The following is a 57,671-nucleotide window of genomic DNA, read 5'->3' on the forward strand; positions in this document are numbered from 1 at the left end:
CATTTGCTGAATTTACAAAGAGTTCGCCACCTTGTGGTTGCTCAACGGTATCAAGGATGTGTTGCTCTGCCGCAGACTGAATCATTTCAATTTGTTCTGGAGTCGCAGCTTGTATAAAAAAACTAAACAATATTGATAAAATGCCGATAAACTTAACGACAGTTTTAAAAGTAGCTCTACACATTGCTATGGAAAAAGCAGGCAGATTTGTTTTACGATTCGTCATTCTGTTTCTCTAGTAGTTCGTAGCTTGCAGTAGACTAACACTTTTTTATCCAAAAAAGTTTGATATGGAGATGAGCTCATGACGGGTATTCTTGATTCAGTGAATCAGCGTACGCAACTCGTCGGTCAAAACCGATTAGAATTACTAACCTTTCGCCTAATGGGGCGTCAGCGTTACGGCATTAATGTCTTTAAAGTAAAAGAAGTGCTTCAATGCCCTAAGCTGACAAAGATGCCAAACTTAAACCCACTAGTTAAAGGTGTAGCGCACATTCGTGGCCAGACGATCTCTGTTATCGATTTGAGCTTAGCGACTGGTGGCCGTCCTACAACGGATGTTGAAAAGTGTTTTGTGGTTATCTCTGAGTTTAACCGAACCATTCAGGGATTCTTGGTCAGCTCAGTAGAGCGCATTATTAATATGCATTGGGAATCAATTCTTCCGCCGCCGGATGGGGCGGGTAGAGCAAACTACTTGACCGCGGTAACCAATATTGATAATGAATTGGTAGAGATTCTTGATGTTGAAAAGATCCTTGCGGAAATTTCGCCTGTTGATGAAACAATGGACAGTAAAATTGCTGAAGATATTGCGAAAGTAGAGCAAGAGAAACCATTAGTTCGCCGTATCTTGATTGCTGATGATTCAACGGTGGCTCGTAAGCAAGTTCAACGTGCGATTGAGTCGATTGGCTTTGAAGTTGTCTCAGTGAAAGATGGTAAAGAAGCCTATGAGAAGCTGGTACAGATGTCATCAGAAGGCAGTATTTACGATCAAATCTCATTGGTTATTTCTGATATTGAAATGCCAGAGATGGATGGCTATACGCTAACCGCCGAGATTCGACGTCACGCTGAACTTAAAGATCTATACGTAATTTTACACTCTTCATTGAGTGGTGTATTTAACCAAGCTATGGTTGAGCGCGTGGGGGCTAACTCTTTCATCGCTAAATTCAATCCTGATGAGCTTGGTGCAGCAGTTAAAGCTGCGTTAACTAACTAAAAGAGACATTAATGACTGCTATAACAATAAGTGATCAAGAGTATCGCGATTTCAGCCGTTTCTTAGAATCTCAATGTGGCATTGTATTAGGTGACAGCAAACAGTACTTGGTACGCAGTCGTCTAAGCCCATTAGTAGCGAAGTTTAATTTGGCTTCGTTATCTGATTTATTGAAGGACGTAGTAACAGGTCGAAACCGTGAACTGCGTGTGGCTGCAGTTGATGCCATGACGACAAACGAGACACTTTGGTTCCGTGATACTTACCCGTTTGCTGTGCTTGCGGATAAACTTCTACCGGAAATAGCGGCAAATAAACGTCCTATTAAGATTTGGTCAGCGGCCAGTTCTTCAGGCCAAGAAGCATACTCAATGGCTATGACGATTCTTGAAACTCAAGCTCGTAGGCCAGGTATGTTACCAAACGTATCGATCACGGGAACGGATATATCAGCAAGTATGTTGGATATGTGTCGCACAGGCGCATATGACAATTTGGCGTTAGGTCGGGGCCTTTCTCCTGAACGTCGCCGTACCTTCTTTGAAGATGCGGGCGATGGCCGTATGAAAGTGAAAGATAACGTAAAGCGTATGGTGAACTTCCGTCCTCAAAATTTGATGGAAAGCTATGCATTGTTAGGCAAGTTCGACATTATTTTTTGTCGTAACGTGTTGATTTACTTCTCGCCTGAAATGAAGTCAAAGGTACTTAACCAAATGGCAAACAGCCTGAACCCTGGTGGTTACCTGTTATTGGGGGCGTCTGAATCGTTAACAGGCTTAACGGATCGTTTTGAAATGGTTCGCTGTAATCCAGGCATCATCTACAAATTAAAGTAATGGTTGGCACCAGAATAAGGTGCGGCGTTACTGTTTAATTTCAAAACCCAGCCAAGTGCTGGGTTTTCTTTTTCCTGTTTAATCTATATCTTTAAGTCAGAGTGACATTCCAATTTACTCTATTTTTTTGGCTTGTATATTGCAGGTTCACCCACGAGTAATCGGTAAAAGTATTGATAGACCACTTTGTTTTAAAAGTTGGTATATATATTGCTTTGGTTACTTCATAACAGTCAGTTCTTGAGTTGAGGTTTACATGGCTATTTCTTTTGACAATGCTTTAGGCATTCACCAGCATACAGTTGGTGTACGTGAGCGTAACGCTGAGGTGCTTTCCACCAATATCGCGCAAGCCAACACGCCTGGGTATAAGGCAAAGGGATTAGACTTTGAGAAATCACTGCAAGCGGCAAGTTCTGGGGCAAGCATTGGTCTTAGCCGCACAGATGGTCGGCACATTTCTGCCTCAACAACGGTGAACGGGGAAACGAAGTATCGAATTCCTACCCAACCTGATACAGGAGATGGCAATACGGTTGATTTGGATTTGGAAAGAAACCTTTTCATGCAAAACCAAATTAGGCATCAAGCCTCTCTCGACTTCCTAGGAAGTAAGTTCAAGAATTTAACGAAAGCGATTAAAGGGGAATAATTAGATGAGCTTATTTAATGTATTCAATGTGACTGGTTCTGCGATGAGTGCTGAATCTGTTCGTCTAAATACGACCTCGAGCAATCTGGCGAACGCAGATAGTGTAAGTAGTTCTGCTAAAGAAACTTACAAAGCTCGTCACGCCGTGTTCGGCGCTGAGTTAAATAAAGCACGTAACAGTGGTCATACTGTGCCTGTGAAAGTATTAGGTATTGTGGAAAGCGATAAGCCGCTGAGCGCGGAGTACAACCCGGATCACCCATTAGCGAATAACGAGGGCTATATTTACAAGCCTAACGTGAACGTTATGGAAGAAATGGCGAACATGATTTCGGCATCACGTGCGTACCAAACAAACGTACAGGTTGCTGACTCGAGTAAACAAATGCTGCTGCGTACGCTGCAGATGGGTCAATAAGGATAAGGAGGTAGCACATGGCTGGAATCAACAACAATGTTGGTCAAAGCGGCTTGTCCTATGTTGACCAGCTGAAGAGTCTTCAAGATGGCGCTAAGAAGCCCGATGAAACAACAGGTAAGCAGGATCTTAAACAAGAAGATTTCTTATCTTTGTTGACTAAGCAACTAGCACAACAAGACCCTTTCAAGCCGGTTAGCAATGACCAGATGATTGCGCAAATGGCTTCATTTGCGACCGTAGATGGCATTGGCAAAATGAATACACAGTTTGAAAGCTTGAATTCATCAATGACCTCTAATCAAGCATTGCAGGCATCCTCTTTGGTTGGCCGTGATGTATTGGTTCCTGGTGCGGCAGGTGTGAAACCCGGTGATGGCGGTATGGCGGCAATGGTTAAACTTCCTCAGGCAATGGACAATGTAATGGTCCGTGTTGAGAACGAAGTTGGCCAATTGGTTCGCACTTTTGATATCGGCTCTAAACCATCAGGTGATACACGTGTTGAATGGGACGGAAAAGACGAAGACGGTAACCCATTGCCGGCCGGTAAGTACAACGTGAAAGCGTCGGGTTTATTGGATGGCGAGAGTACAGAGTTCCAAGTGTCGAGTTATGCGAACGTGAACAGTGTGCTTCTTGGTAAGGGTGATGGCAACGTACTACTCAATCTGGCTGGTTTCACATCGCCAGTACGACTTGCTGAAGTACTAGAAGTTGGTAAAGCGTAGCTTTTTGCAAAGTGACTATGCTAGCTAGATAGATTAGGAGAATATTGGAATGTCATATGTAGCTTTAAGCGGTCTGTCCGCTGCACAATTAGACCTGAATACAACCAGTAACAACATTGCGAACTCAAACACATTTGGCTTTAAAGAGTCTCGTGCCGAGTTTGGTGATGTATATTCAAACTCGTTGTTCACTAACGCAAAAACGGCGGCAGGCGGTGGTGCGCAAGCTAACCAAGTGGCGCAACAGTTCCATGAAGGTTCAAGTATTTATACGAATAATCCAATGGATTTGCGTATCAGTGGTACAGGTTTCTTTGCCGTATCGAAAGACCGCATGGTACCAGAGATCAATGAACTAACGCGTAATGGTGCATTTCACCTAAACAAAGACAACTACATGGTTACGGCTAATGATGAGTTTCTTTTGGGTTATGATGTCGATCCTAATTCGGGTGAAGTTCTTTCTTACGCGCCAAAGCCTCTCGACATTCCTGCTGAGTTTGGTAAGCCAAAACAGACAGAAAACATTGAAGTAGGGGTTAACCTGCCTGCAAATGGTGATCTTAAAGATCCGGCTGCATTTAACTTCGAAGATGCGGACACCTATAACCGTGCGACGTCTTCGACGGTATACGATTCTATGGGTCAGTCTTACAAGTTAACGACTTACTACCTCAAAGATCAGACTCAACCAAACACTTGGCAGACGTACTACACCATGTCAGATGAGAACGGCGAAAAGCCGGTGAACATTACAGGTGGTGATGCGACGAATGCACAAGGTCATGTTGGCCATACAATGAAGTTCAACAATGACGGTACGTTAGCAAGCCTGAACAATGGTCAGCCAATTAATTCTGAGCCATTAGGTGCTGGTGCGAACCCTGTTGATTTAAATGGTGCCGATCCAACGCAAGTACTTAAGTTCGGTCTCGATTCTTCAACTCAGTTTGCTGCACCGTTTGAATTGACTAAGTTTGATGAAGATGGCGCGACAACAGGTTTCTTAACCAAAATCGATTTCGATGAGTACGGCAGTGTTCTAGGTACTTACTCAAATGGTGAAAACGTGATGCTTGGCCGTGTAGGTCTGGTTCGTGTACCTAATGAGCAAGGTCTAGATAAGAAAGGCGGTACTCAGTGGGATTCTACTAACAACTCTGGTGATAAAATCTGGGGTGAATCGAATAAAGGTTCATTTGGTGGGATTAACAACGGCTCGCTAGAGCAATCGAATATCGACATGACGCAAGAGTTAGTTGACCTGATTTCTGCTCAACGTAACTTCCAAGCGAACTCTCGTTCTCTAGAAGTACATAACCAACTACAGCAAAATATTCTGCAAATTCGTTAATCGTTTTTTATAGAGTCTAAGTTATCTGAGAATACCCAATTTAATGTTATTAAATTGGGTATTGTTGCTTGCCTTACTATTTGCCACTCCTATTGCCGCCCGGTAGTACCACTGGCAACAATTCTTCCTGAGTGACCCTTTAATGTTCACCTTTTTTGTTTGTTTTATTTCTAAATTACTGATAAATAACAAGTAAAAATACTGGCACAGAGTTTGCTTTATTAGTTCCAGAAGATGATTTTTGGAGCAAAATTATGGATCGTGCCCTGTTTCTTGCCATGAGTGGCGCCAAGCAAAATATGCAAGCTTTGCAGTTGCGTTCAAACAACCTTGCCAACGTAAGTACTACGGGTTTCCGTGCTGATTTAGCACAAGCTCGTTCAATGCAAGCGTATGGCGAAGGTATGCCTACTCGTGTTTTCAGCATGACAGAGCGCCCGGGTCATAATTTCGCGCAAGGTAGCGTGGTCACCACTGGCCGAGATCTAGACGTCACCATTCAAGGTGATGGTTGGATTTCAGTGATGGACAACACTGGCCGTGAAGGTTTAACACGTAACGGTAACCTACGGGTTGACCAAAACGGTTTGCTAACCAACGCAAGTGGCCATTTAGTGCTTGGTGAAAACGACGCACCAATCACGCTGCCAATCCCAATCAGTAAAGTAGAAATTGGTACAGATGGTACGATCTCAGTCATTCCTCAAGGCGCTCCAGCTGAAGAATTGGCCGTAGTTGATCGTATTAAGCTTGTACGTCCAGATAACCAAAGTTTGTTTAAAGATACGAATGGTCTATTCCGTTCGAAAAACCCAGATCAGGCATACGAAGCGGATGCAGCGGTAACGTTGCTAAAAGGTGCTATCGAAGGCAGTAACGTAAATGCTGTCGGTGAAATGACCAGTTTGATTGACTTACAACGTCAGTTTGAAATGCAGGTCAAGATGATGAGTACGGCAGAGGAAATGGACAAGTCGTCTGATTCACTGCTTCGTATGAGCTAATAGAATTTAAAGGAATTTGCTATGCATCCAGCATTATGGGTAAGTAAAACAGGTTTAGACGCCCAACAAACCAATATCTCAACGATTTCGAACAACCTTGCCAACGCCTCGACCATTGGTTTTAAAAAGAGCCGCGCGGTATTTGAAGATCTGTTTTATCAGAACATCAACCAACCGGGTGGCCAATCGTCTCAGAACACTGAGTTGCCAAGTGGTTTGATGTTGGGTGCTGGTTCTAAGGTAGTAGCAACTCAAAAAGTTCACACTCACGGTAACGCGCAAACGACATCGAACAGCCTAGATATGATGATCGAAGGCGACGGCTTCTTCCAAGTTGAAATGCCAGACGGTGAGACAGGTTACAGCCGTAATGGTCAGTTCACACTGAACGGTGACGGCGCAATCGTGACATCGGGTCAAGGCTACCCGCTACAACCTGAAATCGTGATTCCTGAAGACGCGATCTCGGTGACAGTAGGCAACGATGGTGAAGTGTCGGTTCGTTTACGTGGTGAGCAAAACAACGTCGTAGTTGGCCAAATCACCATTACTGACTTCGTAAACCCCGGTGGTTTAGAGCCAGTCGGTCAAAACCTTTACTTACCAACGGGCGCAAGTGGCGACCCACAAGAAGGTGTTCCGGGTTTTGATGGCTTGGGTAACATCCGCCAGTCAATGCTAGAAACATCGAACGTAAACGTAACCGAAGAGCTAGTGAATATGATCGAAGCTCAACGTGTTTACGAAATGAACTCGAAAGTTATCTCGTCGGTAGACAAGATGATGAGCTTTGTTAACCAACAGCTGTAATTGGTTATTTGTCGCTGACTTGTTTTACACTCATTGACGTGTGTCACGACCTACTATTTACAACGGCCAACTATTTACAGCGGCCAACTAAGAGTATATCGCCATGAAACGTATTTTTTGTTTAGCTCTGTTTGTATCCATGACGGGCTGTACCATGCTGGCTCCAATTGAAACACCGGCAGAAGAAAACGCGACCACTGTAGTTGATGCGGTGGAAGGCGATAAGTCGACTCAAGAGAGTTCAGGCATTATCGATACGCTTCGTGGTCGAACCGATCCTGTTGCTGGTGACCCTGCATGGGCACCGATTAATCCAAAGCAAAAACCAGAACATTACGCAGCGGCAACGGGATCTTTGTTCAATATTAACCATATTGGCAGCATGTATGATGATTCAAAGCCTCGTGGTATTGGCGATATTATTACTGTGGCGTTAGATGAAAATACGCGAGCGACCAAAAAAGCCAATGCTGACATGTCTAAGTCGAACGATGCATCGATGGAACCTCTGGCTGTTGGCGGCCAAGAGTTAGCTATCGATAAGTACAATTTCTCTTACGATTTGAGTAACACCAACACCTTTGCCGGTGATGCATCAGCCAACCAAAGTAACAGCATCAGCGGTTACATTACCGTTGAAGTTATCGAAGTATTAGCCAATGGCAACCTAGTGGTTCGTGGCGAAAAGTGGATGACACTGAACACGGGTGATGAGTACATTCGCTTAAGCGGCACCATCCGTCCTGATGATATTGACTTCGAAAATACCATCGCTTCAAACCGGGTTTCTAACGCACGAATTCAGTACTCAGGGACCGGCGTACAAAAAGATATGCAAGAGCCTGGATTCTTGGCACGATTCTTTAATGTATCACTGTAGAGCTTGAGAGAATGTCGGCTTACTGACAGCCTCTATCACTGAGCCATATTTAGCTAAGCTATTCTAAATTAAAGCAATACAGACAGGTTACTCAATGAAAAAACTAATGCTCGTACTATTCGGCGTGCTATTTCTTGCCACCAGTGCCCATGCTGCGCGTATTAAAGACGTGGCAAAAGTGGCGGGTGTTCGTAGTAACCAACTTGTCGGTTATGGTCTGGTCACGGGTTTGCCGGGTACAGGTGAGACAACTCCCTTTACCGATCAAACGTTTAACGCGATGCTGCAAAATTTTGGCATCCAATTGCCGCCCGGCACTAAGCCAAAAACCAAAAACGTAGCGGCTGTTATTGTTACCGCTGAATTGCCAGCCTTCTCTAAGCAAGGCCAGGAAGTTGACGTAACGGTTTCTTCTATCGGTTCGGCAAAAAGCTTGCGTGGCGGTACCTTGCTACAAACCTTCCTAAAAGGTCTTGATGGCCAAGTGTATGCAGTAGCGCAAGGTAACTTGGTGGTCAGTGGCTTCAGTGCACAAGGTAACGACGGTTCAAAGCTTGTCGGTAACAATCCTAACGTTGGTATTATCTCTAGCGGCGCGACAGTTGAGCAAGAGATCCCAACGCCATTTGGCCGTGGCGACTACATCACTTTTAATCTAATCCAATCCGATTTCACAACGGCTCAGCGTTTAGCTGATGCGGTTAATAATTTCCTAGGTCCACAAATGGCTTCAGCGGTAGACGCGACTTCAGTAAAAGTTCGCGCACCACGTGAAATCAGCCAACGTGTGGCGTTCTTATCGGCTATCGAAAACGTCGAATTCGACCCTGCAGAAGGCTCTGCAAAAATCATCGTTAACTCTCGCACCGGTACCATTGTGGTTGGTAAGCACGTTCGTCTAAGAGCGGCGGCGGTAACCCATGGTGGTATGACGGTTGCAATCAAAGAAAATTTGAATGTGAGTCAGCCGAATGCATTTTCTGGCGGTCAAACAGTGGTCGTCCCTGATTCTGATATCGAAGTCACCGAAGCCGATGGCAAGATGTTCAAGTTTGAACCGGGTCTAACGCTGGATGATTTGGTTCGAGCCGTCAACGAAGTGGGCGCAGCGCCTTCTGATTTAATGGCAATCCTTCAAGCACTGAAACAAGCCGGTGCAATTGAAGGCCAATTGATCATTATCTAAGGAATAAAGCATGATTAAGAATAACAATGACATCGGCTTTATTCACGACATCGGTAGCTTAGACCGCCTTCGTCAACAAGCGGTAAATGGTGAAGAAGGCAGCGAAAAAGAAGCACTGACGGCTGCGGCAAAACAGTTTGAATCGATTTTTACCTCGATGTTGTTTAAGTCGATGCGCGACGCGAACTCAAGCTTTAAGTCGGATATGTTGAACAGCCAGAACGAACAGTTCTATCGTCAGATGCAAGACGACCAAATGGCGAGTGAATTGAGCGCTTCGGGTTCGCTAGGCCTAGCGGATATGATTGTGGCTCAATTAAGTGCTGGTCAAGCAAGCGATGCGGCAGAAGATAAGGTTCGTAGTGAAGGCTTTGATACTTCACTGCAAAGACCTCAGTACTCAGGCCGTTCAGAAGATAGAGTATCTGAAGTTCAATCTGCATCAGCGGCTAAACAACCCGTCTCTTTCGATTCTCCAGAATCGTTTGTTACCTCTATGAAGCCTTATGCTGAAAAAGCAGCAAGCGCGCTTGGTGTCGATTCATCGTTGCTATTAGCACAAGCCGCTCTTGAAACAGGTTGGGGGTCTAAAATGGTTAAAAACTCTTTGGGTAATAGTAATAACCTATTCAACATCAAAGCCGATAGAAGTTGGAAGGGCGATAAGGTTGCTACGCAGACTCTTGAGTTCCATGGTAAAACAGCAGTCAAAGAGTCAGCGTCTTTCCGTTCTTACTCAAACTTCGAAGACAGCTTTAATGACTATGTGAAGTTCTTGAACGAAAATCCAAGATACGAAACGGCATTGAAGCATCAGGGTAACTCAGAGAATTTCATTAAAGGTATCCACCAAGCGGGTTACGCAACTGACCCTAACTATGCCGATAAGGTATTGCGCGTTAAAGCTAAGATTGATGAGATGAATTAGCGCAATCAACTAGCATTGAGAGCTTGCCATTGGCAGGCTTTTTTCTTATCCGCCACCTCAAACCTGGCCCCGTTGTCCATAGTTATCTCCTTACACTTCAATAAATTATTGTCTTTTAACTCTCTGCTAATTCTATTGGCACATATATTGCTAATTATCTTAGTAATATACGGTTGTAGTTAATCAGTTCATTCTGATTTTGTTAAGTTTTTTGGGGGCATTATGGCGTCGGATCTTCTGAATGTAGGGGCACAAAGTGTTCTTACTGCTCAGAGACAGTTAAACACCACAGGTCATAACATTTCTAATGCCAACACAGAGGGCTTTAGCCGCCAATCTGTAATTCAAGGTGTGAATGACCCGCGTCAGTACGGTGGCCAGTCCTATGGTATGGGTGTGCATGTGGAAAATGTTCGCCGCTCTTGGGATCAGTTTGCCGTTAAAGAGCTTAACTTATCGACAACCAATGCCGCCAACAAAGGCGATACCGAAGCTAACCTCGACATGCTGTCGAGTATGTTGTCATCGGTCGCTTCAAAGAAGATTCCAGAAAACCTCAATGAATGGTTTGATTCGGTTAAGACACTTGCTGATACACCTAATGATGTAGGTGCGCGAAAAGTGGTGTTAGAAAAAGCCGAGCTGTTAAGCAAAACACTGAATGAATTTCATGAAACGGTGCGCCAACAATCTGATTCTACGAATAAAAAATTAGATATGGGTATAGAGCGAGTTAACCAACTCGCTTACGAGATCCGTGACGTACAACGCTTAATGATGCGAACTCCTGGGCCTCATAATGACTTACGAGATCAGCATGAGAAACTGATTAATGAGCTGTCTGGTTACACCAAAGTAACGGTGACGCCACGCTCGAATGCCGAAGGTTTTAATGTCCATATCGGTAATGGCCATACCTTAGTTTCTGGTAGTGAAGCGAGCCAATTAAAAATGGTCGATGGCCTACCAGATGTCCATCAACGTCGCTTAGCGATTGTTGAAGGAAAGTCTCTAAAACCGATAACTAGCAGTGATATCGATGGAAAAATCGGTGCCATGTTAGACATGCGAGATGACCACATTCCAGAAGTCATGGATGAACTGGGTCGTTTGGCGACGGCGTTTTCACACAAAGTCAATGAGTTGCAATCGCAAGGTTTAGATCTTAATGGCAACGTGGGTAAAAATCTGTTTACCGATGTGAACTCTGAGCGGGTGGCAAAATCACGCGTGACGGCGAGCAGCCAGTCAAAGGCTGATGTTGCGGTTTATATAGATGACACCTCTGCTTTAAAAGGCGGAGAGTATGGCCTTAAGTATGATGGCAGTGACTATGTCGTGACCAAGCCTGACGGTGAAACGGTAAAAGTCAGCACTAATTCAAGTGGCAACGCTTTTAATCTTGATGGTATGCGAGTGGAAGTTCGCAACCCTCCTGAGCTTGGAGAGAAATTGCTGTTGCGTCCAACTCGCAATTTTGCCGCACAGATTCAGATGGAAACCAAAGATCCAAAAGACATTACTGCGCAAAGTTATGAAGCATCGACCACGTTTGCCAAAGGCACGGCAGGCTTCAAAATTTTACAAGCGGGTCAACTGCGCGAGTTCGAAGTCATTGTGTCACCCAAGGGTGAGCAGTTTGCGGTGACGGACCCGAAAGGCAACATTTTAATGCAGCCGCAACCGTATCCGCCTGAAGGGCCGGTCACTATTAATGGCACCACGTTTGAGTTAACTCCGGGAGCGTTGGCAAACGATAAATTTACGGCAAACCTTGTCCCATCAGAAGGTGACAACGGCAATCTACGTAAGATGCAGAATCTACAAACCGGAAAAATTTTGAACGATGGTGAGTCTACGATTTTAGACCTTTACCATAACTTGAATACCAATATGGGGTTGAAGTCTTCAACGGCCAATCGCTTGAGTGATATTGCGACCTTAGAAAAACAGTCAGCTCAAGAGCGTATTGCTTCGGTATCCGGGGTCAATCTCGATGAAGAAGCAGCCAATATGATGAAGTTTCAGCAAGCGTATATGGCTTCCTCACGCATCATGCAAGCAGCCAATGACACGTTTAACACTATTTTAGCTCTGAGATAGGAAGTGTAAATGTTGAATCGTATTTCTAGCTTCCATAACTATCAGTCAGTACAAAATGACTTGCGCCGCCAAGAGAACAAGGTGCATCACAACCAAGCGCAACTCGCTTCTGGTAAGCAGCTGCAGTCGCCAAGTGATGACCCGTTGGCGACCCACTACCTACAAAATATTGGTCAGCAATCTGAGCAACTGAAACAATATGTTGATGCTATTACGTTGGTTCGAAATCGTTTAGAGCATCATGAAGTTATGATGTCTAACTCGGAAGGCTTTGCTGATGAAGCCAAACGAACCGTAATGGAAATGATCAACGGCGCGCTTTCACCGGAAGACCGTTTAGCTAAGCAGCGTGAAATTAAAGAACTGGCGAATAACTTTTTGTACTTGGCCAACTCTCAAGATGAGTCGGGTAACTATACATTTGCGGGCACTAAGCCGAAGAACCAGCCTTTCTTTCGAGATAACGAAGGGAACGTGACGTATCAAGGTGATGATTACCAACGCAAGATGCGTGTGGCAAGTAGCTTTGAGATGGCAATGAATGATCCGGGCAGCAAGTTATTTATGGAAATAGATAACCCTTTCGGTGATTACGAGCCCCAATATGAGCTTGAGTCTGCCTCTGAGTTATTACTCGAGCGTGCGACTAACAGCGCAGAAGATGGTTCTACCTATAAAGTGACTTTCGTCGACATGCAGACGGGTAAGTTCGCTTATCAACTTGAAAAAGATGGTGCAGTGGTTGCGGCAGAAGATTTTGATCCTTCGACAGGCATTGTTTACGAAGGGCTGAATATTCAAATCAAAGGCCAGATCACTAAGGGTGATTCAATCACCTTAGAGCCGAGAGAGACATTCTCTATTTTTGATACATTCAAAGAAGCGGCAGAGCAAGCAGAACATCCGGTTTCAGATGCGTCGGCGACCGCGAAACTGCATCAAGTGACCGAAGAGTTCCATGCTGCGTTTATTCATTTGACGAAGGCAAGAACCGATGTCGGTGCGCGTTTGAATACCTTGGATATTCAAGAGCAACAACATGAAGATTTTAAGTTGTCTTTAGCAAAAGCAAAAAGCAACTTTGAAGATTTGGATTATTCGAAAGCAATCATTGAATTCAATGAAAACTCTCGGGCACTGCAAGCTTCACAACAAGCGTTTGGCAAAACTAAAGATCTGACCTTGTTTAACTATATTTAATAATTAATCGGTATTTAGTGGTGACTTGTCGATCACCATGGCGTTGATTCCTTGCCGTATGTGCTATGCCATACGTGCGAATGACTCCAATGTTTGCCGCTTTTTTGTACGAAACATTTTGTTTTTCAAGATAGCGGCAAAAAACGGCAATCAGGAGGGTGTACGTTGTTTCACCCTCAAAGAACAAACAATCATAATTGCGTTTAATTTTGTGTAAGTTTTTGATTTTTATTTATTTAATTAAAAAATTATTTATACAAAATTAAACTTGGCATACAACTTGTATCTGTGTTGGTTGTAAATGATTAATACAGATCTTAAATCCTGTACAGGGTTTATCGAGTAATACACGGTCAGTGCTTATCCATATGAGAGTAAAGCTGGCCGCTTCGCAGAGAGCTTGCGAACTCATAAGGAGAGCAAAATGGCAGTTAATGTAAGTACTAACGTTTCCGCAATGACAGCGCAGCGTTACCTGAATAAAGCGTCTAATGACTTAGCGACTTCTATGGAGCGTCTGTCATCGGGTCACAAGATCAACAGTGCGAAAGACGATGCAGCGGGTCTACAAATCTCGAACCGCTTAACGGCGCAATCTCGTGGTCTTGATGTGGCAATGCGTAATGCCAATGACGGTATCTCGATCGCTCAAACCGCTGAAGGTGCGATGAACGAATCAACCAACGTACTACAACGTATGCGTGATCTGGCGATTCAATCATCAAACGGTACCAACTCGCCGGCAGAGCGTACTGCACTGAATGAAGAGTCAATGGCACTTCAAGATGAGCTTAACCGTATCGCTGAAACAACCTCTTTTGGTGGCCGACGCCTATTGAACGGTTCATTTGGTGAAGCCTCATTCCAGATCGGCGCTAGCTCCGGTGAAGCCATGATCATGGGATTAACGAGTATCCGTGCTGATGACTTTCGTATGGGGGGCACTACATTTGATTCTGAAAACGCTAAAGATAAGAACTGGGAAGTGCCTGCACAAGCTCGCGACCTTAAGTTCGAATTCAAGACTAAAGCGGGCGAAGACATCATTTTAGATATCAATACCAAAGCGGGTGATGATATAGAAGAGCTAGCGACTTACATTAATGGTCAGTCTGATTTAGTGAACGCATCGGTGACTGATGAAGGTCGTTTACAACTATTCGTTGCTGAACCTGATCTCGAAGGTGCAATGTCGATCTCTGGTGGTCTAGCCTCTGAGCTAGGTATTAAGAGCGAAGGTCGTCCTACATCAGTGCAAGACGTTAGCTTAACTAGTGTTGCAGGCTCACAGAACGCGATCAGCGTGATTGACTCTGCAATGAAATATGTAGATTCACAGCGTGCTGATTTAGGTGCGAAACAGAACCGTCTAAGCCACAGTATTAATAACTTGGCAAACGTACAAGAGAACGTAGACGCTTCTAACAGCCGAATCAAAGATACGGACTTTGCGAAAGAGACGACGCAAATGACCAAATCACAAATTCTGCAACAAGCAGGTACTTCGATACTTGCTCAAGCAAAACAGTTGCCTAACTCTGCAATGTCACTATTGCAATAGTTATTGGTTGAACTTGCTGCTCGTGTTCAGACGTGAGCCATGCAGCAAGGGAAACTGGCAAGCATACTTACTATTGAATGTTTAGCTCTCTCATCTCTCACCTGCTATCCATTTTTACAGTAAGAATGCAACGGCAAGTCGGAAATGTGTTCATTTCTCGATGATCTCCACACAGGCTCTGACGCGCCAACTAGCCCCGGTTCTCTCAAAGGAAAAGGGGCTTTTTCCTTTCTGCTTTCTGCCTCTTTGGGGCTCCCACTAGCTTTTTTCCTTATTCTTTTTCCGATCTACTTTACGGCCAATCATTCGCCTGGATCTCCCGGTTCACGCCAGTATGAAATGTTGGGGGATGGATCATTTCTATGCGTTGATTCATTTGAAGAACGTTTCGTACGTTTTATGAACACATTGAAATCTTTTGTTCGTCGATATTAGTGGTTGTTTTAGAAAAACATAAAAAATAATACGCTGAAAAATAAAGATTTATTATTTTATTTATAGTTTTTCAAAAGTTTTTCTAAAGCTTCGTGTTTTCGAGCCGTTACTAAAAGTAACTTTGAGAGAACTACTTGGTTTTCCGAGACGTCGGAAACCGCTATACCGGAAAATCAATTGGAGAAATCACCATGGCAGTGAATGTAAATACAAACGTTTCAGCGATGACAGCGCAACGTTACCTAAATAATGCAAACAACGCACAACAAACATCAATGGAGCGCCTATCTTCAGGCTCTAAAATCAACAGCGCAAAAGATGATGCTGCAGGCCTACAAATCTCGAACCGTTTGAACGTTCAGAGTCGTGGTCTTGATGTTGCTGTACGTAACGCAAACGACGGTATCTCTATTGCACAAACGGCTGAAGGTGCGATGAACGAGACAACGAACATCCTGCAACGTATGCGTGATTTGTCTCTACAATCTTCAAACGGCTCAAACTCAAAATCTGAGCGTGTAGCGATTCAAGAAGAAGTAACTGCACTGAACGATGAACTGAACCGTATCGCAGAAACCACGTCTTTTGGTGGCAACAAGCTACTTAACGGTACTCACGGTACTAAGTCATTCCAAATTGGTGCGGATAACGGTGAAGCGGTAATGCTTCAACTGAAAGACATGCGCTCTGATAACGCTCAGATGGGTGGTAAGAGCTACCAAACTGAGAACGCGAAAGACAAAGATTGGAATGTTCAAGCGGGCTCTAACGACCTGAAATTGTCGTTCACTGACAACTTCGGTCAAGCACAAGAAATCGACATCAACGCAAAAGCGGGTGACGACATCGAAGAGCTAGCAACGTACATCAATGGTCAACAAGATTCTGTTAAAGCATCTGTGACTGAAGACGGCAAGCTACAAATGTTCACAGGTAATAATAAAGTGAGCGGTGATGTGTCTTTCTCTGGCGGTCTTGCTGGTGAGCTAGGCATTCAAGCGGGCAAAGAAGTCACGGTTGATACTATCGACGTAACGTCTGTAGGTGGCGCACAAGAGTCTGTAGCAGTCATCGATGCGGCACTTAAGTACGTAGACAGCCACCGTGCTGAACTGGGTGCTTTCCAAAACCGTTTCGACCACGCTATCAGCAACTTAGACAACATTAACGAAAACGTTAATGCTTCTAAGAGCCGTATTAAAGATACCGACTTCGCGAAAGAAACGACTCAGATGACTAAGTCTCAGATCCTTTCTCAAGCTTCAAGCTCGATTCTTGCTCAAGCGAAGCAAGCACCGAACTCGGCACTTAGCCTACTAGGTTAATCGATTGAAAGGCCACGTTGACTATAAGCGTTGTTGAGCATAAGCGTTAACGTTAGGTTTCCACAAATTAGCTCGTGGTGAGAGATGAGCGCTAAACAGACCCAGCTTCGGCTGGGTTTTTTATTGCCTGTTGTTTGGTAACAGAGGGTTTGGGAAATTACGGAGCTGAGGAGTAGGAGTAAAAGCGAGTCCCTACCACTCTCGTTCCTCGTTGTAGAGAATCACGGGAGCGGGAAATGATGTTTTATTAGTTGAAGTTCGGTCACACTTTTCTTTGTTGTTGAAAAGAATACGAAAAAAAGCACATTTTTTATTAAAGCTTCTAACTAAGGGGCCGTTAAAGGGATTGAGAGAAATGATATGTACCAATGTAAGGTGAGAGAGACAGTGGTACATAAAACAATTTGATATGTATTTGTGTGAGGTGAGAGTCACATAGGTGCATTAAAAAAATGCCTAAAGGAGATCAACTATGGCGATTAATGTAAGCACTAACGTGTCTGCAATGACGGCTCAGCGCTACCTAAATAGCGCGGCTGAAGGTACTCAAAAATCAATGGAGCGTTTGTCTTCTGGCTATAAAATCAATAGCGCAAAAGATGATGCTGCGGGCCTACAAATCTCTAACCGCTTAACGTCGCAAAGCCGTGGCCTAGATATGGCTGTGAAAAACGCGAATGACGGGATCTCTATTGCACAGACAGCTGAAGGTGCAATGAATGAGTCAACCAATATTCTGCAACGTATGCGTGACCTTTCTCTTCAATCTTCAAACGGTTCGAACAGCAAATCTGAACGTGTTGCGATCCAAGAAGAAGTTTCTGCTCTAAATACAGAACTTAACCGTATCGCTGAAACGACCTCTTTTGGTGGTAACAAGCTTCTTAACGGTACTTACGGCAGTCAATCTTTCCAAATCGGTGCGGATTCTGGTGAAGCAGTAATGCTCACAATGAATAACATGCGTACTGACACTCAAGATATGGGTGGTAAGAGCTACAGCGTAGAAGAAGGCAAAGATGCTTCTTGGCGTGTAGGTGCTGGTGCTGACTTAACGATCAAATACAATGATAAGTTTGGTGAAGCACAAGAATTGTCTATTTCTGCGAAGGAAGGCAACGACATCGAAGAGCTAGCAACTTACATCAATGGTCAAAGCCAAGACGTTAAAGCATCTGTAGGTGAAGGCGGCAAACTGCAACTTTTCGCTTCAAGCCAAAAAGTTGAAGGTGATGTTGAATTCGGTGGCAGCCTTGCTGGTGAATTAGGTATTGGTGCTGGTAAAGACGTTACTGTTAACGATATCGACGTAACATCGGTTGCGGGTGCAAACGAAGCAGTCTCTATTATTGATGGCGCACTAAAATCTGTTGATAGTAACCGTGCTTCTCTTGGTGCTTTCCAAAACCGTTTTGACCACGCAATCAGCAACTTAGACAACATCAACGAAAACGTTAATGCATCTAAGAGCCGTATCAAAGATACCGATTACGCGAAAGAAACAACGGCAATGACGAAGTCTCAAATTCTGCAACAGGCGAGTACTTCTATCTTAGCGCAAGCGAAGCAGTCACCGTCAGCAGCTCTAAGCTTATTGGGCTAAACTTACTTTGGTAAGTAGCAGTAAACTCTACTCTGGTAGAGTTTTACTGTATGGCTCATAAAGGAGGGAGGGAGAGTGTTATGGAAATACCATCCAACGCATCGAACATCCAGCCTTATGGCTCACCCAATGGCATTAAATTTGCAAGCGATGAAGGTAGTAGTGCGTCGAGCACTTCGCGACTGAAAGAAGCAACATCTTATGACAAGGTAGATAAATCAAAAGAAGAGGCTACCGCAGCAGTGATTCAATTAGCTCAAGATAGACAAGAGCTAAATGATGAAGAGCGGGTCAAGATGGTGGAGAAGGTAAACGAGTTTATCTCCTCTCTTAACAAGGGTGTTGCTTTTAAGGTCGATGAAGAGTCAGGTAGGGATGTGGTGACCATTTATGAGACCACAACCGGTGATATTATTCGCCAAATACCCGATGAAGAAATGCTTGAAATTCTAAGACGCCTAGCAGCCCAAAACTCGAATAGTCGAATATTTGAGGTGAAGGTTTAAGTCGTATTATTGAGGTGATTTAATGAGTTTTGGCCCAATGGGGATTTCGTCTGGCATGGATATCAATTCCATGGTCAGCAAAATTGTTGATTCGGAGCGCGTACCTAAACAGCAACGAATCGACAATGAACGAACGCGAATCGATACCAGCATTAGTGCCTATGGAAGACTCAGAGAATCCCTTGACTCGATGAAAAACCTGATGACAAACTTTCGTCAGGAAAAAGCTTTTGCTGTGCGAACAGTGGAAAGTACCGATGAAGGTCTTGTTTCTGCGACCGCGACTACTGAAGCGATCGCTGGCAAATATGCCATCGATGTGTTGCAGCTTGCCCAGAGCCATAAAGTGGCTTCTGATGTACTATCAGAGGACATGAAGTTTGGCCCAGGTAAGCTGCAGATTTCGCTTGGCGATAATAGCTTTGATGTACAAGTTGGCGATAGATCGAAACTTATCGATATTGTTCGCAGCATAAACGGCGCAGATAGCAACCCAGGCGTTCGCGCATCGGTTATCAATGATGTCGAAGGCCCACGACTTATTGTTGCCTCGAACCAGTCCGGTTCCGATCAGCAGATCAGCATAAATGTTGAATCTGATACTGCCAATCCTCTCAAAAAACTCGAATACAAGACTCTTGAAGAGCGTGTTAAAACGTTGGAGAAAGCTCGTCTTTCTGCTCAAGAGATCCTTTCTAAGCCTGCACCAGGGCAAGAAGTTGCAGCCTTAGACCCCTTTAGTGAGGCTGATAAGTCTTCACTTGATGCTGACGGCAATCAGATTCCGCCACAAGAAGGTGGAAAGGGTAATTCTGCTCAGAGTGATAGTCTTAGTTACGGCGAGCAGGCCGCAGCCGATGGTCAAGCAGCGCTAGACGCTGCTCAGGCTGCAAAATCGGTGATGCCTGAAGATAATATTCCAGGCTGGACGGAAACGGCCTCTGGTACGTTATTGGACTCTTATTACACACCCGAACTTGAGCTTGATGAAAAGGCGATAGAGAAGGCACCCGATGTGCCGGGGTGGTCCAATGCCGCATCAGGTACGCTGACCGATTCCTACGTGACGCCAAAAGAAGCCCAACAAAAGCTTGAGGCTGAACAAGCGCGTATCGAAGAAAAAATTTCACAAGAAAAAGCGGATCTGGCTGAGAAAGTTCAAAAAGGCGAATTGACGGCTGAACAAGCTAAAAAGATTGAACGTGCCAAATTAGAACCGGAAGAGCGTGAGCATTTAGAGAAGGTCGATAAAGCACAAGCTGACTTGGTTCAGGCTCAACAGGCTTTTGATGCCTACAATGGTATGGCTGAAGTTCAAGCTGGACAAGACTCAATGGTGGTTTTGGATGGCGTTGCTCAGCTCTCTAGTAACAACAATGTGATTGAAGATGCCGTGGAAGGGATCGATATTACGGTAAAAGGAAAAACACCAAAAGATAAGCCGCCAGCAGAAATTGGTGTGGAGTACGATCGTAATAGTGTTCGCCAAGATATTGAAGCGTTCGTTAATTCTTACAATCAGTTTTACCAAGTGTCTAAAAACTTGGCGGGTGTTGACCCAACGACTGGGCAAAAAGGCCCTCTTTCTGGCGACAGTACGGTTCGTAACGCCGATTCGCGATTAAAAGGTGTGTTCTCATCAAGTATTGAAGGTGCACCCGATAACCTTAAGTCTTTGACTGAATTTGGTATCACGACTACAAGACAAGGCTCGTTAGAGATCAACTACGACATGCTTGATCGTCAACTTAATAATAATTTTGATAAGTTGGGTGAGTTCTTCGGGGGCAACAACGGTTTCGCTAAAAAGGTCGAAGATGCGATTCAAGGCATCACTGGTGTCACTGGCTCAATTCGTACGAGAGAAAAGAGCTTAGTTGAGCAAAATTACCGCCTAGCGGATGACCAAAGCGCGCTCGACCGCCGCATGGATAGCCTAGAGAACCGCACTCACTCTAAGTTCACTGCGATGCAAGATGCGACCAGTAAGATGCAATCTCAGTTGGGCAGTATGATGAATGCGTTGGGCTAGTAAATGAATGGACAACTTCAAAAGCTTTGTGAACTAGATCAACTAATTATCTCTAAGCTCGAATTAAGTGAAATTAATGCTGAAGAAATAACACAGCTTGTCGATAACAGAGATCAGTTATTGCAAAACGTGTTTCAATTAATCGACTCACATCCTGACGTTAAGCAAAGTTCTGAATGGTTTGAAGCCATTACCAGAACCAGAAAATTGGTCGAATTGATGCAGTCTGAGACGAATCGAATAGGTAAAAACCTACACAAATATCGTCACGGTGCTAAATCAGTTCAACAATACAAAAAGTTTTTATAGAAGAGGTTTACTATGCGCGGTTCTTTACAGGCATATAAAAAGGTATCAGTGGATAGTCAGCTAACGGCTGCTTCACCGCATAAAATTGTGCAAATGTTAATGGCAGGTGCTATTGAGCGCTTGATCCAAGGCAAGGCGGCAATGCAGGCGGGTAATATCCCAGTGAAAGGTGAGCGACTTGGTAAAGCTTTAGATATCATTATTAGCCTACGTAGTTGTCTGTCTATGGATGACGGCGGCGATATAGCGAAAAACCTAGATCAACTTTATGAGTTCATGATCACGCAAATTTCTGCGGCAAATCACAAAAATGATCCACAGCCTATTGATGATGTTGTTGGTATTATCCGTGAAATTAAGAGCGCTTGGGACCAAATTCCGAATGAATATCACAACTTGACCTCTACTGAGGTAGGTATTTAACGAAAAATTGCAGTTTGAACCAATCTCATATCCTTTAATTGGTTGGTTGCCTTATTTTTTTAATCAAATAAAATAGAAGCCATTAGATAGCCTAATGGCTTTTTTCGTTGCTGATTTCCTTAATTTGTTCACGTAAACATAATCATTGATGTTTTTTTCTGTTTTTATCGATTACGTTGCTCACCGTTTTTCCGCATCGCACCAAAATAAAGGCAATAATTCCTACTTATGCAAGGTTTGGCAAAACTGCTTGTCGTCGACGATAACGCTCAAGATCGTCACAATTTAAGCACAATATTAGAGTTTGTAGGAGAGAGCTGCGAAGTTATCAGCTCTGAACAAGCGCGCAAAGTTGACTGGTCATTACCGTGGGCAGGCTGCATTATCGGCTCAATTAAAGGTAAAGGCTTCAACATATTATTGAATGAACAGCTTGTTCACGCCAATCACATTCCTTTACTTGTGATTAGCAAAAACAATTACTCGGTTGATGAGCTAACTAACTTCGTTGGCGAACTCGAGCTTCCTCTCAATTACCCTCAATTAAGTGATGCATTAAGGCACTGTAAAGACTTCTTAGGCCGAAAAGGGGGGCAAGTTGTGTCTTCGGCTCGTAAGAACACGCTGTTTCGTAGCCTCGTGGGGCAAAGTTCGGGCATTCAAGAAGTACGTCACTTAATTGAACAAGTCTCTTCTACGGAAGCGAACGTATTGATTCTTGGCGAATCGGGTACGGGCAAAGAAGTGGTCGCGCGTAATATTCACTACCATTCTAAGCGTCGTACTGGGCCGTTTGTGCCAGTGAATTGTGGCGCGATTCCAGCAGATTTGCTCGAAAGTGAACTGTTTGGTCACGAGAAAGGGGCGTTTACCGGCGCAATTACTGCACGTAAAGGTCGCTTTGAGTTAGCTGAAGGTGGCACGCTGTTCCTTGATGAAATTGGTGATATGCCAATGGCAATGCAAGTTAAACTGCTGCGTGTTTTGCAAGAGCGTTGTTTTGAACGTGTAGGTGGCAACACTACCATTCAAGCTAATGTCCGCGTGATAGCAGCCACACACCGCAACCTCGAAGATATGATAGACGATGAATCTTTCCGTGAGGATCTTTACTATCGCTTGAATGTCTTCCCGATTGAAATGCCGGCACTTCAAGATCGTAAAGAAGATATTCCACTGTTGCTTCAAGAGCTAATGACCAGAATGGAAGCGGAAGGTAGCATGCCTATTTGCTTTACGCCGCGCGCCATCAATTCTTTGATGGAACATGATTGGCCGGGTAATGTTCGTGAACTTGCTAACCTCATTGAACGAATGTTGATCCTCTATCCGAATAGTCTGGTCGACGTTAATCATCTTCCAACGAAGTACAGATACAGCGATATTCCTGAGTTCCAACCTGAATTTAATAGCTTTACCTCTGAAGAAGAACAAGAGCGTGATGCATTGGCGGACTTGTTTTCCGAAGATTTCAGTTTTGATCAGCAAGATGATATTGCCGACAGTGCGAATGCGCCCCAAGAGTTACCCGCTGAAGGGGTTAATCTGAAAGAGCTGCTCGCGGATATGGAAGTGAACATGATTAGTCAAGCCTTGGAGGCTCAGGGGGGGATCGTTGCTCGTGCTGCGGACATGCTTGGAATGCGAAGAACCACTCTGGTTGAAAAAATGCGTAAATATAACTTACAGCGTTAGTATTTAGTTTTAGACGAAAATACAAAAAAATAGTACACACTTTTAGCTAAATTTTAACTTTAACTAATTGAATCGATAAAACATAGCCGAGTTGTTGCTTGATTAACTATGTGATAAATATAGCAAATAGCCTGACTCGTATTGTACGTGCCAGGCTGTTTTAGTATTTGAGGCAAATTTTTGATATGCACGTATCTAACGAACCAGAAAATCAGTCACACCTAGACTCTGTTGAGCAGCAAGTTGAGCGCTATAAACAAGTGCTCGATGTGATGCCCGCTGGTGTTATCTTGTTAGATACACATGGTGAAGTGAGAGAAGCCAACCCAGAAGCGCACCGTATTCTCAGTGTTGAGTTAGTTGGTGAGAAGTGGTTTTCGGTGATTCAAAGTGCCTTCGACCCAAAAGACGATGACGGTCATGAGATCTCATTAAAGAACGGACGAAAAGTGCGTTTAGCGATTTCTGCTTCTACGACAGGTCAACTTATCTTGATTACCGACCTGACTGAGACTCGCCTATTGCAATCTCGTGTGAGTGATCTCCAGCGCTTGTCGTCGTTAGGTCGAATGGTCGCTTCGCTGGCGCATCAGGTTCGCACACCACTTTCTAGCGCGATGCTGTATGCATCAAACCTTGCCGCGCCAAACCTACCGTCGGCAACAAAGACGCGTTTTCAATCTAAGCTTATGGATAGGTTGCATGACTTAGAGAAGCAAGTTAATGATATGCTGTTGTTTGCTAAAGGGGGCGACAACAAAGTAGTTAAGCCATTTACTGTGGCTGAATTGATCAATGAATTCCACCCTATGGTTGAAGCGGCATTAAAAACCAACCAGATTGATTATTGCCAAGAAGTGGAAGGCGAAGAGACTCAAATGTTTGGTAACGCAAATGCGATCGCTTCGGCGTTAAGCAACTTGGTTTTGAATGCGGTTCAAATTGCTGGTAAGGAATCGCAGATTGATGTGTTTTTTAGACCGGTAAACGGTGAACTTAAGATATCAGTACAAGACAGTGGCCCCGGTGTACCCAAGGAGCTTCAAGGTAAAATTATGGAACCCTTCTTTACCACCCGTTCTCAAGGTACAGGTTTAGGCTTAGCGGTTGTACAAATGGTATGTCGAGCCCATGAAGGCCGGCTGGAATTGATCTCAGAAGAAGGTGATGGCGCATGTTTTACCATGTGCTTGCCACTTGAAAGAAGCGCTTCTACTGAAGACTAATAAGTTTAACTGAATTTACACTGGAGAATCCTATGGCTCAAAGCAAAGTGTTAATCGTCGAAGATGATGAAGGTCTACGCGAAGCCCTTGTCGACACTCTCGCGCTTGCTGGTTATGAATGGCTGGAAGCGGATAGTGCGGAAGATGCTCTGGTAAAATTAAAATCCAACTCCGTTGATATTGTTGTGTCTGACGTTCAAATGGCGGGCATGGGTGGTTTGGCACTATTGCGAAACATCAAGCAGCATTGGCCAAATTTACCGGTACTGTTGATGACTGCCTATGCCAACATCGAAGATGCCGTGGCGGCAATGAAAGAGGGCGCGATCGACTACATGGCGAAGCCATTTGCGCCAGAAGTATTGCTAAACATGGTGAGCCGCTACGCTCCTGTGAAGTCGGATGATAATGGCGATGCCATCGTTGCCGATAAAAAAAGCATCAAGTTAATGATGCTGGCTGATAAAGTAGCGAAAACTGACGCCAATGTCATGGTGTTGGGGCCTAGTGGTTCCGGTAAAGAGGTGATGTCTCGCTACATTCACAATGCTTCGAGTCGCAAGGATGGACCGTTTGTCGCGATTAACTGCGCTGCGATCCCCGATAATATGTTGGAAGCGACCCTGTTTGGTTATGAAAAAGGCGCTTTTACTGGCGCTATTCAGGCGTGTCCAGGTAAATTCGAACAGGCGCAAGGTGGCACTATTTTGTTGGATGAGATCAGTGAAATGGATCTTAGCCTTCAAGCGAAATTACTACGTGTATTGCAAGAACGTGAGGTTGAACGCCTAGGTAGCCGTAAGAGCATCAAATTAGATGTTCGTGTGTTGGCGACCAGTAACCGAGATCTTAAACAGTATGTTTCTGAAGGGAATTTTCGTGAAGATCTATACTACAGACTGAATGTTTTCCCAATTACTTGGCCAGCTCTGTGTGAACGTAAAGGCGATATTGAGCCGCTTGCGAAGCATTTGATTGAACGCCATTGCACTAAACTTGGAATGCCTGTTCCTGCTCTGTCTGAGCAAGCTATTAGTAAACTCGTCAATTATCCGTGGCCGGGAAATGTTCGCGAATTGGATAATGTAATACAGCGTGCGCTAATATTGAGTGAGAAAGAGCATATATCTGGTGAGCATATCCTTCTTGAAGGTGTTGATTGGCAAGATGCTAGTGGTCTACAACAAATTGTTGAAGGTAACGATGTTGCGGCGCCAGAAATTAAACCTATTTCCGAAGCAAACCCAATCAATAAAGTAGTAGCTAGCAGTGAAGGACTTGGCAATGAGCTTAGAGATCAAGAGTATGCAATAATTCTTGAAACCTTGATCGCGTGTAATGGTCGACGCAAAGATATGGCCGAAAAACTGGGCATTAGTCCTCGTACATTGCGCTATAAGTTGGCGAAAATGCGTGATGCTGGAATAGATATCCCAAACTGAGGATAGATTAGTAGTGCCAGCTTTCTGATTGTTGTAGTACGATGTCTAGTCAAAATGATGTGTGGCACGCTAATTGCTCAGTCAATAATACAGCGAAATAGATAGTCATAATTTTGACTCCTGAGGTAGTAGATGAAAATAGATGGTTTACAAGGCGAAATGCAGGCAATGATGGTTGAAGCTGCTAGCACGCGTCCCGCAGCAACGGGGCAAGCGGTCGGTGCAGATTTTGGCAACATGCTTACGCAAGCCATCAATAATGTGAACTCATTACAAAAGACCTCAGGTAATCTTCAAGCACGTTTTGATAGTGGTGACCAAAGCGTGTCTCTATCCGATGTGATGATTGCTCGTAATAAATCTAGTGTGGCTTTTGAGGCGACGATCCAAATTAGAAATAAATTGGTCGAATCGTACAAAGAGCTGATGAATATGCCGGTATAATTTAGGTAGTTAAATAGTGGCAGATAATAGTCAAACAACAGATTTAGCCGTAAACGATAGTAACGATCACGCACTTATTGCAGGTTCTGAGCTTGACGGAGAAGGGCAAAATCCCGATCTAGGTGAACGCAGTTCATCGAAATTCGATATGGCCGTGGGCGATCTCGATTTACTTCGTCAGGTTGTCTTAGTCCTTTCTATTTCTATTTGTGTAGCGCTTATTGTGATGCTTTTTTTCTGGGTAAAAGAGCCAGAAATGCGTCCATTAGGGGCTTACGAAACAGAAGAGTTGATCCCCGTTCTGGATTACTTAGACCTGCAAAAGATCGAGTACTCTCTTGAAGGCAACACTATCTCTGTTCCTGCCAGCGAGTACAACTCTCTGAAGTTGAATATGGTTCGAGCTGGTTTGAACCAAGAGCGAAACGCGGGTGATGACATTCTCATGCAAGACATGGGTTTTGGTGTGTCACAACGTTTGGAGCAAGAGCGCCTTAAATTAAGCCGTGAAAGACAGCTTGCGAAAGCCATTGAACAGATGAAACAGGTTCGTAAAGCACAGGTTTTACTGGCCTTGCCGAAACAAAGTGTGTTCGTGCGTCACAATCAAGAAGCCTCTGCTTCTGTATTCCTAACCCTTAAAACGGGCACCAACCTTAAGCAACAAGAAGTGGATTCTGTTGTGGATATGGTGGCGAGTGCCGTTCCGGGCATGAAAACCTCACGTATTACCGTAACCGATCAGCATGGTCGACTTCTGAGTTCAGGCTCTCAAGACCCGATGTCAGCGGCGCGTCGTAAAGAACACGAATTAGAGCGTAACCAAGAGCAAGCGCTGCGTGAGAAAATTGACTCTATTCTTATTCCGATTCTTGGGTTTGGTAACTATACCGCGCAGGTTGATATTCAGCTCGATTTTAGTGCGGTGGAGCAAACGAGAAAACGTTTTGATCCAAATACCCCCGCGACTCGAAGTGAGTACACGCTAGAAGACTACAATAATGGCAATACGGTTGCCGGAATTCCTGGTGCTTTGAGTAATCAGCCACCTGCTGATGCCTCAATTCCGCAAGATGTTGCCCAAATGAAAGATGGTTCTTTGACGGGCCAAGGTTCGGTTCATAAAGAAGCAACCCGAAACTTCGAGTTAGACACAACCATTAGCCATGAACGTAAACAGAGTGGAACGGTTAACCGTCAGACAGTATCTGTCGCAATAAAAGACCGCCAATCATTGAATCCAGATACGGGTGAAGTGGTCCACACGCCAATCCCCGTGAGCGAGATCAACGCGATTCGTCAGGTTTTGATTGGCACTGTGGGTTTTGATGAAACCCGTGGCGATTTACTCAACGTATTAAGCATGCAGTTTGCACCTCAAGTAACCGATGTTGTTGCTGATGTCCCAATTTGGGAGCATCCAAACTTTAATGATTGGGTACGTTGGTTCGCAAGTGCGTTGGTCATCATTGTGGTGGTGTTGGTCCTTGTTCGTCCAGCAATGAAGAAACTGCTTAATCCTGCAGCGGACAACGATGAACAGATGTATGGTCCTGACGGTATGCCAATTGGTGCTGATGGCGAAACCAGCTTAATTGGTGGTGATATCGAAGGTGGCGAACTGTTTGAGTTTGGTTCAAGTATCGACTTACCAAACCTTCATAAAGACGAAGACGTGCTGAAAGCAGTACGTGCACTCGTAGCGAATGAACCAGAGCTAGCAGCTCAAGTAGTTAAAAATTGGATGGTAGATGGCTAACGAAATAGTTCCACAACAAACGGAAGGCGGTGAAGTGCTTGATGTCTCTAGCGTGGATATCGGCTCTATCTCAGGCGATGAGCGCGCGGCGATCTTATTACTAAGTTTAAATGAAGAAGACGCTGCTGGTATTATTCGCCACCTTGAGCCTAAGCAGGTTCAACGTGTAGGTAGTGCGATGGCGCGAGCTGCGGATCTATCTCAAGAAAAAGTGGGTGCGGTTCACCGTGCATTCTTAGATGATATTCAGAAGTACACCAATATTGGTATGGGCAGTGAAGACTTTATGCGTAATGCGCTGGTGGCTGCCCTCGGTGAAGATAAGGCGAATAACCTTGTGGACCAAATACTTCTCGGCACTGGCTCGAAAGGGTTGGATTCGTTGAAGTGGATGGATCCTCGTCAGGTGGCGAGCATCATCATCAACGAACACCCTCAGATACAAACCATTGTGCTGTCGTACCTCGATTCTGACCAATCGGCAGAAATATTGTCTCAGTTCCCAGAGCGTGTTCGTCTGGACCTGATGATGCGTATTGCTAACCTTGAAGAAGTTCAACCTTCCGCTCTTGCTGAACTGAACGAAATCATGGAGAAACAGTTTGCGGGTCAAGCGGGTGCCCAAGCTGCCAAAATTGGTGGCCTGAAAGCTGCGGCTGAGATCATGAACTACATGGACAACAACGTTGAAGGTGTCTTGATGGATCAAATCCGTGACCAAGACGAAGACATGGCGACACAGATTCAAGATCTTATGTTTGTCTTTGAAAACCTTATTGAAGTTGATGATCAAGGTGTCCAGAGATTGCTGCGTGATGTTCCACAAGACGTTCTACAGAAAGCGCTTAAGGGCGCTGATGACGGTCTACGTGAGAAGATCTTTAAGAACATGTCGAAACGTGCAGCGGATATGATGAGAGACGATATTGAGGCGATGCCGCCAGTGAAAGTTTCTGACGTTGAAGCGGCTCAGAAAGAGATTTTGGGGATTGCGAGGAAAATGGCAGACAGTGGCGAGATTATGCTATCTGGTGGCGCCGACGAGTTCCTTTAATACAGAAACCTCAAAGCCCCACACTGCTGGGGCTTTTCTTTATCCAATTTCGAACCATACATTAATTAAGTTTAACTGCTTGAATGTACTAAGCAGTTTGACTCACTCATAGATAGGTACTGATATGTCAGGTGATAGAAAACGCGGCTTCCTTCGCCCTGAAGAAGATAATACGGTAGCTCAACCTCAAAAATGGGGGCTGCCTGATTACACCTCTGATGTGAGTCAACAAGCCAAAGAAACCGCCTTTAATTACGATCCTAGTTGGATGCCGACGGTTGAAAAAGCCATCGAAGATGAAGAGTTGGTTCTGACGGAAGAGCAAATCGAACTGATCAAGCAGGGCGCTTATCAGGAAGGGCTTTACCAGGGGCAAGAGGCTGGCTTTAAGCAGGGCTACGAAAAAGGCAAAGAAGAAGGGCTTGCCGCAGGTCATGCTGAAGGCAGTGAAGCCGGTAAGCTTGAAGGCGTAACGGCAGGTCAGGAGTATATTCAACAGCAAGTTGCTATCTTTATGGGGCTCGCTAATCAGTTTGCCCAACCTTTAGAGCTAATGAACGCTCAGGTTGAGAAACAACTGGTAGACATGGTGCTGACCATGGTCAAAGAAGTGGTTCATGTTGAAGTACAAACCAACCCACAGATCATATTAGATACCGTGAAAGAATCGGTAGAGTCATTGCCTATTTCTGGTCACGCGATCACATTGAAGCTTAACCCTGAAGACGTCGCGATTATTCGTTCTGCGTATGGCGAAACGGATCTGGATTGCCGCAATTGGACGCTGGTGGCAGAGCCTGCACTTAATCGTGGTGACGTACAAATCGAAGCGGGTGAGTCGAGTGTTAACTACCGCATGGAAGAGCGTGTGAAGAACGTGCTTCACAGTTTCTGCGGCGCAAACCGTCACCAAGGCCATGAGTAATGCTTGAGTTAGCGAATCGTCTTAGCCAATACAAAGTCGAAGGGCTAAAATCGCGACCCATTGCATCAGGTAAGTTAGTACGAGTTATTGGCTTAACGCTTGAAGCGACGGGCTGTAAAGCACCCATCGGCAGCCTGTGTTTAGTTGAAACCATGTCTGGTCAGATGGAAGCCGAAGTGGTTGGTTTCTCTGGTGATAACCTATTTTTGATGCCGAGTGAGCAAATCACGGGGATATTACCTGGCGCTCGTGTCACGCCAATGACCTCAGAGAGCGGTATCCCGGTTGGGATGGAGTTGCTTGGTCGAGTGATCGATGGTGTCGGTAATCCACTCGACGGGCTAGGTCCAATTTATACCGAGCAACGCGCTTTATTTAATGCTGAGCCAATCAACCCTCTAGCTCGTAAACCGATTTCTGAACCACTCGATGTTGGCCTAAAGGCGATTAACGGCTTGTTGACTGTAGGTAAAGGGCAGCGTATCGGCTTATTTGCGGGTTCTGGTGTAGGTAAGTCGGTTACGCTCGGCATGATGACTCGAGGCACAACGGCACAAGTGGTGGTAGTCGGTCTAATTGGTGAGCGTGGACGAGAAGTTAAAGAGTTTATTGAAGAAATTCTAGGTGAAGATGGTCGTAAGCGATCTGTGGTGGTCGCCGCCCCTGCGGATTCATCGCCACTGATGCGATTGAAAGGCTGTCAAACCGCACTGGCTGTCGCAGAGTACTTCCGCGACCAAGGTTTAGATGTTCTGCTATTGATGGATTCATTAACTCGTTTTGCTCAGGCACAGCGTGAAATTGCTCTGTCTGTGGGTGAGCCGCCAGCAACCAAAGGTTATCCGCCATCAGTATTCGCCAAGCTTCCTGCGCTGGTGGAGCGAGCGGGTAACGGCAACGATGAGCAAGGTTCTATCACCGCTTTCTTTACCGTGTTAACCGAAGGCGATGACTTGCAAGACCCAATAGCCGATGCGTCGCGAGCTATTCTTGATGGTCACGTTGTGTTGTCGCGTGAGATGGCGGATGCGGGTCATTACCCTGCGATTGATGTCGAGAAATCCGTCAGTCGTGTTATGCCGCAAATCACCACCGAAGAACATGTATTGATGTCGAAAGCTGTGAGGCAGGTGCTGTCTATCTGCCGTAAGAACCAAGACTTGGTATCGATTGGCGCCTACAAACCGGGTACCGATCCAGCTATTGATAGTGCCTTTACTTTGAAGCCGAAACTGGACGAGTACTTACAGCAGAAGATGAAAGAAACTGTCCCATATGACATGTGCGTTAACATGTTGAAGCATGTGTTGGGTGGCTAATAGTGAATAAGGTCAGTCATGGATAACGCATTAGAGTTTCTTCTTGATCAAGCCAAGGATAAAGAAAATCAAGCCGTACAGGCCTTAAACAAAGCAAATGCAGAGCTACAGGGCTACTACGAACAGGTCGCGCAGATCGAAAAGTACCGACTGGATTACTGCCAGCAACTTGTTGATCGAGGTAAGGCAGGACTAACCGCCAGTCAGTATGGCCACTTGAATCGCTTCTTAACCCAATTAGATGAAACGCTCTCTAAACAGAGAGAAGCGGAGCATCACTTTAAGAACCAGGTCGATAACTGCCAAGATTACTGGATGGAACTGCGTAAAAAGCGTAAATCTTACGAGTGGTTGATGGAAAAAAAGCAGAAAGAGAATGCTAGGCTGCAAGACCAAAGAGAACAAAAGCAAATGGATGAACTCTCGACTCTGTTGTATAGCCGAAAGAAGATGTGATCCTAAGCCACGAATGACACCAGTGTTGTTCGTCAGATAGTGCAATCAAAGCTTGTAGGCATGTTTCTTGCTCTGTTGTAGATAAAATTGCGCGTTATGCCTCACCAAGGCATGAAAGGTGCCCGACTTTCTTTTTGTTGCCAGATTTGTGGCAACAAAGCTTGTAGATAGAGCATGTATATATGAATGTTAGTCCTTCCTCAAATTCAACGGCCAGCAAAACGTCATCGTTGCTGGACATGGGGTCTGCTGCTTCAAAGGTCGAAGAAACCGGCGATTCAAAAGGTTTCTTTGAATCATTTAAAGAAGCACTTAGCTTTGAAGAAAGCGACAAAAAAGCTGCGCTTAAAGATACAGAAAGTGCCTCCAAACCTGAGGGCAAACAAACCTCAGCTGAAGGTGATGCGTCTTCTGAAAAGGCTAACAGTGAGTCAGCGGGGAAAACGCAAGGCGATTCAGCTGAACCTAAGAGTACAGATGCTACTAGCGACGCTCAAGCCAAACAAGCTGCTACAACTATAGACGCTGAAAAGACGTCTGTTGAAGGTGCGATGATCAATGAATCAGGAGTTGAACAAACGTCTGAATTAGATTCGCAGTCGAAAGGCAAAACCTCATCGAACATGACGGGTGACGATACCTCGGCTGAGACAGTTCAGTCCAAAGGGGAGCAACTTCAGGTTGCTTCAACTGGTCACAACTCAGCGGCTGAATTAAAAGCCAAAGATGCTTATCAAGCCAACGCAGCGATGAGCGAAGGCAATAAATTGCTTGGTCAGTTGGATGAGGCAAATAAAACGTTAAATCAGACATCGAACGGCAAAGGCTTGCCTCAGCAAGCTCAAGGTAATATCGCGGGTGCTCCTATTACAAGTGCCTCCGTTGCGGGTTTGGCGACACAACAAAATAATACTGCAAACCCAGAAAGCGCTCTTGAAGTGGACTCTGAAATTGCAGTGCTTACTGGCGGTAAAGGTGTTTCTCAGCTGACTGATGATGAAATCCGACAGCTAATGGACAAGGGTGTGACCCCCGAGCAGATCGAAGCGAGTATGAACCGAGAGCTGAGCCAAAAAAATGCGGCTAGCGCGGTTGCTACCGCTCAAAGCCAGTCACTCTCACCAGCGGATATCGAGCTAGCAAAACAGGTTGATGCTCATACCAAAGCGCTGAAGCAATTGAACGCGCAAATTGAATCAGAGCAGTCTGTTGTGGACGGTTTGCTTCAAAAACAACAAAGCGGTGCTAAGCTGACGGTTGACGAGCAAGCTGCTTTAGCCAAAGCAACGTCTAATATAGAAGTATTGAATCAACAGCTAGCTAACGTTCAGCAACAAGCGACTGCTTTACTAAGCCAAGCCCCGAACGCGAACGACACCTCAGGAAATCCAACCGCGATTGATTGGGATAACGCAGATTCGAATGAAGCCAAGGCCTTAGCGGCAATGGCATCGACAGCAGCTGTCGCGACCGCGGCTCAGCAAGCAACATCACAGGCCTCATCTCAATCTGTCACGAATGCTCTCGCGGATAAAGCAGCAATGCTACATGCCAATAATGCGCATGCGGCTCAACAGGCAGCTGCTCAACAAGCTAGCCTTGCTTCACCTCAACAACAAGCTGCGTTAGACCCTGCTTTAACTGCGCAAGGGGTGGCGATGAATGCAGCACCTGCCGCGACCAAAGCCGGCTCAACGGACATGTTACTTAAAGCTGGAGCGGGTGCAGCAGCACTGTCTGGTCTTGGAAAAGCGGGTGCTAAAGAAGACTCTAAAGATTCGACATTTGCTCAACAGATCGCTTCTGCTGCGGTTGTTCAAGGCGCTGCAACTGCGGGTTCTGCGCCAACCCGAGCTGAGATTCAAGCCGCTCAACAAGCGCCTTTGCAGCTGACTAAAGAGCTAGCGAATGAACAGGTCGCGGAAAAAGTGCAAATGATGATGTCTAAGAACCTTAAGAACTTAGACATTCGCCTCGACCCACCAGAGTTGGGGCAAATGAAGATTCGAATGACCATGAATAATGACGTGGCGAATGTGCACTTTACGGTGAGTAATCAGCAGGCGAGAGATGTAATTGAACAAACCTTACCTCGCTTGAGAGAGATGTTAGCTCAACAAGGGATGCAGCTTGCTGATTCATCAGTTCAACAACAGAGTTCTGGTCAGGGCCAAGATAGTTACAACAATGGTGAACAGCAATCAGGTCCTAACCGCACAAATGATGGTCAAGGTGATGAAAATCTTGATAGCAGCAGCAATCTTGAATTGAATGTCGCATCAAAGCGTGATGGAATTAGCTATTATGCCTAATATCAGCCCTATCCCAGTTAGTTAGTTAGTGGGAACAACAGGAAATTAGAGAGCAGTATGACTGAAGAACAAGATCCAGCTAAAAAGAAAAGTAAGCTCCTTATCATTATTATTGCCGTAATCGTAATATTGCTTGGTGTCGGCGCGGCGCTGTTCTTTTTCTTAGGATCCGATGATGGTGGTTCGGAGTCTCAATCCCAACCAGCTACTGCAGCGGTCGCTGTAGAACCCGTCATGTATGTTAATATTCCACAGCCTTTCTTGTTCAATGTTTCGGGTGATAAGAAAGATCGTCTTGTCCAGATAAAAGCACAGTTGATGGTACGTGGCAGCAAGAATGAAGATTTAGCTCGTTATCATTCTCCGCTAGTAGAAAGTACGCTATTAGCAACGTTCGCTTCGGCAACGGTCGATCAATTGCGCTCTCCAACGGGGCGGGTTGAACTGCGAAACAAGGCAACTGAAGATATTAAAGCAAGTCTGGCTCAAGCTGTTGGCCAGCCTGTGATTGAAAAAGTGTTATTCACTGATTTCGTAATTCAATAGGTAATTTGTGACCGATTTATTAAGCCAAGACGAAATTGATGCGCTATTGCATGGCGTTGATGATGTTGAAGAAGTTGAAGATGTCTTAGAAACCGAGAATGACAGTGCGGTCAATTTCGACTTCTCATCTCAAGATCGAATCGTTCGTGGTCGAATGCCGACCCTTGAACTTATTAACGAGCGTTTTGCACGTCATATGCGGATCAGTTTATTTAATATGTTGCGAAAAACGGCTGAAGTGTCGATTAACGGCGTACAAATGATGAAGTTTGGTGAGTACCAGAACACATTGTATGTACCCACCAGTTTGAACATGGTTCGTTTTCGCCCATTAAAAGGTACAGCACTGATAACGATGGAAGCGCGCCTTGTTTTCATCTTGGTAGAGAACTTTTTTGGTGGTGATGGTCGTTTCCACGCTAAGATTGAAGGTCGTGAATTTACGCCTACCGAAAGGCGAATTATTCAGCTATTACTTAAAATTGTGTTTGAAGATTACAAAGAAGCTTGGTCTCCAGTGATGGGGGTTGAGTTTGAATATTTGGATTCGGAAGTGAACCCAAGTATGGCCAACATTGTGAGCCCGACAGAAGTAATTGTTGTGAGCTCATTTCACATTGAAGTGGATGGCGGTGGTGGTGACTTCCACGTGGTGATGCCTTATTCGATGGTTGAGCCGATTCGTGAATTGCTGGATGCGGGTGTTCAATCAGACAAAATGGAAACCGACGTTCGTTGGAGTTCAGCCCTGCGTGATGAAATTATGGATGTGCCAGTCAATTTTCGTGTAAACCTACTAGAGCAAGACATTTCTCTGCGTGACTTAATGGAGTTACGTCCTGGTGATGTTATCCCCATAAACATGCCAGAAAATGCGACTATGTTTGTTGAAGATTTGCCTACGTATCGTGTGAAAATGGGGCGTTCGGGTGAAAAGCTCGCGGTACAGATTTCTGAAAAAATTCAAAGACCGCATGTGGTCAAAACTGATCTCGCATTTTTAGGCAAGGATTTAATGTCTGAGCTAGAAAACGACGATGATAACGAATAGTAAAATAGATAAAAGTATAGGAATTGGTAATGGAACCTAGTGAAGATCAAAAGTTAGCAGATGAATGGGCTGCAGCTCTTGGTGAAGACCCTTCTGCACCATCAATTGATGTTGATGATGTTCTAGCGGCACCACTCGACGAGCTAACCGATTCATCGTCTCCGATTTCTGAAGATGAGCGCCGTAAACTGGATACCATCATGGATATCCCTGTCACCATTTCAATGGAAGTTGGACGCTCTAAGATCAGCATTCGTAACTTACTTCAATTGAATCAGGGGTCAGTGGTGGAGCTAGAGAGAATTGCTGGCGAGTCTCTAGATGTGATGGTTAACGGAACCTTGATTGCTCACGGTGAAGTGGTTGTGGTGAACGATAAATTTGGTATTCGTTTGACTGACGTTATTAGCCAAACAGAACGAATTAAGAAGCTGCGTTAATGGGCCTTCTTTCTCAAGGGTTGACAGGTTTACCCCGCGGGTTCACAGGTGTCGTTCGTGGGCTGATAGGAGTAGGGCTATTCTCTATTCCTTCCATAGCCTTTGCCGCGGCACCTCCCTCTCTCGATTTAGCGACCACCTTTGGGTCGCTAATTTTCGTTATAGCCTTCATTTTATTTATTGCTTGGCTACTGAAGCGAATGCAAGTTCCGGCGATGTCGAATCAACAAGGTTTGGCGATTGTTAGGCAAATACCTGTCGGCACCAAAGAGCGTATTGCTATTGTTCAAGCCGGTGATGAGCAGTTCTTAGTGGGCATTACCACGCAGTCAATTCAGCTGATCTCTAAGCTCGATAAACCTCTTACTCAGGAGATGCTGGAAAAAAGTACATTTTCAAGTCAGCTTTCCCAGCTAATAAAAAAAGATGCAAACAAGTAACGGATTTTTGGAATCTTCTTACTTTTGCCAAACCGGATCTTTCCGATTGGTGAAAGTGTGCTTGGTTCAGCTCATTTTACTCTGCTCGCTCGTGTTCAGTGTGTCGGTATTTGCACAAGCTGAAGACGACACTGTGATTCCTGCGAATACCGCTGGCTCAGAGTCGGTCACCATTAGCACGATGGAACAAGATCAAGCCAAATCGCAAACCATGACTACGGGCAGCTTGACGGGTAATGGCGGAGGGATTCCTGCCTTCACCATGACAACCAACGCCAATGGCGGTGAAGATTACTCTATTAACCTGCAAATTCTGGCGTTAATGACCATGCTTGGCTTCTTGCCGGCAATGGTGATTTTGATGACTTCGTTCACTCGTATTGTGGTGGTGATGTCTATCTTGCGTCAGGCGATGGGTTTACAGCAAACGCCTTCAAACCAAGTGATCATTGGTATCGCGATATTTTTGACCTTCTTCATCATGTCACCGGTGATCAATCAGGTTAACGAACAAGCGGTTCAGCCCTATTTGAATGAACAGATATCGGCGCGACAGGCGTTTGATGTAGCCCAAGGCCCAATTAAATCATTCATGTTGAAACAGACTCGAATTAAAGATCTCGAGACTTTTGTTGAGATCTCTGGAGCGGAAGTAACCAATCCTGAAGATGTATCAATGGCGGTTCTGATTCCTGCGTTTATCACATCAGAGCTAAAAACGGCTTTCCAGATCGGTTTTATGCTGTTTTTACCGTTTTTGATTATCGACTTGGTGGTAGCTTCGGTGTTGATGGCGATGGGTATGATGATGTTATCTCCGATGATTGTATCGTTACCGTTTAAGTTGATGCTGTTTGTCCTGGTTGATGGTTGGAATTTGATACTCTCCACACTCGCCGGCAGTTTTGCCTTGTAGCTGGGGGGAATAATGAATCCTGAAATATTCGTAGAGTTGTTCCGAGACGCACTTTGGATGGTTCTGATCATGGTGTGTGCCATTATTATTCCTAGCCTGTTAATCGGTTTAGTCGTCGCCATTTTCCAAGCTGCGACGTCTATCAACGAACAAACCTTGAGTTTTCTACCACGTTTAATCGTGACCTTACTAGCGTTGATGATGTTTGCTCACTGGATGACTCAGATGATGATGGAGTTCTTTTTTGAACTCATCGAACGCTTGCCTCAAGTATTGTACTAGACCAAATGGAATACCCAACGAGCCTTGTACTAGAGTGGTTAGCCAATTATTTTTGGCCATACACTCGCATCTCAGCCATGCTGATGGTGATGACGGTAACCGGTGCACGCTTTGTGTCGCCGCGTATTCGTCTGTATTTAGGCTTGGCGATTACTTTGGCTGTGATGCCTGCGATTCCTGCGGTCCCCAAAGAGATCGAACTGCTGTCGTTTCAAGGGTTCTTGACGGTCTTTGAGCAAATTGTGATTGGCGTTTCAATGGGGTTTGTTACCCAATTCATGATCCAAACTTTCGTTATGCTCGGCCAAATTCTGGGTATGCAATCAAGCTTGGGTTTCGCTTCTATGGTGGATCCAGCGAACGGTCAAAATACGCCAGTACTTGGTCAACTTTTTATGCTGTTGGCGACCATGTTTTTCTTGGCGACCGATGGTCACTTGAAAATGTTGCAACTGGTGGTGTTCAGCTTTAAAACCTTGCCGATTGGCAGTGGGTCTTTAACCGCCGTCGATTTCAGAGAGCTGGCACTGTGGTTGGGTATCATGTTTAAAACGGCATTGGCAATGTCGTTGTCGGGTATTATTGCGCTGCTGACGATTAACCTTTCATTTGGTGTAATGACACGTGCGGCACCTCAGCTAAACATATTTTCTTTGGGTTTTGCATTTGCGCTACTCGTCGGTCTGTTACTTTGTTGGTATATCCTTGGCAGCTTGTATAGCCATTATGAGCTATTCTGGTTGCAAAGTGAGCAACAGATATGTCGTCTAATCCGGTTAGATTGCTAGGAGACTGAAATGGCAGAGTCAGACGGTCAAGAACGCACAGAAGACGCCACGCCCAAACGCTTGCAACAGGCCAAAGAGAAAGGGCAGGTTGCAAGGTCAAAAGAACTGGCATCAGCGTCGGTACTGATAGTTGGTGCGATTGCCTTAATGTGGTTTGGCGAATCGATGGCGAAGGCTTTATTCGAGGCCATGCAACGCCTGTTTTCGCTCAGTCGTGACGAAATCTTTGACACCAATAAACTCCTTGAAATCGCCGGTGGTGCACTGGTGAACTTGTTGTTTCCGTTATTCTTGATTCTGATAACTTTGTTCGTAGCGGCAGTCATTGGTGCGGCGGGTGTCGGTGGTATTAATTTCTCGATGCAAGCGGCGATGCCAAAAGCGTCTAAGTTAAACCCACTGAGCGGCATCAAGCGTATGTTTGGTCTACAAAGTTGGGTTGAGCTGCTGAAGTCTATTCTGAAGGTGGCACTCGTGTCGGGCATGGCCATCTATCTTATCCAAGCCTCTCAGCATGACTTGATGCAGTTGAGCATGGATGTGTACCCACAGAATATCTTCCACGCTTTGGATATCTTGCTTAACTTTATTCTCCTAATCAGTTGTTCCTTGCTGATCGTGGTCGCCATTGATATCCCATTTCAGATTTGGCAACACGCCGATCAGTTGAAGATGACTAAGCAAGAAGTGAAAGACGAGTTCAAAGACACCGAGGGTAAACCGGAAGTTAAGGGACGAATTCGCATGTTGCAAAGAGAAGCGGCTCAGCGTCGAATGATGGCAGATGTGCCTCAAGCGGATGTGATTGTGACCAACCCAGAGCACTTTTCGGTGGCTCTGCGCTATAAGCAGAATCAAGATAAGGCACCGATTGTGGTCGCTAAAGGTGTTGATCATATGGCGATGAAGATTCGTGAAATTGCCCGTGAAAATGACATCTATATCGTTCCAGCACCACCGTTGGCGAGGGCGCTTTATCACACCACAGAGCTCGAACAACAAATTCCTGACGGTCTGTTTACTGCGGTAGCACAAATACTTGCCTATGTTTTCCAACTGAAACAGTATCGAAAACGCGGGGGAGAGAGGCCAAAACTGCAAGATTCCAATATGCCGATCCCACCCGATTTACGTCATTAGATCAATTGCTTGAGCTTAGCTTGATGAACCCTGATAATAGGAGGCTGGCTATTACTCTTTTCTACAAAGTAATGGCGACAATTTGACGTAAGATGTTGGTACAGTGTTTGCTATATCAACTCCGAACATAATAAGTCCGTGTATTATAAACCCGTACATTACAAACCATAGAAACATAGCTTAGACCTGAGCCTCAATCCGCTTGGTGAGATAGCTACAACATAGCGAAACTGTCTAGATTTATGAAATTCTCCCTGCCTTTTGCGGACAAGCTACCGAAAATTCCTAACCGTGCTATGCCTGCGATTGGAGCACCAGTTATGGTACTTGCAACGCTTGCTATGGTGGTGTTGCCCATTCCTGCTTTCTTGTTGGATATGTTCTTCACCTTCAATATTGCCTTGTCTATGGTTGTGCTACTGGTTTCGGTTTATACCCGTAGGCCATTAGATTTCGCGGCATTTCCTACCGTTCTTCTGATTGCGACGCTACTTCGATTAGCCTTGAACGTTGCTTCGACACGTGTGGTATTACTCCATGGTCACGAAGGTGGTGACTCCGCTGGTAACGTTATTGAAGCCTTCGGTAACGTCGTTATCGGCGGTAATTATGCGGTTGGTTTAGTGGTGTTTTTGATCCTGATGATCATCAACTTTATGGTTGTCACCAAAGGTGCGGGCCGTATCTCGGAAGTAAGTGCCCGTTTTACGCTAGATGCTTTGCCTGGTAAACAAATGGCAATTGATGCCGACTTAAATGCGGGTTTGATTGACCAAGATCAGGCTCGAACCCGACGTTTTGAAGTGACCAAAGAAGCCGATTTCTATGGTTCGATGGACGGTGCTTCAAAGTTTGTTAAAGGCGATGCTATCGCTGGTATATTGATCTTGTTTATCAACATCATAGGTGGTTTGAGTATCGGTATGGCTCAATTCGACCTTGGTTTCGGTGAAGCTATCGAAATCTATACGCTATTGACCATCGGTGATGGTTTGGTTGCACAAATTCCGTCTCTATTACTGTCTATCGCCGCAGCGATGATGGTAACGCGTCAAAATACCGATGAAGATATGGGGCAGCAGCTCGTCTTCCAAATGTTGGATAACCCAAAGGCTTTGATGATCACCGCCGGTATCCTTGGGGTGATGGGTATTGTTCCTGGTATGCCGCACTTTTCTTTCTTAAGTTTGGCTGCTGTGGCGGGTGCTGGTGCCTACTTTATCGATAAAAAGAATAAGGCAAAGGCTGAAGACACAAACCTGCCAGCCACCGTCGATGCTAATGGTGACACACCCTCATCGCAAAAAGAGCTCTCATGGGACGATGTTCAACCCGTCGATATTATCGGCTTAGAAGTAGGTTACCGCCTGATTCCGTTGGTTGATCGAGATCAAGGTGGTGAACTGCTTGAACGGGTAAAAGGAGTGCGTAAGAAGCTGTCCCAAGACTTCGGTTTTTTGATCCCCGCTGTACATATTCGCGATAACCTAGAACTGACGCCAAACAGCTACCGAATCACTCTGATGGGAGTCGCGGTTGGCGAGGCCGAGATTAAACCTGATATGGAATTGGCGATTAACCCTGGCCAAGTCTATGGAATGATCGAAGGTGAGCCGACCATTGACCCTGCATTTGGTCTCGAGGCCGTGTGGATTCGTGAAGAGCAGCGCGAGCATGCGCAAGCTTTAGGCTACACGGTTGTGGACTCCTCAACTGTACTGGCGACACACCTTAGTCAACTGTTGACTAATAATGCTTCGCAGTTAATTGGCCATGAAGAAGTTCAGAATCTACTGGAAATGCTTGGTCGTTCAACGCCTAAGCTGGTCGAAGGTTTTGTACCGGATCAACTGCCGCTTGGTGTGGTTGTGAAAGTGCTTCAAAACCTACTAAATGAAGCCATTCCAATTCGTGATATTCGAACGATAGTCCAAACTTTGTCGGAGTACTCCGGTAAGAGTCAAGAACCTGACATACTTACAGCGGCTGCCCGTATCTCTCTAAAAAGACTAATTGTCCAAGAAATCAATGGTATAGAGACAGAATTGCCGGTAATAACCTTAATACCAGAGTTGGAACAAATCTTGCACCAAACCATGCAAGCATCTAGCGGAGAATCTGCAGGTATTGAGCCTGGTTTAGCGGAGCGCTTACAGACCTCCCTTAGCCATGCCACACAAGAGCAAGAGTTGAAAGGGGAGCCAGCGGTGTTATTGACCTCTGGGGTGCTTCGTTCGACTCTCGCTAAGTTCGTGAAAAACACGATCCCAAGCTTGAGAGTGTTATCTTACCAAGAGATACCGGACGAAAAGCAGATACGTATAGTACAAGCTGTTGGTAATTAAGCCGCCTAATTAGAACGGACGATCGAATTGAAAATTAAACGATTTTTTGCAAAAGATATGCGAACAGCTCTGCTCCAAGTTAAAGAAGAACTTGGCTCAGAAGCGGTGATCATGTCTAACAAAAAGGTCGCAGGTGGTGTGGAAATTGTTGCCGCTATCGATGGTGAATCAAGCCAGTCGACAGCGAGCCCAAGAATCAATAAACCTCAGCAACCGGCGCAAAGTCAGTATACGCAAATGGCAGCGACCGCGGCGTCAACTGGTTCTCGTCAATTAGATGAAGATAAGGTGAACCTGCAATCGAATGCTGAAGGTGGACGTTCAATGACTAAGCGCTTTGCGAATATGCTCAAGCAATACAGTCATGGGGCCGATGATGAGCCACAACACCGAGCAGAAAATGAAGATTCATTGTCTGCGTTGCTGAATCGTCAATCAGGCACAGGCAGTAGCCATCACGCTAATAGTCATCAAGATTCTAATCGCCATCAAGGTTCTAATAGTAACCAGCCGCCGCGCAGTAATGTAGATTCAGCATTTGCTCGTGAAACGGGTTTATCCAAACTGATTGCTGAAGATCGCAGAGTCGATCGCCCAGCTCCTCGTCTCGACCCTACGCGTTATGATCGTGGCCGTGAAAGTGCTCCATCCAAAGGCTCTGATACTGAAATGGAAACGATGCGCGACGAGATGACTTCAATTCGTCGTTTACTCGAGCATCAAGTATCTGGCCTGATGTGGCAAGAGGTTGAACGCCGAGAGCCTTTAAGAGCCATGTTGATCAAGCGCCTTGAAAGAATGGGCGTTTCAGCAGAACTGGCTGATCAAATGGCGTGCTATATCCCAGAAGACACCAAGCCGGCTCGAGCGTGGAAGGCATTGCTTGCGTTGGTTGCAGACCAAATCTCGGTCACACAAAAAGATATTCTAAAACGTGGTGGTATTGTGGCCTTATTGGGCCCAACTGGAGTGGGTAAAACCACCACCGTTGCTAAGCTAGCGGCACGCGCAGCCATGGAATATGGCGCCGACAACGTCGCATTAGTGACAACTGACACATATCGTATAGGTGCGCACGAGCAGTTATCTATTTATGGTCGAATTATGGGTTGCCCGGTAAGAGTTGCTAAAGATTCTAGCGAATTGGCCGATGTAATATACCAGTTACGTAATCGTCGCCTAATTCTGGTCGATACTGCAGGTATGGGGCAACGAGATGTTCGCCTATCTGAGCAGTTAGACACATTGATGCAAGAGAGTGGTTCCGTTATCAATAGTTACCTTGTATTGCCCGCAACCGCGCAACGTAAAGTGCTACAAGAAACAATTGAACACTTTAGAAGAATCCCATTGTCGGGATGCATCATGACTAAGCTTGATGAGTCCCTCAGTCTAGGTGAATTCATCAGTGTAGTGATACAAAATGCATTACCAGTTGCTTACATAGCAAATGGTCAACGAGTTCCTGAAGATATCGTCATAGCTCAGCCAAAGTACATGATGGCTAAGGCTAATGAGCTATTAGAGAAATCTACAGAGAATGAACCTCATTACTGGAATAGCGATTCTGAAGGGCTCTAGGCGGCGGATAAATATGAATGAAAATATGATACACGATCAAGCTAGCGGCCTCCGTCGCTTAACTAAGCCTTCACTTACCAAAGTTATCGCTGTAACGGGTGGTAAGGGTGGGGTCGGTAAATCTAATGTGACGTTAGGTATGGCTATTTGTATGGCACGCCAAGGCAAAAAAGTCATGGTGTTGGACGCCGACTTAGGGCTCGCTAACGTTGATATTATGTTAGGTATTCGTTCTAAACGAAACCTTGGCCATGTGTTGGCGGGGGAGTGTGAGTTAAAAGATGCGATTGTTGAAGGGCCACACGGAATTAAAATAATTCCAGCGACTTCGGGTACACAAAGCATGACTGAACTTTCACATGCTCAGCACGCGGGTTTGATTCGCGCCTTTGGTTCACTTGAAGATGAGATGGATATCTTATTAGTCGACACTGCTGCGGGTATATCGGATATGGTGATCAGCTTCTCAAGAGCGGCGCAGGATGTTGTTGTCGTCGTTTGTGATGAACCTACCTCGATTACTGATGCATATGCCTTGATCAAATTGTTGAGTAGAGAACATCAAGTTCAGCGATTCAAAGTTGTTGCAAATATGGTCAGAAGCTACCGTGAAGGCCGAGAATTATTTGCAAAGTTGACTTTGGTCACAGAGCGCTTCTTGAATGTGAGCCTCGAACTCGTAGCATGTATTCCTTTAGATGATAAAGTACGTCAATCAGTTAAGAGACAGAAAATCGTAGTCGATGCGTTTCCTCGCTCTCCTGCGGCATTGGCTATCAGCTCATTGGCAAGTAAAGCATTGACCTGGCCAATACCAAAAACACCAAGCGGACACTTGGAGTTCTTTGTTGAAAGGCTACTGAACCGTACTGAATTTGTAGAGGAACCATTTGGTGAATAAAGCGCTTACTTACGACCAACATGCTAATCATAATAGCCAGCAGGCTTTTTTTGAGAAGTACTCTGTGTTGGTAAAACGTATCGCTCATCATTTGTTGGGGCGATTACCGCCTAATGTATTGGTTGATGACTTGATTCAAGCTGGCATGATTGGTTTGATTGAAGCACAACAAAATTATGATGGTACCAAAGGCGCAAGTTTTGAGACGTATGCAGGTATTCGAATTCGTGGGGCGATGTTGGATGATATTCGCCGCGGGGATTGGGTGCCGAGATCGGTTCATAGAAATAATCGAGAAATCAGCAGTGCAATTGCGGATTTAGAGGGTACACTCAACCGCGATCCAAGTGATGCCGAAGTAGCAAAACATATGGGGCTCACTTTAGAGCAGTATCATAGTGCTTTAACTGATATTAATTGCTCAAGATTGGTTGGGATCGAAGATTTGGGGGTCTCAGATGATGTAATATCTCCGAATGAAGACTCTCAAGATAACACACCTTTTCAAGGGGTTGCTGATGAGTCATTCCGCCAAGCTTTGATCGATTCAATAAAACAGCTTCCAGAAAGAGAAGGCCTTGTGCTTTCGCTTTATTACGACGAAGAACTCAATTTAAAAGAGATAGGGGAAGTGCTAGGTGTCAGCGAATCTCGCGTCAGCCAAATACTGAGCCAATCTATGCAGCGTTTACGCACTAAGTTAAGTGCTTGGACACAGAACGACTAACAACACTGATTTTATTCAGTGGAGGCTAATTTGAACAAAAACATGAAAATTCTCATTGTTGATGATTTTTCAACGATGCGCCGAATTGTTAAAAACCTACTTCGTGATTTAGGTTTCAACAACACACAAGAAGCAGATGATGGCTTGACCGCGTTACCTATGCTGAAAAAAGGCGAATTTGATTTCGTGGTAACTGACTGGAATATGCCTGGCATGCAAGGTATCGACCTGCTAAAACACATTCGCTCAGATGCAGAACTTAAGCACCTTCCAGTACTTATGATCACAGCAGAAGCGAAGCGTGAGCAGATCATAGAAGCAGCGCAAGCCGGTGTTAATGGTTACATTGTGAAGCCTTTCACTGCCGCAACGCTGAAAGAGAAACTTGATAAGATTTTTGAGCGCTTATAAGCATTGACAATATAACCTGTTTTAGGCGCTTCTAGAGAGGCATTAACTTTTTAGTTTCTCGTTTATCTCTACAGCTGAAGCGTAACAAATATGCGGAGTAAGGCTGAACTCAGGATGATTTCATTAGAACAAGCAAAAAAATTAGTAGATCTGCTTGAAAACGATGAGCAGCAAAGTGCTGATTCTCTTGTCAGAAGCATTTATGAAGATAATTTTAGTCTTCAAGACAATCCAATGCTTCAAGAAATAGGTAGTCTGACACGCGACCTCCATGACTCTTTGACACAATTCAACTTTGACGAGCGCATTAGCGTTATCGCAAATGATGAAATCCCTGACGCTAGGGATCGCCTTCAGTATGTCATTGATAAAACGGAAGTTGCGGCAAATAAAACGATGGACGCTGTCGATCGCTGTATGCCAATTGCAGATAACCTACACGAGTGTTTACTTCAAGTAAGGCCTCAATGGAATGAACTGATGCATGGCCGCATTGAGCTGGCACAATTTAAAGCTTTATGTCACCGCATTGATGGATTACTTGTCCAAGTAGAAGGGGACAGTACTGAACTACGTGGACAACTGACTGAAATCTTGATGGCTCAGGATTTCCAAGATTTAACTGGGCAGATTATAAGCAAAGTTATTACCTTGGTAAATGAGGTTGAAGGGCGTTTGGTAGAGATTCTCACCGTATTCGGAGCTAATCAAATAGAGCCAACTCCTGAGTCAGAGAAGAAAGTATCTATTGCGCCTGAAGGTCCAATTATGAACCCAGAAGAGCGAAAAGACGCCGTTGCATCTCAAGATGAAGTCGACGATTTGTTATCCAGTCTTGGATTTTAAAGGTAACGTATGAGCTACGATTTAGACGAAGATATTCTTCAGGACTTTTTAGTCGAAGCAGGAGAGATCCTTGAACTCCTATCAGAACAACTGGTAGAGCTTGAGAATAATCCTGAAGACAAAGACCTATTAAATGCTATTTTCCGTGGTTTCCATACAGTAAAAGGTGGTGCTGGTTTCCTAGCATTGACTGAGCTGGTGGATACTTGTCATGGTGCTGAGAATGTATTCGACATTCTAAGAAACGGCCAACGCAGCGTAACCTCTGGTTTGATGGATACGATGTTGCAGGCTCTAGATACAATAAATGTACAGTTTCGAGCCGTGCAAGATCAGGAGCCTTTAGTGCGAGCTGATCAAGCTTTATTGGATGAGCTTCACCGCCTTTGTAAACCAGAGTCTGCCGATGAAGTTGCACCAATAGAGGCCCCTGCCCCCGTTATTGCTGAATCAGTTGTTGCAGTGCCAGCGGAACCTGAACCGGTTGTCGAAAACTCAAACATCAATGCATCTTCAGTTGATGATATCTCTGAAGATGAGTTTGAACGCCTGCTTGATGAACTTCATGGTAAAGGTGGTTCACCAACTGCGGCTTCTGCATCAACACCGCCGCCAGCACCAGCAGCACCTCAACCTGCTGCTGACAGTAGTGATATTACTGATGACGAATTTGAAAAGTTGTTAGATGAATTGCATGGTGCGGGTAAGAGCCCAACAGCAACAAATTCAACGGCGCCGCCACCGCCACCGCCAACATCTCATACAACACCAGCACCTGCGTCGGCGATGTCTGAAGGCGATGACCTGATGACCGACGAAGAGTTCGAGAAGTTACTGGATCAGTTACACGGTTCAGGTAATGGACCAACGATTGAAGAGCTGGATGCGGCAACTAAGCCGGCAGCAGTGAAGCCTGAACCAGTTGAACCACAAGCTGCACCTACACCGCAGTCTGAAGCGCCAGTTGCTGTTAAAGAAGAGCCTAAACCGAGTGCTCCAGTAAAATCCGAAGTTAAAGCGCCAGCGAAGAAGCAACAAGCTGAAGCAACAGTTCGTGTCGATACATCAACACTTGATACCATTATGAATATGGTAGGTGAGTTAGTATTGGTTCGTAACCGACTTGTCAGTTTAGGGCTAAACAGCAACGACGAAGAAATGTCGAAAGCTGTCTCTAACTTAGATGTCGTTACCGCAGACCTACAAGGCGCGGTAATGAAGACTCGTATGCAGCCGATTAAGAAAGTATTTGGTCGCTTCCCTCGAGTTGTCCGTGACCTTGCTCGTAGCTTGAAGAAAGACATCGTTCTTGAAATGCGTGGTGAAGAAACAGACCTTGATAAAAACTTAGTAGAAGCACTTGCTGATCCCCTGATTCACTTGGTGAGAAACTCTGTCGACCACGGTATTGAAATGCCGGACGACCGTGTTGCTGCAGGTAAGTCTAGAACGGGTAAAGTGATTCTGTCTGCCTCTCAAGAGGGCGATCATATTGAACTGGCTATCGTTGATGACGGTGGCGGTATGGACCCTGACAAGCTTCGTGGTATTGCGGTTAAACGTGGCTTGATGGATGAAGATGCAGCGTCTCGCTTGTCAAATAAAGAGTGCTTCAATTTGATTTTTGCGCCTGGCTTCTCAAGCAAAGAGCAGATCTCGGATATCTCTGGCCGTGGTGTGGGTATGGACGTCGTTAAAACAGCGATCAACACACTGAATGGCTCAATTGACATCGACTCAGAAATGGGTAAAGGCACCAAGATCACGATCAAGGTTCCATTGACGCTAGCGATTCTACCAACCTTGATGGTCGGTGTAGCAAATCACCCATTTGCATTGCCATTAGCTTCTGTAAACGAGATCTTCCACTTAGATTTAAGCCGTACAAATGTGGTTGATGGTCAACTGACTATTATCGTTCGTGATAAGTCTATTCCGTTGTTCTATTTACAAAATTGGCTTACACCTAAAGCGGGAATTGTTGAACAGCGTAATGGCCATGGCCATGTTGTGATTGTGCAGCTTGGTAGTCAACGTGTTGGTTTTGTTGTCGATACGCTTATCGGTCAAGAAGAAGTTGTTATTAAGCCACTTGATAAACTACTGCAGGGCACGCCAGGAATGGCGGGCGCAACAATTACAAGTGACGGACACATTGCATTGATTCTAGATGTGCCTGACTTGTTGAAGCAGTACGCAGCTGCGTCAAGAATTTAATTTAAGGATAAATATGGCGATTAAAGTATTAGTCGTTGATGATTCGAGCTTTTTTCGTCGTCGCGTTAGCGAAATCATTAACTCAGAGGCTCGTCTCGAAGTCATCGATGTAGCGGTAAATGGTAAAGAAGCGGTTGAGAAAACCAAGCAACTGAAGCCTGACGTGATTACGATGGACATTGAGATGCCTGTCATGGATGGTATTACAGCCGTTCGTGAGATTATGGCAGCTTCACCAACGCCAATTTTAATGTTCTCATCATTAACGCATGACGGTGCAAGAGCCACATTAGATGCTTTAGATGCCGGAGCGCTCGACTTCCTACCTAAGAAGTTCGAAGATATTGCGCGTAATCGTGATGATGCTGTAGCTTTGCTTCAGCAACGTGTGATTCAAATTGCCGCTAAGCGTGCATTCATGCGCCGTGTACCTGTTGCTCCTCGAACAACAGCAACGGCGTCGGCACCTTCATCACTGCGTCAAACAACTTCAACAGCCAAGCCTGCTGTTGTATCGACAGCAAAATTTAGAGCTTCGGGTAAGAAATACCAGTTAACTGCAATTGGTACTTCGACTGGCGGCCCTGTTGCACTACAGAAGATTTTGACTCGCATTCCTGCTCATTATCCACATCCGATCGTGTTAGTTCAGCACATGCCAGCAACCTTTACCGCTGCATTTGCAAGCCGACTGAATACCTTGTGTAAGATTGAAGTTCGTGAAGCGCAAGATGGAGATGTGTTGAAACCAGGAGTGGCTTACCTTGCTCCCGGCGGTAAACAGATGATGGTTGATGGTCGTGCAGGATCTGCTCGTTTGAGAATTATCGATGGCGGCGATCGAATGAACTACAAGCCTTGTGTGGATGTCACATTCGGCTCTGCTGCGAAGATTTACGGTGACAAAGTCTTGTCTATGATACTGACCGGTATGGGGGCTGATGGTCGAGAAGGTTCGCGTATGCTAAAAACAGCGGGCTCGACGATTTGGGCGCAAGATGAAGATAGTTGTGTCGTATATGGTATGCCTCAAGCTGTAGCAAAAGCTGGCATTTCTACTGAAGACCTGCCTCTAGACCGTATCGCGGAAAGAATCTTGGTTGAAGTTGGGTTAGCTTAGGTAAATCGAAATGATTGTTTGGAGTGTTGCAAACCAAAAAGGTGGTGTTGGTAAAACAACCACGACAGTGACCTTGGCAGGCTTACTTGCCTTAAAGGGGAACCGTGTGTTGTTAGTTGATACTGACCCACATGCATCACTAACCACCTATCTGGGTTATGACTCAGATACGGTGGAATCGAGCTTGTTTGATCTGTTTCAGCTGCGTGAGTTTACCACGCAGACGGTAAAACCTTTGATCTTACAAACAGAGGTCGAAAGTATCGATATTATCCCTGCACATATGTCACTGGCGACACTAGACCGTGTGATGGGTAATCGAAGCGGCATGGGGTTAATTTTAAAGCGTGCCTTAGCGGCGTTGAAAGATGACTATGACTACGTGCTTATTGATTGTCCGCCTATTCTTGGTGTGATGATGGTGAATGCATTGGCTGCTAGTGACCGTATTTTGATTCCGGTACAGACTGAGTTTTTGGCGATGAAAGGCTTAGAGCGCATGATCCGCACTTTGACCATCATGCAGAAGTCTCGTAAAACCCCGTTTAAGGTGACAATTGTCCCGACGATGTACGACAAGCGAACCAAGGCTTCACTGCAAACATTAACGCAGCTCAAAGATGATTATCCGAACCAAGTTTGGACGTCTGCTGTGCCGATTGATACTAAATTTCGAGATGCAAGCCTAAAGCGCTTACCAGCATCTCATTTTGCATCGGGTAGTCGTGGTGTATTTGCTTACAAACAGCTGCTTATTTATCTCGAGAGGTTGGCGATAAATGAGCGCGAATAAAGAATTAACAATGGCGCCAACAAGTCTATCGAGTGAACAAGCGCTGGACGACTATTTTACTGCGCTATTAGGTGATGAGAGTTTTGAATCTGATGATTTTTTTGTTGACGAATCTAGCGACGAATCACAATCTGAAGAGCCAGAGCCAGAGCCAGAGCCAGAGCCAGAGCCAGAGCCAGAGCCAGAGCCAGAGCCAGAGCCAGAGCCAGAGCGCCAATTGGCGAGTCATCATTCAAGCTACGCGGAAATTCGCGCGGCTGAGTTTGAGGCTCCGAATCTTGAGGATGTTCAAAAACTCCTGAGTCGTTTAGAGGCAACTAATGTAGTAGAAGATCTGAATCTCGATGAATTGATGGATCAAAATACTCAGAAAATCGCCCAGTTAGAAGACATGCAGGTGTTTGACGTCGCGGTGGCATCTGCTCAATTGTTTGAAGAGCCAGAAATTCAAGATTGGAATCTTCCAGAACCTGAATTATCCATTGCTGTCGAACCTCAAGTTGTATCACAGCAAATTGAACAGCAACAAGTTGAAGCTGAACAACCAGAAATTAAGTATGAAGAGACTGAGCTTGAATATCCTAAAATTGAGACGGCTGTTGAACTTGAAACTCAAGCCGGAGGGATTGACAAGTTTACCTCGTGGGAAAGCACGGCTCGAACGGAAGATTTCCAAGCCTTGTATTTTGAAGTTAATGGTGTGACCTTCGCCGTGCCGCTTGATGAGCTAGGTGGTATCCATCGCCTTGAAGAATTAAGCCACATTATTGGTAAGCCTGCCTGGTATCTGGGGTTGCAAACCAACCGTGAAAATCAGCTAGATGTGGTCGATACCGCAAAATGGGTGATGTCGGAGAAACTATCGGGTGACGAATATAAAGAAAACTATCAATATATAGTGATGCTTGGAGATAGCTTATGGGGACTGGCGAGTACCGAGCTTAAAGGCACAGAGCTGTTGAACGCAGATAAAGTACGTTGGCGAGAAATGGCAGGAAAACGCCCATGGCTCGCCGGTATGGTTAAAGAAAAAATGTGTGCTTTGATCCATGTCGAAGCATTAGTCGCCATGTTAAACGCAGGGCTAGATGTAAAAGCATTGAGCTAGTACTACGATTGGTACAATAAACGCATCAAGTTAATAATAGTGGTCGGTAACGACGACAAGAGGATTATCTATGTCTCATATGAGTGAAGTTGAAGTAAGAAAAGATCCAACCAATGATGAAGTACTTCAATGGGTGACATTCCAGCTGGAAGAAGAAACTTACGGCATTAATGTAATGCAGGTTCGTGAAGTACTACGTTATAGCGAAATTGCCCCAGTACCAGGTGCTCCAGACTATGTTTTAGGTATTATCAACCTACGTGGCAATGTTGTTACCGTGATCGACACTCGTTCTCGCTTTGGTTTGATGCAAGGTGAAATCACAGATAACACTCGTATTATCGTTATTGAATCTGAGCGTCAAGTGATCGGTATTCTAGTGGATAGCGTTGCTGAAGTGGTTTACTTACGTTCTTCTGAGATCGATACGACACCAAGTGTTGGTACCGATGAAAGTGCTAAGTTTATCCAAGGTGTAAGCAACCGTGATGGCAAGCTGCTTATCTTAGTAGATCTTAATAAGCTACTAAGCGAAGATGAATGGGATGAGATGGCTCACCTGTAATGTTTGAAGCGCTTTCTTTAACCCCTGTAGCTCTTCTCTCTGGAGTTGGGGTTTTTACGTTATTTGTCGTGCTTTTGATTAGCAAAGTAAAACGTGCGATTCAAAAACAACTCGAGCAGTCACGTCTGCAAGTTCGTAACTTGGACAAGGAGCTTCAAAAATCGAGTAAGCAGTTACTTGAAGTTCGCTCTGTTGTGGTTGGCTTGGGCCAGAAAGTGACAGAACAGCAAGACCTGATAAAGCACTTGAATGAACGTATTGTTGAGTTGGAGCATGCGGACAACGATGGACGCTTGTACACACGTGCAACGAAAATGGTTCAGCTTGGCGCTGGGATCAATGAACTGATTGAAGAGTGCGAATTACCAAAAGCTGAAGCTGAGCTGATGATGTCTCTGCAAAATAAGCTGGCAGGTAAAGAAAAAATTCCTTCTTTAAGAAGCGATCCTACATCGTTTGATGAAAAACCAGCAGACTCTCGTGATCGTAGAGATAGCCCCCGACGTCGTTAAATTGAGCGCTCATTGCGGATTTAACACTTGATGTTTACCACGCACTCCTCTTAAAAAGAAGCTTCGGCTTCTTTTTTTATACCTAACATTTATTTATAGAACGATGTTTATAAGTTCTTGTATCTAAGAGGGTATCCGCCTGGTAAATAAAAATGTGTAAATTGTGATGCAGCGGTAACAGTTTCTTACAGAGTTTGTTCTATCGAAAACGCCTAGTCCTATTTTGTCACCATATTGGTGTGCTACTATAGCTCTCTCTTTACTCGACTAAATTTACCTATGCTAGAAGTCTCAAATTTAACTGCTATTCGTGACGACAGGGTTCTGTTTGAATCGTTGTCTTTTCAATTGAAACCAGGTGAACTGGTTCAAGTTGAAGGTCGTAACGGTACCGGGAAAACGACGCTCCTTAGAATTATTACTGGCTTAGGTGACCGCGATGAAGGCACCATCTCTTGGGATGGTGAGTCTATCGAAACGAGTCGAGATACTTACCACCAAAATTTGCTTTTTCTTGGACACCAAACGGGCGTGAAGCGTGAGCTTAGTGCCTATGAGAACCTTAGTTTTTATCAAACGATTCACAGCGGTGGAACGAATAAGGAAGAGCTTTACCATGCGCTGACTCAAGTTGGCCTTGCTGGTAGAGAAGATGTCCCTGCAGGGCAACTGTCGGCTGGTCAACAGCGCCGCGTTGCATTGGCTCGTCTTTGGTTGAGTAAGCAAATGTTGTGGATTCTCGATGAACCTCTAACTGCTATTGATAAGCAGGGCGTAAAAGTTCTGGAATCTCTATTTTCTCAGCATGCAGACAACGGTGGCATTGTGCTGTTAACCACACACCAAGATATGTTTGCTGATAGCCCGAAACTAAGAAAAATAAAGTTGGGTGAATAATATGATCTCTTCGATGACCACGATTATCCGACGTGAGCTGCTTATCGCATTCCGACGTCAAGCGGATATCTTCAACCCTCTGTGGTTCTTCATCATTGTTATTACTCTTTTCCCTTTGAGTATTGGTCCTGAGCCAAACCTACTTGCACGTATCGCGGCGGGGATCGTTTGGGTAGCCGCTTTACTCTCTGCATTGCTCTCTTTAGAGCGCCTTTTCCGGGATGATTTTCAAGATGGCGCCCTTGAGCAGATGATGCTGATGCCCATCCCGTTGCAGTTGGTAGTCTTGTCCAAGGTCATAGCACACTGGTTATTGACCGGGTTACCATTAATTTTGATCAGTCCGTTATTGGCAGTGCTGCTGTCTTTGGATTTCGATACTTGGTTGTCGGTTGTTTTAACGTTATTGGTTGGTACTCCTGCATTGAGTTTTATTGGTGCTATTGGGGTCGCTTTAACGGTAGGGCTTCAAAAGGGTGGCGTACTTTTAAGTCTGCTTATTTTGCCGTTGTATATCCCAATTCTAATCTTTGCTACATCAGCGATTGATGCGGCAGCGCTGGGCGTTGCGTATAACGGACAGTTAGCAGTACTAGGGGCAATGCTAATGGGGGCAATGACGCTTACTCCTTTTGCTATTAGTGCCGCACTGAGAGTAAGTGTTAACTAAAGACCACTGCCACTTTGTATATTCAAGGTGAACTATTTCAAACTTTCAAACTCAGAGAGTTACTGGAAGAAGCTCCAAACCTAATAAATTATAATAATTATAGCTGTGATAGCTGTAAGCAATATGAAGTAAGAGTGAGATTACAACATGTGGAAATGGCTCCATCCCTATGCCAAAGCAGAAACCTCATATCAGCTTGCTGGTAAACTTCTGCCATGGTTCTCTATCCTAGCGTTATTGTGTCTATCCGCCGGTACCGTGTGGGGGCTAGCGTTTGCGCCTTCCGACTACCAACAAGGTGATAGCTTCCGGATTATTTATATCCATGTTCCGTCAGCAATTTGGTCTATGGGCGTTTATATGTCTATGGCAATTGCGGCCTTTATTGGCTTGGTATGGCAAGTAAGGTTATCTGACATGGCGGCGTTGGCAATGGCACCTATTGGTGCTGTGTTTACTTTTATCGCTCTTTTGACTGGTGCGGTGTGGGGGAAACCAATGTGGGGTGCTTGGTGGGTTTGGGACGCACGTTTAACCTCGGAGCTTATTTTACTGTTCCTATATTTAGGTGTGATTGCATTGCACCACGCTTTTGATGATCAGAAAACAGCGGCAAAAGCGGCGGGTATTCTGGCTATCGTAGGTGTGATTAACCTACCGATTATCCACTTCTCTGTTGAATGGTGGAATACACTTCACCAAGGTGCCACGATCACCAAGTTCGACAAGCCTTCTATTTCAAGTGACATGCTATGGCCGCTTCTTCTTAACACTTTCGGCTTCGCCTTTTTCTTTGGTGCTGTGACCATGATTCGTTTCCGAAACGAAATTATCAGCAAAGAAAGTCACCGTCCATGGGTTCGCAAGCTTGCGGCCAACAAAGCGTAGTAGGGTAGGTAATTATGTATTTTGAATCTTTAAGTGATTTCCTTGCCATGGGGGGCTACGCCTCATATGTATGGAGTGCATTTGGAATCACATTCCTCGCGATGACCATTTTACTCGTAACAAGTATTCGTCGTGGTAAGCAATTACTAAATGAAGTACAAGCTAAGATTGATCGTCAAGCTCGTATCGATGCAGCAAAAAATATGGAGAACACTCTATGAACCCTAGACGCAAAAAGAGGCTGGGCATTGTTTTAGCGATCTTTTTTGGTATCAGTGCGACTGTTGGATTGATGGTTTACGCACTCAACCAGAACATGGATCTGTTCTACACACCAACTGAGCTGGTTAACGGCAAAGACGGCAAAAAACCTGAAGTTGGTCAACGCCTACGTATTGGAGGCATGGTCGTAGTCGGCTCTGTAAGCCGTGATAATGAATCATTACGTGTAAGCTTCGATTTAGCTGATGTAGGCCCTAAAGTAACAATTCTATACGATGGTATCCTTCCTGATCTTTTCCGTGAAGGCCAAGGTATTGTTGCTCAGGGTGTCCTTAAAAATGCAACGACTATTGAAGCGTTCGAGGTGTTGGCAAAGCACGATGAAGAGTATATGCCTTCAGAGGTTGCTGAAGCCATGAAGAAAACCCATGAGCCTTTGCAATACACAACTGAACAAAAAGAAGGAAGTGTTCAATGATAGCCGAAATCGGCCATTTTGCCATGATCCTGTCCTTGGGGTTGGCATTGCTATTGAGTGTGCTCCCACTGTTCGGAGCCTCTCGAAATAACACGTTATTGATGAATAGTGCCCGACCTTTGTCGTGGGGCATGTTCGGATTCCTAGCGATTTCATTCGTTATTTTGTGCTACGCGTTCTATACCAATGATTTTACGATTCAATACGTAGCAAGTAACTCGAATAGCCAACTGCCTTGGTATTACCGAATTACTGCGGTTTGGGGCGCTCACGAAGGCTCATTACTGCTTTGGGTGCTTATCCAAGCGGGTTGGACGGTTGCAGTAGCGACGTTTAGCCGTGGTATGCCTCAAGAATCAGTGGCTCGCGTACTGGCTATCATGGGTTTGATTACTGTCGGCTTCTTGCTGTTCATTATCGTAACGTCTAACCCGTTCCTACGTACATTGCCTTTCTTCCCTGTTGATGGCCGTGACTTGAACCCTCTATTGCAAGACCCGGGCTTGATCATTCACCCGCCAATGCTTTACATGGGTTATGTAGGTTTCTCTGTTGCGTTCTCTTTCGCTATTGCTTCTTTAATGAGTGGTCGTCTTGATACGGCGTGGGCTCGTTGGTCGCGTCCTTGGACTATCGCCGCTTGGTTGTTCCTAACGGTAGGTATCGCACTGGGTTCATGGTGGGCTTACTACGAACTTGGCTGGGGTGGCTGGTGGTTCTGGGATCCAGTAGAAAACGCTTCATTCATGCCTTGGTTGGCTGGTACTGCATTGATGCACTCACTAGCGGTAACCGAAAAGCGTGGCACATTTAAAGCTTGGACAGTATTGCTGGCTATCTCTGCATTTTCGCTAAGCTTACTAGGTACGTTCCTAGTTCGTTCGGGCATCTTGGTATCGGTTCACGCATTCGCGTCGGATCCTGCTCGTGGTATGTTTATTCTAGGTTTCCTAGTCTTTGTTATCGGTGGTTCACTGCTGTTATTCGCAGTTAAAGGCGCATCGGTTCGTGTTCGCGGTAACTTCGATCTGGTTTCTCGTGAAAACGCACTGCTTGGCAACAACATCTTATTGATCGCGGCACTAGTGGTTGTGTTAGTCGGTACGCTATTACCATTAGTTCACAAACAGCTAGGTCTGGGCTCGGTGTCTATCGGTGCTCCATTCTTTGATATGTTGTTCTTCTGGTTAATGATTCCGTTCTCGTTCTTACTTGGTATCGGTCCTCTGATTCGCTGGAAACGCGACAATCTATCCAAGCTAGTTAAACCAATGTTGATTTCAGGTGCATTCTCACTTGGTTTGAGTGCACTAATGGTAGCTCTGTTGGCTGACCGCTTCAGTGGTACTGCGTTTGCTGGTTGGGTAATGGCATTCTGGATCATCTTCATGCACGGTTTTGAACTGCATGAGCGTGCGACTCACCGTCATACGTTTATGAAAGGTTTGACTAAGCTACCTCGTAGCCACTGGGCGATGATGTGTGGTCACATTGGTCTAGCCGTGACAGTGATTGGTATCGCGATGGTGCAAAACTACAGTATCGAACGCGATGTACGCTTAGCACCCGGCGAAAGCTATCAACTTGAAGAGTATAGCTTCCTGTTTACCGGCGTTCGTGACAAA

General features: G+C 45.1%; 57 protein-coding genes (2 of these 57 cut by a window edge). 56 read left to right on the forward strand and 1 reads right to left on the reverse strand.

Annotated features, from left to right (window positions below):
- On the reverse strand, nt 1-226 hold the 5' portion of the coding sequence (flgA, locus tag OCT63_RS10410; protein WP_060467281.1) for a flagellar basal body P-ring formation chaperone FlgA. Its footprint begins 521 nt before the window's first position; the window shows 226 of its 747 coding nt (coding positions 1-226); its start codon is at nt 224-226; its stop codon lies off the left edge, out of view.
- A 78-nt stretch (nt 227-304) separates the two neighbouring features.
- Between flgA and OCT63_RS10415 the strand changes: the two genes are divergently transcribed.
- The 56 genes from OCT63_RS10415 to OCT63_RS10690 all read left to right on the forward strand — a co-directional run.
- On the forward strand, nt 305-1,231 hold the full coding sequence (locus OCT63_RS10415; RefSeq protein ID WP_017056849.1) for a chemotaxis protein CheV: 927 nt from the start codon (nt 305-307) through the stop codon (nt 1,229-1,231).
- A gap of 11 nt (nt 1,232-1,242) precedes the next feature.
- Complete coding sequence (locus tag OCT63_RS10420; protein ID WP_060467282.1) at nt 1,243-2,070, forward strand: protein-glutamate O-methyltransferase; 828 nt, start codon at nt 1,243-1,245, stop codon at nt 2,068-2,070.
- A 256-nt stretch (nt 2,071-2,326) separates the two neighbouring features.
- Nucleotides 2,327-2,722 carry a flagellar basal body rod protein FlgB gene (gene flgB / locus OCT63_RS10425; RefSeq protein ID WP_017056851.1) on the forward strand — a complete coding sequence of 132 codons (396 nt, stop codon included), beginning with the start codon at nt 2,327-2,329 and terminating at the stop codon, nt 2,720-2,722.
- A 4-nt stretch (nt 2,723-2,726) separates the two neighbouring features.
- Complete coding sequence (gene flgC, locus OCT63_RS10430) at nt 2,727-3,140, forward strand: flagellar basal body rod protein FlgC (RefSeq protein ID WP_017056852.1); 414 nt, start codon at nt 2,727-2,729, stop codon at nt 3,138-3,140.
- Nucleotides 3,141-3,157: 17 nt separating this feature from the next.
- Nucleotides 3,158-3,871, forward strand: coding sequence for a flagellar hook assembly protein FlgD (gene flgD / locus OCT63_RS10435; RefSeq protein ID WP_017056853.1), 714 nt, complete (start codon nt 3,158-3,160; stop codon nt 3,869-3,871).
- Between the two features lie 49 nt (nt 3,872-3,920).
- On the forward strand, nt 3,921-5,225 hold the full coding sequence (gene flgE, locus OCT63_RS10440; RefSeq protein ID WP_137032329.1) for a flagellar hook protein FlgE: 1,305 nt from the start codon (nt 3,921-3,923) through the stop codon (nt 5,223-5,225).
- 254 nt (nt 5,226-5,479) lie between these two features.
- The gene (gene flgF / locus OCT63_RS10445) at nt 5,480-6,229 is read left to right on the forward strand and encodes a flagellar basal-body rod protein FlgF (RefSeq protein WP_009848571.1); all 750 of its coding nucleotides are present in this window, start codon (nt 5,480-5,482) and stop codon (nt 6,227-6,229) included.
- A 21-nt stretch (nt 6,230-6,250) separates the two neighbouring features.
- On the forward strand, nt 6,251-7,039 hold the full coding sequence (flgG, locus tag OCT63_RS10450; protein WP_004739713.1) for a flagellar basal-body rod protein FlgG: 789 nt from the start codon (nt 6,251-6,253) through the stop codon (nt 7,037-7,039).
- 103 nt (nt 7,040-7,142) lie between these two features.
- Nucleotides 7,143-7,919 (forward strand): flagellar basal body L-ring protein FlgH, encoded by a 777-nt coding sequence (gene flgH / locus OCT63_RS10455; RefSeq protein ID WP_060467284.1) that lies wholly within the window; start codon nt 7,143-7,145, stop codon nt 7,917-7,919.
- Nucleotides 7,920-8,013: 94 nt separating this feature from the next.
- Nucleotides 8,014-9,105 (forward strand): flagellar basal body P-ring protein FlgI, encoded by a 1,092-nt coding sequence (locus OCT63_RS10460; RefSeq protein WP_269983689.1) that lies wholly within the window; start codon nt 8,014-8,016, stop codon nt 9,103-9,105.
- 10 nt (nt 9,106-9,115) lie between these two features.
- On the forward strand, nt 9,116-10,033 hold the full coding sequence (gene flgJ, locus OCT63_RS10465) for a flagellar assembly peptidoglycan hydrolase FlgJ (protein WP_161674828.1): 918 nt from the start codon (nt 9,116-9,118) through the stop codon (nt 10,031-10,033).
- Nucleotides 10,034-10,255: 222 nt separating this feature from the next.
- Nucleotides 10,256-12,136: a flagellar hook-associated protein FlgK gene (gene flgK / locus OCT63_RS10470; protein WP_161749469.1), complete on the forward strand. Its 1,881-nt coding sequence runs from the start codon at nt 10,256-10,258 to the stop codon at nt 12,134-12,136.
- Nucleotides 12,137-12,145: 9 nt separating this feature from the next.
- Nucleotides 12,146-13,336, forward strand: a complete 1,191-nt coding sequence (gene flgL, locus OCT63_RS10475) for a flagellar hook-associated protein FlgL (protein ID WP_161688070.1) — start codon at nt 12,146-12,148, stop codon at nt 13,334-13,336.
- Between the two features lie 424 nt (nt 13,337-13,760).
- Nucleotides 13,761-14,897 (forward strand): flagellin, encoded by a 1,137-nt coding sequence (locus OCT63_RS10480; protein ID WP_060467289.1) that lies wholly within the window; start codon nt 13,761-13,763, stop codon nt 14,895-14,897.
- Nucleotides 14,898-15,523: 626 nt separating this feature from the next.
- Nucleotides 15,524-16,657 carry a flagellin gene (locus OCT63_RS10485; RefSeq protein WP_065311174.1) on the forward strand — a complete coding sequence of 378 codons (1,134 nt, stop codon included), beginning with the start codon at nt 15,524-15,526 and terminating at the stop codon, nt 16,655-16,657.
- A 472-nt stretch (nt 16,658-17,129) separates the two neighbouring features.
- Nucleotides 17,130-18,260: a flagellin gene (locus OCT63_RS10490; protein ID WP_017056863.1), complete on the forward strand. Its 1,131-nt coding sequence runs from the start codon at nt 17,130-17,132 to the stop codon at nt 18,258-18,260.
- Nucleotides 18,261-18,340: 80 nt separating this feature from the next.
- Nucleotides 18,341-18,766 (forward strand): flagellar protein FlaG, encoded by a 426-nt coding sequence (gene flaG, locus OCT63_RS10495; RefSeq protein ID WP_060468227.1) that lies wholly within the window; start codon nt 18,341-18,343, stop codon nt 18,764-18,766.
- Between the two features lie 22 nt (nt 18,767-18,788).
- Nucleotides 18,789-20,798, forward strand: a complete 2,010-nt coding sequence (gene fliD, locus OCT63_RS10500) for a flagellar filament capping protein FliD (RefSeq protein ID WP_161687686.1) — start codon at nt 18,789-18,791, stop codon at nt 20,796-20,798.
- 3 nt (nt 20,799-20,801) lie between these two features.
- On the forward strand, nt 20,802-21,107 hold the full coding sequence (locus OCT63_RS10505; protein ID WP_161674474.1) for a flagellar protein FliT: 306 nt from the start codon (nt 20,802-20,804) through the stop codon (nt 21,105-21,107).
- 12 nt (nt 21,108-21,119) lie between these two features.
- The gene (gene fliS, locus OCT63_RS10510; RefSeq protein WP_060468224.1) at nt 21,120-21,530 is read left to right on the forward strand and encodes a flagellar export chaperone FliS; all 411 of its coding nucleotides are present in this window, start codon (nt 21,120-21,122) and stop codon (nt 21,528-21,530) included.
- A gap of 228 nt (nt 21,531-21,758) precedes the next feature.
- Nucleotides 21,759-23,225, forward strand: a complete 1,467-nt coding sequence (locus OCT63_RS10515) for a sigma-54 dependent transcriptional regulator (RefSeq protein ID WP_161749103.1) — start codon at nt 21,759-21,761, stop codon at nt 23,223-23,225.
- Nucleotides 23,226-23,410: 185 nt separating this feature from the next.
- Entirely contained in the window at nt 23,411-24,451 is a 1,041-nt protein-coding gene (locus OCT63_RS10520; RefSeq protein WP_017056869.1) for a sensor histidine kinase, read from the forward strand.
- 32 nt (nt 24,452-24,483) lie between these two features.
- The gene (locus OCT63_RS10525) at nt 24,484-25,893 is read left to right on the forward strand and encodes a sigma-54-dependent transcriptional regulator (protein WP_269983690.1); all 1,410 of its coding nucleotides are present in this window, start codon (nt 24,484-24,486) and stop codon (nt 25,891-25,893) included.
- Between the two features lie 132 nt (nt 25,894-26,025).
- Nucleotides 26,026-26,337 (forward strand): flagellar hook-basal body complex protein FliE, encoded by a 312-nt coding sequence (gene fliE / locus OCT63_RS10530; protein ID WP_060468221.1) that lies wholly within the window; start codon nt 26,026-26,028, stop codon nt 26,335-26,337.
- A gap of 16 nt (nt 26,338-26,353) precedes the next feature.
- Nucleotides 26,354-28,096 (forward strand): flagellar basal-body MS-ring/collar protein FliF, encoded by a 1,743-nt coding sequence (gene fliF / locus OCT63_RS10535; RefSeq protein ID WP_060468220.1) that lies wholly within the window; start codon nt 26,354-26,356, stop codon nt 28,094-28,096.
- Nucleotides 28,089-29,150: a flagellar motor switch protein FliG gene (gene fliG / locus OCT63_RS10540; protein ID WP_060468219.1), complete on the forward strand. Its 1,062-nt coding sequence runs from the start codon at nt 28,089-28,091 to the stop codon at nt 29,148-29,150. Before fliF ends, fliG begins: the two co-directional genes overlap by 8 nt.
- A gap of 124 nt (nt 29,151-29,274) precedes the next feature.
- Complete coding sequence (gene fliH, locus OCT63_RS10545) at nt 29,275-30,075, forward strand: flagellar assembly protein FliH (RefSeq protein ID WP_060468218.1); 801 nt, start codon at nt 29,275-29,277, stop codon at nt 30,073-30,075.
- A complete protein-coding gene (gene fliI, locus OCT63_RS10550) occupies nt 30,075-31,394 on the forward strand; it encodes a flagellar protein export ATPase FliI (protein WP_269983691.1) in 1,320 nt (439 codons plus the stop codon). The genes fliH and fliI overlap by 1 nt, the downstream gene beginning before the upstream one ends.
- Nucleotides 31,395-31,412: 18 nt before the next feature.
- Nucleotides 31,413-31,850, forward strand: a complete 438-nt coding sequence (gene fliJ, locus OCT63_RS10555) for a flagellar export protein FliJ (protein WP_161674472.1) — start codon at nt 31,413-31,415, stop codon at nt 31,848-31,850.
- 182 nt (nt 31,851-32,032) lie between these two features.
- A complete protein-coding gene (locus OCT63_RS10560) occupies nt 32,033-34,162 on the forward strand; it encodes a flagellar hook-length control protein FliK (protein WP_269983692.1) in 2,130 nt (709 codons plus the stop codon).
- Between the two features lie 57 nt (nt 34,163-34,219).
- Nucleotides 34,220-34,708: a flagellar basal body-associated protein FliL gene (gene fliL / locus OCT63_RS10565; RefSeq protein WP_161749106.1), complete on the forward strand. Its 489-nt coding sequence runs from the start codon at nt 34,220-34,222 to the stop codon at nt 34,706-34,708.
- A 7-nt stretch (nt 34,709-34,715) separates the two neighbouring features.
- Nucleotides 34,716-35,759 (forward strand): flagellar motor switch protein FliM, encoded by a 1,044-nt coding sequence (gene fliM / locus OCT63_RS10570; protein ID WP_017056879.1) that lies wholly within the window; start codon nt 34,716-34,718, stop codon nt 35,757-35,759.
- 29 nt (nt 35,760-35,788) lie between these two features.
- Entirely contained in the window at nt 35,789-36,199 is a 411-nt protein-coding gene (gene fliN, locus OCT63_RS10575; RefSeq protein WP_017056880.1) for a flagellar motor switch protein FliN, read from the forward strand.
- The gene (gene fliO / locus OCT63_RS10580; RefSeq protein WP_161674468.1) at nt 36,199-36,639 is read left to right on the forward strand and encodes a flagellar biosynthetic protein FliO; all 441 of its coding nucleotides are present in this window, start codon (nt 36,199-36,201) and stop codon (nt 36,637-36,639) included. Before fliN ends, fliO begins: the two co-directional genes overlap by 1 nt.
- Nucleotides 36,626-37,555 (forward strand): flagellar type III secretion system pore protein FliP, encoded by a 930-nt coding sequence (fliP, locus tag OCT63_RS10585; protein ID WP_170960253.1) that lies wholly within the window; start codon nt 36,626-36,628, stop codon nt 37,553-37,555. Before fliO ends, fliP begins: the two co-directional genes overlap by 14 nt.
- Nucleotides 37,556-37,567: 12 nt before the next feature.
- Nucleotides 37,568-37,837 (forward strand): flagellar biosynthesis protein FliQ, encoded by a 270-nt coding sequence (fliQ, locus tag OCT63_RS10590; RefSeq protein WP_017056883.1) that lies wholly within the window; start codon nt 37,568-37,570, stop codon nt 37,835-37,837.
- A 5-nt stretch (nt 37,838-37,842) separates the two neighbouring features.
- Nucleotides 37,843-38,625, forward strand: a complete 783-nt coding sequence (gene fliR, locus OCT63_RS10595; RefSeq protein WP_017056884.1) for a flagellar biosynthetic protein FliR — start codon at nt 37,843-37,845, stop codon at nt 38,623-38,625.
- Nucleotides 38,626-38,634: 9 nt separating this feature from the next.
- On the forward strand, nt 38,635-39,765 hold the full coding sequence (gene flhB, locus OCT63_RS10600; protein ID WP_017056885.1) for a flagellar biosynthesis protein FlhB: 1,131 nt from the start codon (nt 38,635-38,637) through the stop codon (nt 39,763-39,765).
- A gap of 242 nt (nt 39,766-40,007) precedes the next feature.
- The gene (flhA, locus tag OCT63_RS10605; protein ID WP_269983693.1) at nt 40,008-42,110 is read left to right on the forward strand and encodes a flagellar biosynthesis protein FlhA; all 2,103 of its coding nucleotides are present in this window, start codon (nt 40,008-40,010) and stop codon (nt 42,108-42,110) included.
- 27 nt (nt 42,111-42,137) lie between these two features.
- A complete protein-coding gene (gene flhF, locus OCT63_RS10610; protein ID WP_161674466.1) occupies nt 42,138-43,691 on the forward strand; it encodes a flagellar biosynthesis protein FlhF in 1,554 nt (517 codons plus the stop codon).
- A gap of 13 nt (nt 43,692-43,704) precedes the next feature.
- Nucleotides 43,705-44,592, forward strand: a complete 888-nt coding sequence (locus OCT63_RS10615) for a MinD/ParA family protein (protein ID WP_060468210.1) — start codon at nt 43,705-43,707, stop codon at nt 44,590-44,592.
- Nucleotides 44,585-45,319: an RNA polymerase sigma factor FliA gene (locus OCT63_RS10620; protein ID WP_017056889.1), complete on the forward strand. Its 735-nt coding sequence runs from the start codon at nt 44,585-44,587 to the stop codon at nt 45,317-45,319. The genes OCT63_RS10615 and OCT63_RS10620 overlap by 8 nt, the downstream gene beginning before the upstream one ends.
- 42 nt (nt 45,320-45,361) lie before the next feature.
- Nucleotides 45,362-45,730 (forward strand): chemotaxis response regulator CheY, encoded by a 369-nt coding sequence (gene cheY, locus OCT63_RS10625; RefSeq protein WP_060468209.1) that lies wholly within the window; start codon nt 45,362-45,364, stop codon nt 45,728-45,730.
- A gap of 114 nt (nt 45,731-45,844) precedes the next feature.
- The gene (locus OCT63_RS10630; RefSeq protein WP_017056890.1) at nt 45,845-46,576 is read left to right on the forward strand and encodes a protein phosphatase CheZ; all 732 of its coding nucleotides are present in this window, start codon (nt 45,845-45,847) and stop codon (nt 46,574-46,576) included.
- A 9-nt stretch (nt 46,577-46,585) separates the two neighbouring features.
- Nucleotides 46,586-48,793: a chemotaxis protein CheA gene (locus OCT63_RS10635; RefSeq protein WP_269983694.1), complete on the forward strand. Its 2,208-nt coding sequence runs from the start codon at nt 46,586-46,588 to the stop codon at nt 48,791-48,793.
- A 13-nt stretch (nt 48,794-48,806) separates the two neighbouring features.
- Nucleotides 48,807-49,913: a protein-glutamate methylesterase/protein-glutamine glutaminase gene (locus OCT63_RS10640; protein ID WP_161752918.1), complete on the forward strand. Its 1,107-nt coding sequence runs from the start codon at nt 48,807-48,809 to the stop codon at nt 49,911-49,913.
- Nucleotides 49,914-49,923: 10 nt separating this feature from the next.
- Nucleotides 49,924-50,706: a ParA family protein gene (locus tag OCT63_RS10645; protein ID WP_060468205.1), complete on the forward strand. Its 783-nt coding sequence runs from the start codon at nt 49,924-49,926 to the stop codon at nt 50,704-50,706.
- Nucleotides 50,693-51,814 carry a chemotaxis protein CheW gene (locus OCT63_RS10650; RefSeq protein ID WP_269983695.1) on the forward strand — a complete coding sequence of 374 codons (1,122 nt, stop codon included), beginning with the start codon at nt 50,693-50,695 and terminating at the stop codon, nt 51,812-51,814. The genes OCT63_RS10645 and OCT63_RS10650 overlap by 14 nt, the downstream gene beginning before the upstream one ends.
- A 70-nt stretch (nt 51,815-51,884) precedes the next feature.
- Nucleotides 51,885-52,379: a chemotaxis protein CheW gene (locus tag OCT63_RS10655; protein WP_017056895.1), complete on the forward strand. Its 495-nt coding sequence runs from the start codon at nt 51,885-51,887 to the stop codon at nt 52,377-52,379.
- A complete protein-coding gene (locus OCT63_RS10660; RefSeq protein ID WP_161680091.1) occupies nt 52,379-52,891 on the forward strand; it encodes a DUF2802 domain-containing protein in 513 nt (170 codons plus the stop codon). The genes OCT63_RS10655 and OCT63_RS10660 overlap by 1 nt, the downstream gene beginning before the upstream one ends.
- Before the next feature lie 279 nt (nt 52,892-53,170).
- Nucleotides 53,171-53,788 carry a cytochrome c biogenesis heme-transporting ATPase CcmA gene (gene ccmA / locus OCT63_RS10665; RefSeq protein WP_060468201.1) on the forward strand — a complete coding sequence of 206 codons (618 nt, stop codon included), beginning with the start codon at nt 53,171-53,173 and terminating at the stop codon, nt 53,786-53,788.
- Between the two features lies 1 nt (nt 53,789).
- Nucleotides 53,790-54,458: a heme exporter protein CcmB gene (gene ccmB / locus OCT63_RS10670; RefSeq protein WP_004736228.1), complete on the forward strand. Its 669-nt coding sequence runs from the start codon at nt 53,790-53,792 to the stop codon at nt 54,456-54,458.
- Nucleotides 54,459-54,605: 147 nt separating this feature from the next.
- A complete protein-coding gene (locus tag OCT63_RS10675) occupies nt 54,606-55,346 on the forward strand; it encodes a heme ABC transporter permease (protein ID WP_161752924.1) in 741 nt (246 codons plus the stop codon).
- A 14-nt stretch (nt 55,347-55,360) separates the two neighbouring features.
- Nucleotides 55,361-55,567 carry a heme exporter protein CcmD gene (gene ccmD / locus OCT63_RS10680; RefSeq protein WP_017056900.1) on the forward strand — a complete coding sequence of 69 codons (207 nt, stop codon included), beginning with the start codon at nt 55,361-55,363 and terminating at the stop codon, nt 55,565-55,567.
- Nucleotides 55,564-56,046 (forward strand): cytochrome c maturation protein CcmE, encoded by a 483-nt coding sequence (ccmE, locus tag OCT63_RS10685; RefSeq protein ID WP_161680089.1) that lies wholly within the window; start codon nt 55,564-55,566, stop codon nt 56,044-56,046. Before ccmD ends, ccmE begins: the two co-directional genes overlap by 4 nt.
- Nucleotides 56,043-57,671 carry the 5' portion of a heme lyase CcmF/NrfE family subunit gene (locus OCT63_RS10690; protein ID WP_269983696.1) on the forward strand. Its footprint extends 342 nt past the window's final position, so only the first 1,629 of its 1,971 coding nucleotides appear in the window; its start codon is at nt 56,043-56,045; the stop codon falls past the right edge of the window. Before ccmE ends, OCT63_RS10690 begins: the two co-directional genes overlap by 4 nt.

The sequence above is a fragment of the Vibrio sp. RW genome, from assembly GCF_027587105.1.
GTDB classification, from domain to species: Bacteria; Pseudomonadota; Gammaproteobacteria; order Enterobacterales; family Vibrionaceae; genus Vibrio; species Vibrio toranzoniae.

Coding starts and splice junctions, on each gene's coding strand:
- fliH (WP_060468218.1), top strand. CDS start 29,275: ATGTCAGGTGATAGAAAACGCGGCTTCCTTCGCCCTGAAGAAGATAAT.
- OCT63_RS10560 (WP_269983692.1), top strand. CDS start 32,033: ATGAATGTTAGTCCTTCCTCAAATTCAACGGCCAGCAAAACGTCATCG.
- OCT63_RS10640 (WP_161752918.1), top strand. CDS start 48,807: ATGGCGATTAAAGTATTAGTCGTTGATGATTCGAGCTTTTTTCGTCGT.
- OCT63_RS10630 (WP_017056890.1), top strand. CDS start 45,845: ATGATTTCATTAGAACAAGCAAAAAAATTAGTAGATCTGCTTGAAAAC.
- OCT63_RS10515 (WP_161749103.1), top strand. CDS start 21,759: ATGCAAGGTTTGGCAAAACTGCTTGTCGTCGACGATAACGCTCAAGAT.
- flgF (WP_009848571.1), top strand. CDS start 5,480: ATGGATCGTGCCCTGTTTCTTGCCATGAGTGGCGCCAAGCAAAATATG.
- fliG (WP_060468219.1), top strand. CDS start 28,089: ATGGCTAACGAAATAGTTCCACAACAAACGGAAGGCGGTGAAGTGCTT.
- OCT63_RS10520 (WP_017056869.1), top strand. CDS start 23,411: ATGCACGTATCTAACGAACCAGAAAATCAGTCACACCTAGACTCTGTT.
- OCT63_RS10505 (WP_161674474.1), top strand. CDS start 20,802: ATGAATGGACAACTTCAAAAGCTTTGTGAACTAGATCAACTAATTATC.
- OCT63_RS10420 (WP_060467282.1), top strand. CDS start 1,243: ATGACTGCTATAACAATAAGTGATCAAGAGTATCGCGATTTCAGCCGT.
- flgE (WP_137032329.1), top strand. CDS start 3,921: ATGTCATATGTAGCTTTAAGCGGTCTGTCCGCTGCACAATTAGACCTG.
- flgB (WP_017056851.1), top strand. CDS start 2,327: ATGGCTATTTCTTTTGACAATGCTTTAGGCATTCACCAGCATACAGTT.
- ccmA (WP_060468201.1), top strand. CDS start 53,171: ATGCTAGAAGTCTCAAATTTAACTGCTATTCGTGACGACAGGGTTCTG.
- flhA (WP_269983693.1), top strand. CDS start 40,008: ATGAAATTCTCCCTGCCTTTTGCGGACAAGCTACCGAAAATTCCTAAC.
- fliN (WP_017056880.1), top strand. CDS start 35,789: ATGGAACCTAGTGAAGATCAAAAGTTAGCAGATGAATGGGCTGCAGCT.
- fliI (WP_269983691.1), top strand. CDS start 30,075: ATGCTTGAGTTAGCGAATCGTCTTAGCCAATACAAAGTCGAAGGGCTA.
- flgC (WP_017056852.1), top strand. CDS start 2,727: ATGAGCTTATTTAATGTATTCAATGTGACTGGTTCTGCGATGAGTGCT.
- fliE (WP_060468221.1), top strand. CDS start 26,026: ATGAAAATAGATGGTTTACAAGGCGAAATGCAGGCAATGATGGTTGAA.
- fliD (WP_161687686.1), top strand. CDS start 18,789: ATGAGTTTTGGCCCAATGGGGATTTCGTCTGGCATGGATATCAATTCC.
- fliP (WP_170960253.1), top strand. CDS start 36,626: ATGCAAACAAGTAACGGATTTTTGGAATCTTCTTACTTTTGCCAAACC.
- OCT63_RS10415 (WP_017056849.1), top strand. CDS start 305: ATGACGGGTATTCTTGATTCAGTGAATCAGCGTACGCAACTCGTCGGT.
- flgD (WP_017056853.1), top strand. CDS start 3,158: ATGGCTGGAATCAACAACAATGTTGGTCAAAGCGGCTTGTCCTATGTT.
- ccmD (WP_017056900.1), top strand. CDS start 55,361: ATGTATTTTGAATCTTTAAGTGATTTCCTTGCCATGGGGGGCTACGCC.
- OCT63_RS10485 (WP_065311174.1), top strand. CDS start 15,524: ATGGCAGTGAATGTAAATACAAACGTTTCAGCGATGACAGCGCAACGT.
- OCT63_RS10490 (WP_017056863.1), top strand. CDS start 17,130: ATGGCGATTAATGTAAGCACTAACGTGTCTGCAATGACGGCTCAGCGC.
- OCT63_RS10650 (WP_269983695.1), top strand. CDS start 50,693: ATGAGCGCGAATAAAGAATTAACAATGGCGCCAACAAGTCTATCGAGT.
- ccmB (WP_004736228.1), top strand. CDS start 53,790: ATGATCTCTTCGATGACCACGATTATCCGACGTGAGCTGCTTATCGCA.
- flgK (WP_161749469.1), top strand. CDS start 10,256: ATGGCGTCGGATCTTCTGAATGTAGGGGCACAAAGTGTTCTTACTGCT.
- flgG (WP_004739713.1), top strand. CDS start 6,251: ATGCATCCAGCATTATGGGTAAGTAAAACAGGTTTAGACGCCCAACAA.
- flgL (WP_161688070.1), top strand. CDS start 12,146: ATGTTGAATCGTATTTCTAGCTTCCATAACTATCAGTCAGTACAAAAT.
- OCT63_RS10635 (WP_269983694.1), top strand. CDS start 46,586: ATGAGCTACGATTTAGACGAAGATATTCTTCAGGACTTTTTAGTCGAA.
- OCT63_RS10460 (WP_269983689.1), top strand. CDS start 8,014: ATGAAAAAACTAATGCTCGTACTATTCGGCGTGCTATTTCTTGCCACC.
- OCT63_RS10675 (WP_161752924.1), top strand. CDS start 54,606: ATGTGGAAATGGCTCCATCCCTATGCCAAAGCAGAAACCTCATATCAG.
- flaG (WP_060468227.1), top strand. CDS start 18,341: ATGGAAATACCATCCAACGCATCGAACATCCAGCCTTATGGCTCACCC.
- cheY (WP_060468209.1), top strand. CDS start 45,362: ATGAAAATTCTCATTGTTGATGATTTTTCAACGATGCGCCGAATTGTT.
- OCT63_RS10655 (WP_017056895.1), top strand. CDS start 51,885: ATGTCTCATATGAGTGAAGTTGAAGTAAGAAAAGATCCAACCAATGAT.
- flgH (WP_060467284.1), top strand. CDS start 7,143: ATGAAACGTATTTTTTGTTTAGCTCTGTTTGTATCCATGACGGGCTGT.
- OCT63_RS10645 (WP_060468205.1), top strand. CDS start 49,924: ATGATTGTTTGGAGTGTTGCAAACCAAAAAGGTGGTGTTGGTAAAACA.
- OCT63_RS10615 (WP_060468210.1), top strand. CDS start 43,705: ATGAATGAAAATATGATACACGATCAAGCTAGCGGCCTCCGTCGCTTA.
- OCT63_RS10480 (WP_060467289.1), top strand. CDS start 13,761: ATGGCAGTTAATGTAAGTACTAACGTTTCCGCAATGACAGCGCAGCGT.
- OCT63_RS10525 (WP_269983690.1), top strand. CDS start 24,484: ATGGCTCAAAGCAAAGTGTTAATCGTCGAAGATGATGAAGGTCTACGC.
- OCT63_RS10660 (WP_161680091.1), top strand. CDS start 52,379: ATGTTTGAAGCGCTTTCTTTAACCCCTGTAGCTCTTCTCTCTGGAGTT.
- fliO (WP_161674468.1), top strand. CDS start 36,199: ATGGGCCTTCTTTCTCAAGGGTTGACAGGTTTACCCCGCGGGTTCACA.
- fliQ (WP_017056883.1), top strand. CDS start 37,568: ATGAATCCTGAAATATTCGTAGAGTTGTTCCGAGACGCACTTTGGATG.
- fliR (WP_017056884.1), top strand. CDS start 37,843: ATGGAATACCCAACGAGCCTTGTACTAGAGTGGTTAGCCAATTATTTT.
- fliS (WP_060468224.1), top strand. CDS start 21,120: ATGCGCGGTTCTTTACAGGCATATAAAAAGGTATCAGTGGATAGTCAG.
- fliL (WP_161749106.1), top strand. CDS start 34,220: ATGACTGAAGAACAAGATCCAGCTAAAAAGAAAAGTAAGCTCCTTATC.
- fliJ (WP_161674472.1), top strand. CDS start 31,413: ATGGATAACGCATTAGAGTTTCTTCTTGATCAAGCCAAGGATAAAGAA.
- ccmE (WP_161680089.1), top strand. CDS start 55,564: ATGAACCCTAGACGCAAAAAGAGGCTGGGCATTGTTTTAGCGATCTTT.
- flhB (WP_017056885.1), top strand. CDS start 38,635: ATGGCAGAGTCAGACGGTCAAGAACGCACAGAAGACGCCACGCCCAAA.
- flgJ (WP_161674828.1), top strand. CDS start 9,116: ATGATTAAGAATAACAATGACATCGGCTTTATTCACGACATCGGTAGC.